This window comes from Candidatus Sororendozoicomonas aggregata, from assembly GCF_031528575.1.
Taxonomy (GTDB): domain Bacteria; phylum Pseudomonadota; class Gammaproteobacteria; order Pseudomonadales; family Endozoicomonadaceae; genus Endonucleibacter; species Endonucleibacter aggregata.
Genome location: NZ_JAVLSP010000013.1, coordinates 1 through 57671 on the forward strand (window position 1 = coordinate 1; position 57671 = coordinate 57671).

The window sequence follows — 57671 nt, forward strand, 5'->3', positions numbered from 1 at the left end:
TCGTTAGAGCCTTTGAAGAAGCAGGAACCTCAGCGAAATCGTGAGAAAGTAGCCGCCTAATAGGAATCCTCCAGCGACCTAGCTGGAGGAGGATGTCAAGCCCGTGGTATGACCACCCGTGATATCGCTGAAGCCATACAGGAAGAATAGCGGGAAGAATAGGACGGAAGAATAGCGGAAGAATAGGACACCCATAAACTCGGAAGAATAGAAGAATAGGACACCCATAAACTTGCCCATAAACTTGTCCTAAGATTTTATAGGGTCAAAATTATGGGTGTCCTATATTTTATATTTTTCCTATATTTTTAAATTATGGGTGTCCTATATTTTCTTTATATTTTCCATATTTTCTGAACCGCCGCAGAACATCGCAATTTTCAGCACGGTTTCCCAGCATATTCTCTGTCAACAGCCAGTAAAAATCATCCATTCTACTCAAGTTACATCTAATCTGAAAAAGCAAATGCTTATTCCAAATAGGGGAAAAGGTATGCTATCAGTACCTCGTCAATTTGGGAAAAACTGTATCCCAAATTCCATTGTTGCTATTTTAATAGAACTCAGCGCTGTTTGGGGCATCAAGAAAGTTAATCCTGCGCTAATTAAAAAGTACCGTTACTGTTTTTCATTCACACGCTGCTCAGATTTAATGATCAAAGAAGCGATGAATGAAGCCGGTGTACTATTCCAATTTATTTATTCTACTGGCTCACTTAGTACATGCCTTGCGGCAAACAATGTCTGTTTAGCCATTGCTGTTGACACAGCCACTCACCACGCCTACCCCATAAAGAAAAACCTCTTGAACAGCAATGAATACCTGACGATTAACCAGTTCGGTACTTTTTATGCCGAGGCTATTTATACACCGCTTAAAGAGAGATTTGACGTCAGTTTTTACGCCATACGTCCAGGGGCAACAAGTATTCCTTCTAATATATACCTGTCGCCTTTGGAAATACTTGATTCTTGAGGGTATTTTCTACATTGTACCTGAATGCCAAAATTCACTCTCACACGCCAGCAGAAACATCAGCTTGAGACTCAACACAAGAAGTCCCGAGACGCTCGCGAGCGTGACCGAATAGCTGTACTACTTCGCTCAGAAGGCTGGACGACTAAAGCTATTGCTCAGGCTCTGAGGCTGCATGAAACCTCAATCATACGCCATATTGATCATTTTTTATCAAAGGCACAGCTCAAACCTGAAAACAGTGGCAGTGAGGGGCGGGCGCTTAACCGATAGCCAAACAAAGAATTGGCAAGAATAGGATAGGCAAGAATGAAAAGAATGGGACACCCATAAATTTATCCGCCAAAATTTATCCTAAGCTTTTATATGATCAAAATTGTGTCTCGTTCCCACGCTCCGCATGGTAACACGTACGCCACCGGAATACACGGTACGTCGATAAGGCCAAATACTGGCGTTATGGTCAAGAAGGTAGGCATTCCCACGCGGAGCGTGGGAACGAGGTTACAGCTATGTGTCACAGCAGCAGCTTGCGAATGTCTCCAAGAACAACGCTCAGCATGGCAGTAAATCGTGCGGCTTCAGCACCATTAATCGCTCTGTGGTCATAAGAGAGCGATAAAGGCAGAGATAACCGTGGCGCAAACTCTTTACCATTCCATAACGGCTTCATGGCAGACTTGGACAGACCAAGAATAGCTACCTCGGGCGCATTGACAATGGGTGTAAAAGCCGTACCACCAATGGCGCCGAGACTGGAAATGGTAAAACAGCCGCCTTGCATTTCAGCCGGCTTCAGGGTTTTGTTACGCGCTTTTCCTGCCAGCTCAATACACTCTTGCGCTAACTCCCACAGACCTTTTTTGTCCACATTTTTAATCACGGGCACCAGCAAACCATCGGGGGTATCCACCGCCACACCAATATTGATGTAGTGCTTTTGAATCAGCGATTTACCATCCGGGCTAAGGGATGAGCAGAACTGAGGCAACTCTTTCAGTACGTAAGCGCTGGCTTTCAAAATAAATGGCAAAGGCGTCAGCTTGGTGCCACGGGCTTCAGCAGCGGCCTTTTGTGATTGGCGGAAAGCTTCCAGCTCGGTAATATCGGCTTCGTCAAACTGGGTAACGTGGGGCACATTCAGCCACGAACGTTGGAAGTTCTGAGCGGCGATAGCGCGCGGGCGCGTCAGTGGTTTGTCTTCTATTTCACCCCATTGACTGAAATCAACCGCAGGCACCGGAGGAATACCCGTACCCGCCGCGCCAGCAGACTCAGAGACCTGGCTCGATGCCTTCAGCCGGGTTTTAACAAACGTCTGCACGTCTTCCTTAATGATCCGGCCACGAGGACCTGTGCCTTTAACCAGCGCAAGTTCTACACCAAACTCGCGGGCCAGCTTACGCACCGCAGGTCCGGCATGAACGTGTCGATTGCCTTGCTCGAGGGCAACAGGATTCACAGAGGCTGCCGATGTCTCAATCACCGGTGCAGACGCTTTTGCCGCCTCAGGTTCTGCCGGTCGGGATGCCTGGGCAGGAAGGGATTTTTCCGCAGATTCTGGCTCAGCAGCACCTGCCACTTCCAACTCAGCAATCAAGTCTCCCTGGCTCAGGCTATCGCCTTCTTTCACCTTAATGGCTTTGATGACACCGGCCTTCGGTGAAGGAACCTCCATGGTGGCTTTGTCAGACTCCAGAACAATCAGCGAATCTTCTTCTGCCACGCTATCGCCAACGCTGACACACACTTCAATAACGGGCACATTTTCATCGCCAATATCAGGCACAGTAACCGGTTCAATCGCGGCCTTGGCAGCAGCGGGGGTAGGTGTCGCAACAGGAGCGGGTGGTACCGCCACTTCAGTCTCAGTCTCAGGCTTTGCCGGCGCATCGGCTGTATTGAGCGCCATTTTCAGCAGGTCATCCCCTTCACAAACGCTGTCACCGACTTTCAGGATAATATCGACAATCTTGCCAGCTTTGGGGGCAGGCACTTCCATTGTCGCCTTGTCGGACTCAAGGACAATCAGAGAGTCTTCAGCGTCAATGGCATCGCCAGGGCTGACACAGATCTCAATCACTTCTGCACTGCCGCTGCCGATATCTGGAACCTTGATGATTTCGTCACTCATTCGTTTTAACCCTTTAAGGTGCCAGCCTTATTCTCTCACTGGCACTATCACCATGTACCCAACCTGTTGACAGGTTCGGTGAATCCTCAACCTCAGCAGTACATAGGGTTCGCTTTGGATGGATCTATATTGTATGCCTTAATCGCTTTTTCCAGCACGCTGACGTCGATCTCACCCTCTTTTAGCAAGCCAAAAAGCGCAGCAATCACCACATAGTAACGGTCAACTTCAAAAAACTTGCGCAGCTGCTCACGGGTGTCAGAGCGGCCAAAGCCATCAGCGCCGAGGGCAATAAATGTGCCCGGTACAAAGTCACGAATCTGGTCAGCGTACAGTTTCATATAGTCAGAGGAGGCAATAACCGGCCCCTTGCGGCCAGAGAGTTTCTGCTCGACCCAGGAAACCCGCTTGTCAGCGCCAGGGTTCAGCATGTTGTAACGCTCAGCATCAAGACCATCACGACGGAGCTCGTTGAAGCTTGTGGCGCTCCAGATATCCGCTTCAATCTCAAAGTCCTTGCGCAGAAGCTCAGCAGCCGCACGCACTTCCTCAAGAATGGTCCCGCACCCCATGAGCTGCACATGGTGTCTGGCTTTGCGGGCGCTATTGTCTTCCAGGCAGTACAAGCCTTTGACAATGCCTTCAACGGTGCCATCATCGGCGGGCATGGCAGGTTGCTGGTAGTTTTCATTCATCGTGGTGACGTAGTACCACACATTTTCACCTTCACCATACATTCGACGCAGGCCATTGTGGATAATGACTGCCAACTCGTAACCGTAGGTCGGGTCGTAGCTGATACAGTTAGGCACGGTTGACGCCATGATATGGCTGTGACCATCCTGGTGCTGTAAACCTTCACCATTGAGGGTGGTGCGACCAGAAGTGGCGCCGATGAGGAAGCCGCGTGCCTGAATATCACCCGATGCCCACGCCAGATCCCCCGTGCGCTGGAACCCGAACATGGAGTAAAAAGCGTAGAACGGAATCATGGGCACGTTATGGCTGCTGTAGGATGTAGCCGCCGCGATCCATGCGGCATGGGAACCCGCTTCGTTAATGCCTTCTTCCAGAATCTGGCCGGTTTTGGACTCCTTATAGTACATGACCTGATCAGAATCAACAGGTTCGTAGTTCTGGCCTTCTGCCGAGTAAATACCCAGCTGACGGAACATGCCTTCCATACCAAAAGTACGGGCCTCATCGGGAATAATCGGCACAATGTACTTACCAATCCCCTTGTCTTTCGCCAAAATACCCAGAATACGAACGTACGCCATAGTCGTGGAGATAGAGCGCTCGCCACTGCCTTTTAGAACCGCGTCAAGGACTTTTAACTCAGGGATGACCAGCTTGATATCAGACTCCCGGCGACGCTGTGGGATAAAACCGCCAAGTTTTTCACGGTGCTTGCGCATGTAAACCATTTCAGGGCTATCCGCATCAGGCTTGAATAATGGCAGTTTTTCCAGGTCTTCATCTTTGATGGGCAGGTCAAAACGATCACGGAAGTGTTTAAGGTCTTCCACAGGCAGCTTTTTCACGTTGTGAGACACGTTAGCTGCTTCGCCAGTGTCACCCGTACCGTAACCTTTGACAGTTTTCGCCAGGATCACCGTGGGTTGCCCCTTGTGATGAACGGCAGCATGGTAGGCAGCATAGACCTTGTAGGGGTCATGACCACCCCGGTTCAGGCGCCAGATATCCTCATCGCTCATGCCTTCCACCATTTTCAGGGTTTCAGGCGTACGACCAAAGAAATTCTCACGGGTCCAGCCCCCCCCTTTGGCTTTACAATTCTGGTAGTCACCATCAACCGCTTCATCCATGATTTCCTGCAACTTGCCATCGTTATCGTTGGCAAACAGCGGATCCCAGTGACGGCCCCAGGTGACTTTAATCACATTCCAGCCGGCACCACGGAAGACGCCTTCCAGCTCCTGGATAATTTTACCGTTGCCCCTTACCGGGCCGTCCAGGCGCTGGAGGTTACAGTTGATGACGAAGATCAGGTTATCAAGATTTTCACGACCGGCCAGGGAAATAGCACCCAGGGATTCGGGTTCATCCATTTCGCCGTCGCCCAAAAAGGCCCAGATTTTACGGTTTTGCTCCGGTGCCAACCCACGGTTGACCAGGTACCGCATGAAGTGTGCCTGATAAATCGCCTGTAACGGCCCAAGCCCCATGGAAACCGTTGGGAACTGCCAGAAGTCAGGCATCAGATGCGGGTGAGGGTAGGAAGACAGTCCGTTGCCAGCCACTTCCTGGCGAAAGCGGTTCATTTGTTCTTCGCTCAGGCGACCTTCCAGAAAGGCGCGGGCATAAATGCCCGGAGCCACGTGCCCCTGATAATAGACCAGATCACCTTCACGGTCGCTTTCATGACCGTGAAAAAAATAGTTATAGCCAATATCGTACAGTGTGGCACTGGACGCAAAAGAAGAAATATGGCCGCCGAGAGAACTGTCTTTCTGGTTGGCACGCATCACCATTACCAGGGCGTTCCAGCGCACCAGAGAGCGAATACGCCGTTCCATAAAGAGGTCGCCCGGCATCCGGGCTTCTTTCTCCGGTGGAATGGTGTTGCGGTAAGGCGTAGTAATGGCATAAGGTAGCTGCGTGCCTTTTGCGCGCGCATGGCGGGCTAGACGGGTCAGCAGGAAATTTGCCCTGTCTTCACCTTCTTTCTCAAGAACAGAATCCAGGGAGTCCAGCCACTCCTGGGTTTCAATCGGGTCGATATCATGCATACAAACCGGCTCCATGAAGACGAACAGCGGTAACAGGCTAATGACAATCAGCGAGGAGAATGGGAACACAGCAGACGGACCGTCTGAGTGCCTGTTTCACCCACCAGAAACACTCACGTACTTGAATTATGTCAGTCAGGATAGCCCAGATAACTGTTCCTGCTTGCTGCCAGACGCCTGTGCGTCAGGAAAAGTCATTGTTTAAGCGTCTCAACCACAGCTCGAAGACTATCTGCCTGAGACAGCCTTAATCCTGAAAACGTGATGAGATAGTCAGTAACCGCCATGGCAGTTGACACGGCCATGGCGGAGAGTCAGGTTTCACCTTTTATTAAGAAGCGGTCTTAAAAGTCATGCTCCTACCGCGGCTACGATAAATGGGTCTAAAACGTCGCTTTTGTTTGTCAAATAGTCCCGCTATTCTCCTCACGAAAGCGACTTTTTATCCGCCATTTCTCGCAGTCCTCGCTACGGGCAGACTTTTAAGACTGCTTCTAAAGGTTGCTTTACACAGAGAGTGTATGGGACGATGCTTCTGCGTCACAGCCCCTATTACCCAACAGAAAAAAATGATGTTGATCAGCACTGATTTAACTACGAAGTAAGCAATTGCCACAATGAGTACCACTACTTATCTGGTCCGACAAAGCGGTGTTTTTAACAGCGTATTTTTTGGCTCTTTTGAATGTTAAGTGGATAAGCAGGCTGAGCTCACCCGACTGAAGTCGAGCTTTCCTCTCAGTAAATATACCATTATCTTGAAACGTGGCTTCTTATATCCTCTGACATTCCGTTTTGCAGCTAGGAGCCTGACCGAGAATAGCGCCCGTAGCGAGGATTACGAGAAATTGAGGATAAAAATTTCTGCTTCTGAGGATAATAGTGGGGCTATTTGACGAAGAAGCAGGAATTTTTAGACCCATTTATCGCAACCGCAGTAGGGGAGTCTATTCTCGGACAGGCTCCTAGGAGCCTGTCGGTAGTGGGTCAGATATGTGAGAGGGTGAAAAATAGCTACTCGCCCCTCTATACGTCTTATGACTTTTTGGTTTGGTGGATTTTACAGGATTTCAGGGTAAACGTCCGTTAGAACCCGCTGGTAAAAAACGATAGAATTCAGTGATTCCCCTATACAGTGAGTGCTCAAATGGCATTGCTCGGCTCTTACCCCTCCCGTTTGGTTGACTCTCTCAATGAACGATGGCAGCAATTGCTGGAGCATGTGGATAACCCGGACGTTTTGCAAAGCGCGGCATCAAAGACCAGCCTGTTTTATACGCAGTTAATGAAAACCTGGGCAGGGAGTGATTTTGCCGCCGATGTTTTCATCTCATATCCGAATTATGCGGCCTATTTTCTACAACTGTTCAATCGGGGTCAACAGATGGCCGTACCCACAGGCTTTCACCACCAAAGCGTGAAAAACCTGCTGGCGGACGTGCATTCAGAAAGCGAACTGATCAAAAAGCTGCGTGTCTACCGCAACCGGGAGATGGTAAGGATTATCTGGCGTGACCTGAATCGCCTGGCGACAACGCAGCAAACCACCACGGATTTATCAGCCCTGGCCGATGCCTGCATTCAGCACGCACTGGACTGGCTATATGGTGACATGACGCCTGGCCTCGGCACGCCTTATAGTGGTAATAACGCAGACCCCGAACCCCAGCAAATGGTCATATTGGGTATGGGAAAACTCGGTGCCAACGAACTCAACCTGTCCTCGGATATTGATTTGATATTCACTTTCCCCAACCAGGGAGAAACGGCTGGAGGCCGAAAAAGCCTGACTAATCAGGAGTTCTTTACCCGACTGGGACAACGGCTGATAAAAGTGCTGGATTGCCGCACCGCAGAAGGATTTGTATTTCGCGTGGATATGCGTCTTCGTCCTTATGGCAGCAGTGGCGCGCTGGTCATGAGCTTTGCCGCCATGGAACAGTATTACCAGGATCAGGGCCGTGACTGGGAACGCTACGCCATGATCAAAGCGCGGGCTGTCGCAGGCGACACGGCCAGGGGCAATGAATTGCTGGCACAGCTAAAGCCTTTTGTGTATCGGCGCTATATTGATTTCAGTGCCATTACTTCGTTAAGGGATATGAAGCACCTGATTGAGCGTGAAGTGAAACGCAAGGGAATGGAAAACAATATCAAGCTCGGACCAGGGGGTATACGGGAGATTGAATTCATTGCTCAGTCGTTTCAGCTAATTCACGGTGGCAGAGATCCGGTACTGCGACAAAGGGCATTGCTGACTATCTTACCGGCACTGGCAAAGCAGGCGTATATGCCTGAAACGGCAACGGATCAACTTAAAGATGCCTATCTGTTTTTAAGGAATGTAGAGCATGCCATTCAAGCCGTTCAGGATCAGCAGACACAGGAGCTGCCTAAAGAGACAGAGGCCAGAACCCGCCTGGCGTTAGTTATGGATTGTGCTAGCTGGGATGCCTTTATGGCTCAGCTAAACAAGCATCGACGTATAGTCAGTCAGCATTTTGCTGACGTGGTGGGTTTACCGGAAAGTCCTGCCTCCTCACAGAAAAAAACACAGCATTTTCGTTCCCTGTGGATGGCTGAGCTTGATGACGCTGAAGAGATCAATGTGTTGCAAGCGCAGGGCTTTAGTGACCCGGATCAATCCCTTCGTCTGTTATCAGCGTTACGCGATGGCAGGGTTTTATCCCGTGTACGCAGGCAATCCCGTGAACGGGTAGACCGGTTTATGCCCCTGCTATTGGAAGTTGCTGCCGCATCGGATCATCCTGATACAGCCCTGAATCGGCTGTTGCCATTGGTTGAAGCAGTACTACGGCGAACGGCTTATCTGGTGTTGCTGATGGAAAATCCTGCGGCATTAGAGCACTTATGCAAGCTCTGCGTTTCCAGCCCCTGGATTGCTGACTTGATTGCTCGCAACCCTGCTTTGCTCGATGAATTTTTAAATCTGGGTAACTTGTATAGCCCCCCAAAAAAAGATGCTCTGGCCGACGAACTCCGCCAACAGCTGGCCCATATACCAGAAGATGACCTTGAAGCACAAATGGAGGCCTTGCGCTATTTCAAAATGTCCCATGTATTGCGCGTGACAGCGGCCCATGTGGTGGGTAAGTTGCCACTGATGAAAGAAAGCGATTATCTCACCTGGATTGCTGAAGCCGTTCTGGAACAAGTGGTCGCAATTGCCTGGCGGAATCTGACAGAACGCCATGGTCGTCCACAGACAGAAGGCGGCGGCGTTTGCGGCCTCGGCTTTATCATTATTGGTTATGGCAAGCTCGGTGGTATTGAGCTGGGTCCAGGGTCAGACCTTGACCTGGTATTTGTCCACAACGGTGTTGATCATCAGACAACTGATGGGGCAAGGCCAGTTGACAGTAACGTATTTTATGCCCGCCTTGGTCAGCGAATTATTCATATCCTGACCACTCAGACACTATCGGGCGCATTGTATGAGGTGGATATGCGCCTGCGGCCTTCGGGGGCTTCCGGCCTTTTGGTCAACTCATTTCGCGCCTATGAAAAATACCAGCATAATGATGCCTGGACCTGGGAACACCAGGCCCTGGTCCGGGCAAGGGTGGTTGCCGGAGATTCGGCACTGGCAGAAGCATTTACCGAGCTCAGGGCATCGGTGCTGAGAAAAGTACGTGACCCGGAAACACTGCGAAAGGATGTCACCGGCATGCGTCAGAAAATGCAAGGGCATTCAGGCAGCAAAGGCAAACAGGGGCAAATTAACCTGAAGCAGGATAAAGGCGGGATTATCGATATTGAGTTTTTAATGCAGTATGCCGTATTGCGCTATAGCCCGGATTACCCTGAGCTGGTGCGGTGGACAGATAATATTCGTATATCGGAACAGCTCGAAGCGGCAAAAATCCTTAGTCACGAAGAAGCGCACGTCCTGCGACAAGCCTATCAGCAATACCGGCTAATTGTGCATAAACTGGCCTTACAGAATGAAAAACCACTGATCAGCCACGAGAGTATCAAGGACTATTCAACGGCTGTGAAGCAGCTGTGGAAAAAGTGGCTGGAAAACTAACCGCTTCGTGCCACCTTTGGTTGTGGTGGCACCTATACCCGTCTATACCGTCGCCTTTCAAACGGCTACTTTTTTGTTGGTAGCGTTTTTGCCAGCATTCGTACACCCCGGTCACCTGCTCTTTAGCGCTGCTGGGAGCCTGTCGGACTTATGCTTTCGAGCATAAAATTCAGTAGGGCGAGTCAGAATTTTCGATCAATTTGTGCGAATAGTTGACCTATTTAAGCAAATTGATCGGAAATTATGGCCGCACTCTCTCGCACCTTCTCGCACCTTCTCGCACTTCCTGGATTTTAGGCCGAAATTGTCTTAAGTCCGACAGGTTCCTGGGGCTTCACTGACTTGCCGCCACGTAGCTTGATATAACAAGCAATCAGTGTGAACCCGGCGCCTCAACTTCTGCTTTCGGCTGTGAAATAAATGCAGCGCCTGCCTGATCCAGGCTGATAAGAAAATCGTTTCCCTGACAAAATAGCTGAGTTCTGTGAGAACTCGCAGGGAGAAGTTTACCTTCAAACTGCTGTTGAATATCAGGGAAATACTCTGCGCCCGCAATCATAATTAATGGCTTTTTCTCCTCAAGGTCTGATGAAGCAAGCTGACCTGCCACATTACGCGCTGGGGGTATGAGAAGGGCTTCTTTTTCTGCCAGATACGTTTTAGTCTCTTTTGAAATACCATCCTTTCGAGCTAGCTGCATAGACAAATAGCCCAGTACGTTCATTCTTTTATGGCCCGAAAGCAGCCTGCCTTTCGTATCGACAGTTTTATGCAGCTTTTCATTAATGAACTTAATAAGGTCTTCCCTGTATTTGGCAAATCTTTCCTGGGTTGAATCTTTATCACTGTATACAGACGCCCCAAATTGCCAGCTTGCGCCATTTCTTCCATGTTGATAATAATCCATGCCTCCCTTGCCATTTATCGTATAGCCGTAGGCAAACGTGGTGAGTTGTAAAACCAGAGGGTTGTCTTCATTTTTTTTATTTTTGGCGTAAATCTCAGCGGCTTTTGCCACTAAATCGCTGTCACTAATCATATGGATGCTGTCTGGATCAACACCCAGCATCACTGCGTAATTCTCTTTATGAAACGCTTCTCTGGTGATGGATGTGCCAGGGTAAATCTCGTCTTTTTTCTCGAAGCCAGCAATACCTACGACCACCTGAGTAAAAGTAACATCCTCCTCACCAAGCTTCTGCTTCAGCCGCTCAAGTACTTGTTTGCGCAGCTTTTGCGGTGATTGGTTATAAGCCAACCCACCAGGGTCACCCCATGTTAAGTCATCATCGGCTGAATGATAAAAGGAAGTAACCATTTTTGTAACGTCTGCTTTCGCTTTATCACTGGCTTCCCTGTCAAAAATCATTCGAACACTGGCATTCCCTTCAAGCACGGTTAACCTGCCTTTAACTGCCCCTAAAACCGTAACAGGCAGCATCATCAATAACAATAAATACAAAAACCTTATGGCTTTTAGCATTTCTGCGCCCCTCTTTGTTAGCAACAGTAATAGGTAGGTAAGTATAGACACTCTTTCAAAACCTTCTCACAAAAGATCATGAGCAGTTTCTTAGAAGCAGTCTTAAAAGTCTGCCCGTAGCGAGGACCGCGAGAAATGGCGGATAAAAAGTCACTTTTGTGAGGAGAATAGCGGGACTATTTGACGAACAAAAGCGACTTTTTAGACCCATTTATCTTAGCGGCAGTAGGAGCATGACGTTTAAGACTGCTTCTTAGGCTTCACCAGAAGATGATTGAGGGCACAGCTCTATTTTAGCCCGGATATTTCATAAACTGCCCTTAGAGCCGCAAGGAGCAAGCAAGGCCAGGAGCATGTTTATGAAATATCTGGGTTAGCTGCGAGAGGATATCAAAAGACCGAATTTCCACGTGGTATTCACCGCGTATTCACCTGTCCATAGACCACCTCATAAGACAAAGGCAGCCCTTGTGGTTGTCGGTGTACTTCGTAGGCATTGCCCAGGGCGTTCAGCTTATGCCTTGTCATCAGTCCCCTGGCCGGTGACTGGGCAACATTCACGCCCAATGCCTTAAGCTCACCGAGCATGGCGCGAACAGAAGGATAAAACAGCGTTTCCCACCGGCGATGTACATGATTCAAGGGCATATGGAGCTGCTCAAAAACCTGTTGTTTTTCTGCCAGTGTTTTAAACCGGTTCATACGTGATTCGTCATCCACTTGCTGCCAGGCGGTTTTTAACTCAACCATGGTGCCACACAGCAATGACGAAAAGACAAACAATCCACCGGGCTTCAGTACGCGCTTGATTTCTTGCAGCACATGACTGAGTTCTCCCCATTGAATCGCCAGGCTTGAATACACAAGATCGAAAGTGTCGGACTGAAAGGGGAGGCACTCCATATCCCCCACAGCCCAGTGGATAGGGTGATGACAAGGGGTTTGAGCGCTGGCGTATTGTGCCATGCCTATAGCCAGGTCAATGCCGGTGATGTTGGCATTAGGGTAACGCCGGCGCAGTTGTCGTGTTTGATAACCAGTACCGGAACCTACATCCAGTATGCGGGAAAACACCTGCGAGGGCGGAATCAGTAAATGGGTATGTTCGGCTACCCGCTGTTGCAACAGTGCCGCAGCATCATAGCTGGTGGCGGCTTTACTGAAATGGGTCTGAACCCGTTTCTTGAACTGCTGGCGGGTACGGGCATTGCCTAATGGCGCTTCTTCCTGGGGCGTGGCTAACATGGGCTGGCGACCTCCTTGTGACGGCGCGCCATCAAATACGACACAGACTTTGGATTATCCATAAAAAAACAATGGCTGCCCGCCATTCGTTCAGTGCGATGCCAAGGGTAATGCGCCTCCATCAATGTGGACACAGCAACAGGCACAACGGCATCTTGCTCACCATAAATATGGGTTACCGGGCACTGAACCCTGGTCATCAATGGCCGGATATCAAGAGCGCCAAACAGCTTTAACAAGGGTAACAGCCCGTCAGTGGCTAAAGGCATTTCGGCCATTAGTTGCCGTCGTTGGTGTGTCTCATTGGCTCCCCCCATACAGCACAGGGCAATAAACTGCTTGCGTGTTTTTTCAGGGTGGGTTGAAAAGCGTCGTACAAACTGCTCGAAGACATCCGTCGCCATACCTGCCTGCCAGTGCGCCTGTGCAACAAAGCAGGGATTCATGGCCAGGGTCACTAACGCCTTGACCCGCTGTGGAAAGCGCGCGGCATAAGCACAGGCCAGCATACCGCCATAAGACCAACCCATCAGCAGGCAAGGGGGCTCTGGCATCTTTTGGCGTAAGGCCGCCAGCAGCGTATTCAGGGTGATATCACCGGGACTCACCAGGTCAGACAAGTGGATAATCGAGTCTGCTGCTGAGGGCAGGCATTCCAGTAACGTCGCCGGTGCACAAGCAGGCATAGCCCAACCATTAATGAATACCCGTGGCAATGGCATGGCTTACCTCTTCTGCTGGTGGGATGGGTGGTTGATTACGGTATCAAGCGCATTCACTAACTGCTCTACCTGTGTTTTTGTATGGGCGGCACTTAACGCTATCCGCAGTCGTGACTCACCTTTGGGAACAGTGGGGGGGCGAATGGCGCTAACCAGTATGCCCTGTTCAGCCAGTGCCTCACTCACCGCCAGGGTTTCAGCGACAGAACCTGTCAGCAACGGTTGGATGGGGGTTTCAGAGGGCATCAGGGCAATACCCAACTGCTCACAACTGTGGCGAAAAAACCGAATAAGTTCCTTGAGATGCTCTCGCCGCCAGGGTTCTTGCTGAATAATTTGCAGGCTTGCTCGGGTAGCTTCTGCTATGGCCGGTGGCAAGGCGGTGGTATAAATATAGGTGCGGGCAAACTGGATAAGGCTTTCAATGAGCGCGTCACTGCCGGCAATAAACGCGCCATAAGTGCCAAAGGCTTTACCGAGCGTGCCCATTAATATGGGGAGGTGCTGTTGAGTCAACCCCAGGTGCTCCGCACTGCCACCGCCATTTTTGCCAAGTACGCCAATACCGTGGGCATCATCCACCATTAACCAGGCATTGTGCTGCTCGGCAATGGATGAAAGACCATGGAGGTCGGCCCTGTCACCGTCCATGCTGAACACGCCATCAGTCACAATGAGTGTGTTTCGGGCCGTACTTTTCGCCAGCAGGTTAACCAGGTGATCATGGTTCTTGTGCCGAAACCTGCGCCAACGCGCGCCCGATAACTGGGCGGCATCAAGCAATGAGGCATGATTCAGCCGGTCCTGAAAGATACTGTCTTCACGCCCGGTCAATGCCGCCATGGCACCAAGGTTGGCCATATAACCGTTGCCAAATAACAGTGCCCGGTCACGTCCGGTCAATGCCGCCAGCGCTTCTTCCAGTGCCTGGTGAGCCTTGCTGTGGCCGATAATCAGGTGCGAAGCGCCACTGCCGACACCGTATTCATTGGCGGCCTGTTGAAATCGGGCAATAACCTTTGGGTGATCAGCCAACCCTAAATAATTATTACTACTAAACACCAGATACCGGCGACCATCAACGGTCACTTCAGGGCGTTGCGCCGACGCAACAGTGGTTCGCGAACGGTAAAGCCCTGTGGTACGTTGCTGTCGCAAACCCTCGGATAAGGCAAAGCCACTCATGCACGGGCCTTCTCAGCCAGGGGCCTTGCCTCATAAAACAGGGGCGATGGGGTGAGTTCAGGTTCAGATTTTTCAGATTTTTCAGGGTTCCCGTTGTGACTGATCGTTTCTTCGTAGGTTTCCAGCGTCACCCCCAGCGCTGTAAACAGTTGCATATCGCAACCAGGCTCAGCATTGGGTGTAGTAAGCAGTTTTTCACCACTAAAAATGGAGTTAGCGCCCGCCATATACGCCAGCGCCTGCAACTCATCACTCATGGTTTCACGGCCAGCGGCCAGACGAATATACGACTTTGGCATCATAATACGGGCCGCCGCGATGGTTTTGACAAACTCAATACCGCTCACCTCTTCGGCATTTTCCATGGGTGTGCCAGCAATTTTTGAGAGCCGGTTAACCGGCACGCTTTCGGGGTGCTCAGGGAGATTGGCCAACTGCCGCAGTAAGGACACGCGATCGCGCAAGGTTTCACCAAGCCCTAAAATACCGCCACAACAAACCTTCATGCCCGAGTCCCTGACATGGGCTAATGTTTCAAGTCGGTCAGCATAACTGCGGGTGGTGATGATATTGCCGTAATGCTCTGGCGAGGTATCGAGGTTGTGGTTGTAATAATCGAGTCCGGCCTTGGCCAGGGTGTCTGCCTGCTGGCGGCTTAACATGCCCAGTGTCATGCAGGTTTCAAGATCCAGGGCTTTTACCTGCTGAATCATTTCAATCAGCATGGGCATATCCTTTGCCGGAGGATTGCGCCAGGCTGCCCCCATACAAAAGCGGGTGGCGCCACTTTCTTTGGCTTTGCGCGCCGCTTGAACTACCTTTTCCACTTGAATCAGTTTTTCTTTGGTCAGCCCGGTATTGTAATGACCGCTTTGGGCACAGTATTTACAGTCTTCCGGGCAAGCGCCGGTTTTAATGGACAGCAATATGGAAGCCTGGAGTTGATTCGGCTGAAAATAGGTGCGATGAAGGGTTTGCGCTTGCATCAACAAATCGTTGAACGGCATATCGAACAATTGTGCCACTTCATCAATGGTCCAGTCATTACGGATATCACGGTGGTTGGAAGTCATGCGCAGACGGGCCTGATAGTCACTAATATAGCCTTGATGGTAACGGACGGCGGCGATTAGTCAACCAAATGAATGTTAAAAAGTTTACATCACGGTTTTTTCACGGATACCGCCTTGCTTGCAGGAACCTCACACATCACCCTATAAACGTTCAATGTCTTGTATGTTGTGATACGAGCGTGCTTAGTAAACCTGTTTGTGACCATTGTGTGGATAACTTTCCAGTGGCAGAAGTTTGTTGCCCCCGGTGTGCCCTGCCCTTGAAGGATACCCTGTCTGAACTCTGTGCCAGTTGTCTGAAAAGTGAGCCACCGTTTACCTGCTGCCTGGCAGCCTATGTGTATGACTTCCCCGTGGACAGATTGATCCGTAACATCAAATATTCTCATCGTCTTGAGCTGGTCGCTCCCCTGGTAACGCCACTGGTGGAGGTGTTGACGGATCACTACCAGCAACAATGGCCTGATAGGATGATTCCTGTTCCCCTTCACCCGAAAAAGCTTCGACAACGTGGTTATAATCAGGCGTTGCTGATTGCCAAAGCCATTGCAAAACAATTACCCGAGGGGATTCACTGCCCGGTGGATTACCGGATGGTAAAACGGCACCGCCATACGGACGCGCAACAAGGCTTATCCGTTAAGGGACGGCGTAAAAATATCAAAGGGGCATTTGTGACAGAGCACGCGCTTTATTCTCAGCATCCTCAACAGTATCGCCACGTCGCCCTGGTGGATGACGTGGTCACAACGGGAGAAACGGCAAAAGAGGTCAGCCGTGTTCTGCAAAAGCAGGGAGTAGAGCAGGTGGATGTCTGGTGTTTGGCACGAACGCCTGCCGCGCCCTTTAACTTTGTTTGATAACTCAGGTTCCTCAGGTTCTGTCCATGTCACAAAACGGCACATTCGGTGTTTGTCAACAGGCCGGGCGGTAGAGAGTATAAACGACGAATGAAGCCTGCTATTGTCAGGCATTGCAACGCTGGACTAGTGCTCAGCTTGCCAGATGACAATAGTGGTTAGAAGGGACGGTTGGTATGCATTACGCACTTTGCTAATTGACGTAAGCCGTACACTCCATCACTCATCTGACTTACCACCAAAAAAGATGACAGCGGTTTTTACCGTGGTATCGTATACCACACTTGTATGAAAATGACGTCTATTGTGATGAGGTTTTATAGCCTGCCTGACGATTCCTGAGCTGGCCTGGAGGGGCGGTAGCGTCAGTGAAAGCATCTATCCGCGAGCCATATTGAAAGCCCTGCCCTGACACAAGCTTGCCGGACAGATATTTCAGGAACTTGAGGTTGCCAGAATTGGTGACAAGATGAATATAAAATGATTTAAACCGCCGTACTACATCTTTATGACCGGTAGTGTGGAAGATTGAAGCCGTGAGGCTTCTCCTTATCCTGATTAGACTTTTACCATTCATGTGTACAGTTATCAAATATAGATAAAAAATGCACGTGTATGGTATAATTCACGTACTGTTTGTTAATTTGGTTATTACTGATAGGCACTATGACATTTAAAATTGAAAAAATTGATTTCAGTGCTGAAGATATAGAGCAACTAGGAACAAAAGAGAAGTTTTGGTTTTATTTTCAGGGTAATGAAGAAACAAAATGGTTGTTTAAGTACTCCAGAGAGAATACTGGTGAACATTGGTCTGAAAAGATAGCAGAGGTTTTTTGTGAGGAACTTAATATTCCTCACGTTACTTATGAACTCGCCATTTGTGGTGGAAGATATGGGGTTGTTACAAAGAACGTAATCCCTAAAAGTTCTCGAATGGTAATGGGTAATGAAGTTTTAAATAAAAAATTTCCAAAAAACTACCCAAAACCTGAAAATGACAGTAAACATTTTGTTCATGTAAAAGAACATACTGTTGATAGAGTTTTAGAGTGCTTAGACTCAAAGATTTTACCACCAAATATCAATTCATATGATACATCTGATTTAAGTGCATCTGATGTATTCTGTGGATATTTATTGCTTGATGCCCTGATCAGCAATCAAGATAGGCACCATCAAAACTGGGCAGTAATCGTGGATCAAGATACTGGCAAACAATATCTATGCCCTACATATGATCATGCCGCAAGCCTGGGCCGTGAACTACTTGATGCAGAAAGACATGAGCGCCTCACCACTAAAGACGTTAATAGAAAAATCCCAACGTTTGTTGCGAAAGCTAGATCTGAATTATTCAGGCTTAAAACGGATAAAAAGCCTCTATTAACCTGTGATGCTTTTTATATTGCTGTTGAGAATAGAAGCACTGCCAAATCCCACTGGCTGGATAAACTTAAAGGTTTTACGGAAGATAAAATTGTGGAAATCTTTTCAAGAATACCCCGTGAAATGATAACTGAGACGGCTAAAAAGTTTGCGATTGAAATGGTATTAGAGAATAGAAAAAGGTTACTAGAAGATGAAAGAGCATAATTCAGTCTATTTAGCATGGCAATCGAGTGACACTCGAATCTGGCATGTTGTAGGCTTGTTGAAAGAACACGATGCCGGTTATAGCTTTAATTATACGAAAGGAGCACTTGCATCTGATAAATTTATTGCATTCAACGGAATGGAGGATATGAATAAAACTTACATTTCAGAAGACCTGTTTCCTCTTTTCAAAAATAGAATCTTATCATCTAAAAGACCTGAATATCCAAGCTTCTTGAAATGGATCGGTTTAGATTCTGAAGACGCGAGCGCTCTTAATGTTCTAGGCAGATCAGGTGGATTAAGAAGTACTGACAAGCTTCAAATGTTTAAACGATTTGAAATTGATGATAATGGTAAGTTTGAGCAGATTTTCTTCGTTCATGGTTTGAGCCATTTACAAGAAAGTGCATCGCAGCGAATTTCAGAGCTTAAACCTGGTGATACATTAAAACTATGTCTTGATGTTCAAAACGATTACGACAGGCATGCTGTATTTTTACGCGCTGACAGTCCAGCTGAAATTATAGGCTTCTGTCCGCGCTATATTACACGAGATATTACCAAACTAATTGTTGATTATAAATCTGATATTACAATTACAGTTGAATCTTTATGTGATGAAGCACCAGCAAACTATCGTTTAATGTGTAAATTAAATGGCAGTATTAGTACAAATAAAGCACCAGAGTTTATGAATCAAGAAGAATTCCAAACAATCCTTTCCAGCTAAAGAAGAAAACAAAGAAAAACCAAAAAATAGGGAAAATAGGGAAAATAGGACACCTATAAATTTGGCATTGCCGGTTAAATTTTAGGGTGTCCTGTTCGCTTGTTATCCTGCTCACTTATTCATATGGCTGTTTTATTCAAACAACTGTACTACGTGCTCCTTATGGCAGGTGGTGGGAGGATTGAAACTGTGAGGCTTAGCCCTGTCTTATTTATAGTGCTAAAAATATAGAGTGTGGTATAGTACATCTAAATTTAAATTAAGGTTGAAGTGAAAATGGGAAAACAAAATGAATTTGATAACTCTCCATCAGATGATTTAATTGTTGATATAAATGAAGATAAAAAAGAAACCATTATCTATTCTGTTATTGAGCTCCTAGATAAGCTTAATATAAATCATGATAGTTTGAACTCTCCTTCAAACTATCAGTCAGATTATTTTAAAAGCGAGGATAGTGAGTTAATTTATTATCTGGCAATATTAACAGGTCAAGCACAGATAGATGCTTTAAAAATAGCACCATCTTTCTATAAAGATAAGAAAAAAGCCAAGACTTGGAGAGATAAGGTAATAAATAAAATACATCCTGACAAGAGTAAACATCCTGATGCAAAAAAAGCTACAGAGATATTAAATAGTCTCTATGAAAGGATGTTAAAGAATGCAAAATAAAACAAGAGGAAGATAGTTAACGGTTTTATTTGAAAATAGTTGGCCCAAATTTGATCTGGAAAATAATATTGGTGATAACCTTAATAAACGATCAGCAAAGAGTACATTTAATGCCTGGACAAAGGGTGCTCCCGTAGATGGAACTGGTAAAGTATGGATAAATGAAGAATATCTTTCTCAAATATGGAGGACAACAGCCAGCTATTTTGTAGACGGAATAGCTCCAACAGATAAAGCTAATTTTGGGGGCATTATTTGTATAAACTACTCGGCTGTAATTTATCGACTTAATGAGATAATTGATAGTCCAATTCCTGATAAGAGAAGAGATTATCTCCGTTTATCTGAAAATATGGGAAAATCTGTAAGAGACTCAGAGTGTGCTGAAGTTATCCGCCTTAAATATAGCGAACATATAATGGTTTTAAAGAGAGAATTAAAGAGAACTAGAATAAAAGAATTTAATATAATTTCTGATGAACTCACAGGTATTAAACTAATGGTAGCAACCTCTGAGTTTCATCATATTCGCCGTCAATCAGTATACCCATATTTGGTAAATATGATTTGGAATGGTCTGATTGTAAATAAAGAAACACATAAAATAATTACAGCCAACAATATCAATGATGAGTATGATCTTCGCGATCTATGTGACGAAATGGGCTGGAGTAAACGCTGGTTTAGCGATTATGAAGAAGCATTAAATAAAGCAGGTGTTCAATAATCGGGAAAAAAATAGGACACCCGTTAATTTGGTATTGCCGGTTAAATTTTTGTGTATCCTGTTCGCTGTTCTGTTCGCTGTTCTGTTCGCTGTTCTGTTCGCTGTTTTGGGTGTCCTGTTCGCTTGTTATGGCGGTCCAGAATTTTGGGGTAGAGAGGAAGATTTGGGGAATGAGTATCTGCTTAGGCGAACAATATATAAAACGTGAAATGCGTAGGTGGGGTTATGAGTACTTTCGTGCGTATTTTATCTGGAAGGATTGCCTTGCAAGACTTGCAGAGGTTTTCACATATCGTGCATACAGTTACTTATGCGTAAGTGTTACGTATAAGCATCTGTTAGGCTTTTACCAAAAATGAAAAGGAAGTAAGAATGATAAAGAATAAAGCATTAAAAATTTCTACTATTTCATTGATAAGCGCATTTCTTGTGGCTTGTGGTAGCTCAGTAGAAGGAGAGTATTCAATTACTGATGGCCCAGTAAAGGGAGTTACAGTAGTACTTGGCGATGAAAAGTTTGCTTTTTCATCGGGTGCTACTGGAACTTATGAAGTCACAGACAACAAGGTTATTTTTTCAGGGATGACCTTTTCTGGTGTTATGCAAATAGAAGGAAGCGACCTAGTCAATGATAAATGGCACTTTTCAAAAGACACATAATCGAAAAGGTAAGTGTTCAGATTATAAATTCAGGCTGTTGTCTTAAAATAGCCTGAGCATACTTGCAGAGAAAAGCCTAACAAATCGTTCAAATTCATTCCGCAGCTACGCTGCTCCATCGGACGCTCACTGCGTTCGCGCCGTTTAACTCTGCGTTATATTTCTGAAGGATAATAATGAAAATATCAGATAGTGCTTTTTTCTTGGCTGGGATAACCGCCTTTTTGTATTGTTCAAGTACTGCATATACTCATGGCTACTTTGGTGTATTAGGACTTGATAGTGATGTATTGGATAGAAACTTTCATCAAATCTTATATCATGGAATGATTGAAAATTTAGAGTTAATAATGTTGTTGCCTTTTATTTTCATATGTGGAGTATTGTTTATATATTTTTATGTAACAACTTTAAACCCAGTTCTGATAAAAATTTCTGAGAAAGTAATAAAGAAAACAAACCTAAAAAATAAGAGAAAAGAGCGTAGTGAAGATGAAATAAAAATTGATGAAAAATATGAAAGACTTTTAAGAAAATCTTTGATATTTTGCTTTGCCTTTACTGTATTTTTTAGCATTATGATAAAAAATGAGAGAGAAGGTAGAGATGCTGCAAATAATGCACTAAAAATGTTAGATGATAAAAGTTATCACAAGGTTAAGATTTTTAAAAATGGTGAAAATTTAGAGTTTGCCTTTCTGTATTGTGGCGCAAGAAATTGTGCAGGTATAGAGCCAGAAAGTAGAGAAATAATATATTTCCCTCAAAATGGTCACTCATACTCTCAACCAAACGAAATATAACAAGTCGTTCAAATTCATTCCGCAGCGTTGCTGCTCCATCGGACGCTCACTGCGTTCGCGCCGTTTAACTCTGCGTTATGCCTCATTCACATAAGGAAGATTCATGAGTCAAAAGGAAGCGTTAAGGTTACCTGTTGTATCTACTGGAGCAGAGTATTTAGTCCAAGGTTTTTTAATGAGGAGAAATATCCTTACCTATAAGGCCCCTGATTTGAATGAGGGCTATGATCTCATCTGCATAAATCCAGATCCAAGATATAAACCCAAAAAGAGTGAGCTAGCTCAGGTACGTATTCAAGTTAAAAGCCGCTATGCAACAGATTGTGATAGAGGCTTTCCAATCAAAGAAAAATGTTTAGATGCTTTTGATTTTTTAATAATTGCATTCTTGAATATTGGTGATTTTTATCGAGGTCGTGATGGGACGAGTGGTAGTTCAGAACCTGAATTTTATACGCTAACACCCGAATTTATAAAAAAATATCATAATAAAACTTCATCGTGGGAAAAAGTGAGGCTGAAAAAGTTACAAGAAGAAATAGAGCCTTTCAAAAATGAGTTAGGGTTTGAGCGTATTGCTAAAGCTCTCGGTATCCAAAAACCCCAGAAATACAATGCATAACAAAGCCTTCCAGCAGACCGCCTGCGGCGTCTGCTGAAGGCAGCGTTATGTGCCAGATAGTTTCCATGCAAATTGAGTAGTAATATGAGTGATTCAGAAATTAATAAAGAATACGAAGCAATCGTTGTAGACACCTCAATATTTGACAGTAATGGTCTTCGATTAGAAACGGGTTTACTTGGTCAGATCAAGCAATTTCGTGAAAGCCCTATTGAATACCTTTTACCAGACGTAATAAAAAATGAAATTCAATCTCACCTTGAAAAGAAAATTAAGGTAGCGAGAAGTGCTTTAGAAAAATCAATTAATGAAGCAGGCTATCATTTGTTTTTTGATGGCAGTGCATTGAATAATGCTAAACAGCTTTTAATAGATAGTCATGAAATTAAAAGCTTGGCTTATTCAAGATTAACTAATTTTATAAAAAATACTGGTGCGCTAGTTATTGATTGTGGTGAATTTGTATCTGTACAAAAGGTGCTTGAGAGTTACTTTTCCAATACAGCTCCATTCTCAGAGACAGGAAAAAAGAAAAATGAATTTCCTGATGCTATTGTACTGCTTGCAATAGAAGAGTGGGCAGAAAGAGAGGATAAGAAAGTTTTAGCCATTGCACAAGACAATGACTGGAAAGCATATTGCAAAACTTCTAATCGCATAGACTACCTCGAGAGCTTCTCGGAGGGTTTAGCTAGTTTCCAAACTGCAACAGCACCATTTGTGTTAGTAGGAAATTTAAAGGTTGCGCTTGATAATGAGGTTGCAAGTTCATTCCTTCAAAAATTAGAAACTCAACTATCTTTTGCCTTAGATGGTTTAACGCCTGATCAAGAAGCTGATTCTCACTTATACTGGGAGCCGGAAGGTTCTAATGGTTGGTTTAAAAATTTCGAACTTATTAATCATGAGTTTAGGGTCATTGATTCTGATGATGAATGGGTTGTTTTTGAAATATCAGCAAAAATAACGATTGAAGCTGAAGGCGAATTTTCTCTTTCTGTCTATGACTCTATCGATCGAGATCATGTTGGTATGGGCTCTGTATCTGCTTTAGCAGAGGCTGATTTTGAATCAGAAATTTTGATAACATTAAGCGGTGATCTTTCTGGTGATATTAATGACCTCGAAATAGATGAGGTGGAGGTGGTAGATCAAATTTCATCTGTTGATTTTGGTACAATAGATCTGGATTATGGTGAGGGCGAGTAAGCACATAACAAGTGCATCCAGCCGGTCGCCTATGGCGTCCGCTGATGCAGGCGTTGTGCGCTATAGTGCATGGCCTTTTTCTGACTGGAAGTTCAACAGAAATGAAAATGGTTTTGTGGGTTCTGGCGGGAGAGATTTGAATTTCTTTCCTCGTGCCATGCCAGTTTCAGCAGTATGCTGCTCTTCAAGTGGGGGTGTTTCTGGCAAGGCAGTTTTGAGCTTTTTCCTTCGTGCAACGCCAGGCTAAAATCCGTGCCAGTGGTTTGGCAGCAAATTTCAGCTTTGTCGTTTACCGCAGCTTTTTTGTTCGTCAGGGCTTCACGCCCTCTGCCATGAACAGAGAAAACATAGTTGGGTGCCGATCTTCAGGCCCAGCTCTGGCGAGTTCGCGCACAACAAGAGCATCCAGCGGACGGCGCTAGACGCGCCGCCGCTTATGCGGGCGTTATGCGCCAAAGTGAATCTCAACATCCATGCTCTTGTGGAGAATTCTGATAATTTCTATCTGCTTCTTATTGGATTGCTGGAAAAATATTACATGACTACCTTGAGGGAATTTCAGATAGCCTTTTCTGATTTCATCACAAGATTTACCTATTTCTGGTCGATCAGCCAGCAGGTAAAAAGTGTCGTCAAATTGCTTTAAATAAAGGTTCCTTTGCTCTCTGCCCCAGCGTTTCATTGTGAACTTTGCAATTTCTCTCAAGTCGGCCTTGGCCTTCTTAGTTAAGGCAAAAGGCTTCATTCTTTGTCTTCATTATCAAGTTCGTTAATAAAGGTATCATAGTCGTACTCAGCAAGGCCGCTTTCTTCACCTTCGATAAGCAAATTTCTGAGAGTGTTGAGCTTGGTTTCTTTACTTTCCAGTAAGCGTAAAGCAGCACGAATAACCTCGCTGGCAGAACCGTAACGACCGCTTTCAACTTGGCTGGAAATAAACCAATCAAAGTGCTCACCCAAAGTTATACTGGTGTTTTTGGCCATTTGTGATTGCCTCTTAATTTAACAGTGAATACCAATATATACCTGATTATGGTACACCATATTCATAAGTCAAGCAGGCGCATAATAAATGCTTCCAGTTCGTTCCGGGCTTCGCCCTCCACCCGACGCACCTTCGGTGCGCGGCTGAAGCAGGCGTTGTGCGCTATAGTGCATAGCTTTTCTCTGACTGGAAGTTCAACAGAAATGAAAATGGTTTTGTGGATTCTGGCGGGAGAGATTTGCATTTCTTTCCTCGTGCCATGCCAGTTTCAGCAGTATGCCGCTCTTCAAGTTATGGTGTTTCTGGCAAATCAGTTTTGAGCTTTTTCTTTCGTGCAACGCCAGGCTAAAATCCGTGCCAGAGGTTTGGCAGCAAATTTCAGCGTTGCCGTTTATCGCAGCTTTTCTGTTCGTCAGGGCTTCACGTTCTCTGCCATGAACAGAGAAAACATAGTTGGGTGCCGGCCTTCAGGCTCACGAGCGGCGAGTTCGCGCACAACAAGAGCATCCAGCGGACGGCGCTAGACGCGCCGCCCCTGAATTTGGCGTTAGGTGCAAAACCAACATCGAGTTAACATGATCGATTACACATCAATAATATGGAATGCAATATCTTCTTTTTGGTATTTCATTCCCCTTCTGATTCTTGTCGGGATCTTTAAATCACCTTGGTTCAAAGGTTACATTGGAGAGGTGATTGTAAACTTCGCCATAAAGGTTCGACTTGATAAAGATGAATATCATCTCATAAAAAATGTGACGCTTCCTACAGAAGATGGAACAACGCAAATCGATCATATTCTGGTTTCATCCAAAGGAGTTTTTGTTGTTGAAACAAAAAATATGAAGGGTTGGATTTTTGGTTCAGAGAAGCATAGGCAATGGACTCAGAAAATATACAAACACACCAGTAAATTTCAAAACCCATTACACCAGAACTATAAACACACAAAAACCTTGGCTTCTTGTTTAGATATCCCAGAATCCAAAATATTTTCAGTCATAGTTTTTGTCGGAGACAGTGAGTTCAAGACAGAAATGCCTACAAATGTAACCTATGCAGGTGGTCTAATTCATTACATAAATTCCAAGCAAGAGAAAATTCTATCTCTCACAGAAAAAGAGTCAGTTATTCATACCATTGAGTCTGGCCGTCTCAAGCCCTCTATAAAAACTCATAGAGATCATGCTCAGCATGTCAAAGAGATAAAAGCCAAGAAAGCCACAGAGAAAACTTGTCCTAAATGTGGCAGCACAATGGTTCAGAGAGTGTCTAAAAAAGGCCCAAATGCAGGCAACAAGTTTTGGGGTTGTAGCCAATTTCCAAAGTGTCGTGCAATTTGCACCTAACAAGAGCATCCAGCGGACGGCGCTAGACGCGCCGCCGCTTATGCAGGCGTTAGGTGCTACTTCAGTATTTAGAGTACGGCTTGCAAATAGTACTTATTTTTCATATGGTTAAGTTTGAAAGATGTGTCATAAATTAATTATCCTAAAACATATGTTTTATTTTGCTAGTATCATATTAAGAAAAATAAACAAAGGATAATGTAAATGAAAAAATTAATGTTAAACTCGTTGGTAGTATTAACCTTAGGAGTATCTCTCCAAAGCTATGCAAGTTGCACCAGCAATACAATTGGAGGAACTACATTCTATAACTGTGCCGATGGCACAAGTGGTACTTCACAAAATATTGGTGGTACAACTTTCCATAACTTTAATAATGGTATGAGTGGAACCTCACAAAGTATAGGTGGAACCACATTTCATAATTTCAACAATGGCTTGAATGGAACATCTCAGAATATCGGTGGAACTACTTTCCATAATTACAATGACGGCACATCCGGTACTTCTCAATCTATAGGTAGTACTACCTTCCATAACTTTAATGATGGGTCATCCGGCACTACTCAAAGCATTGGTGATACAGACTTTTACAATTTCGGTAATTGATTAAAGTTTCCACTAGTCAAACCATCCAACCTATATTGTGGGCAGAAAGCTCTAAATCTCATTTCAATCAACAACGCACCTAACAAAGCCTTCCAAGCGACCGCACTGACGTGCGGCCCTTGAAGGCGGCGTTAGAAGGCTAAACAATATTGAGGGTATATGGATAGATTTTATGTATTGCTAACACTTTTTAGCCATATGTAGTTACGGCTTCTTTATTCTTAATTTGAAAGGAAGAAGGCAAAATAAAAAACTTGAATTTGCCTTGGAGTTTTTTGAAAACTTCAAAGCATATATGGAAAGTGGTGGTGACGAAGTAAAATATTATACTTGGATGATTCATCGATCAAATAAGATGCAAAATCAGCTTGGTGTTACAGGTATTATTCATAGCTACAAGCCACCATACCAAAATTTTGCATACAAAAATTATACGGTAATTTTGAGTATGTTACCTGATCTTAAGCATGCGCTTGAAGATTATATTCTTAGGGATGGAGTCGCTAATCAATATGCATCAACAATCCAAGATACACTGGTCCGACATATAGGAATAGTGGAAGATCGAATTGACTTAATTGTAAGTGACCTTAAGAATCCACTAAAATGGCTCCATGTAGGTGTCAGTGAAATCGTATCTATTCCTGCCTATATGCTTTCTTCATTAGGCATTCTCAGTGAAACGAATGTCACAAGAATAATTTCTAGCAGTATATTTAAAATATTTTCTGGTCTCATCGCATTATTTGGTTTAGTAAGCTCGGTAATAACAGTGGTGCTAGGCTGGAATCAATTTTTAGATCTCATTAATCGCCTTCTAACAAGTGCATCGTAGGGACTGCCGCTTGCGGCGTCAGCCCCACATGCAAGCGTTGTATGGCTAATCAACATCCGTGTTTAAGATAATCAAGTTAAATCACTTTTCGGGAAGGCTAAGTAATAACTGATCTACGTCGTTAAATATCCGGTTAACATGCGCGTCTAACTGATGAAAATCATCTGAAATTTCAAAAAGAGTAATTATTTTGGTTAGATGCCTTTCTAAATGCTGAAGGCCAGCATCCTTCAAATGCTGGTGATGCTTTCTAGCTCTACCTCCATTTTCATTTTTAGGGTTTAGCTCTCTTAACTTCGTCAATACGCCATTGGGAAGTAGATCATAAACATATTTATTAGTGAGCTTACCTACATAAGCTGGTCGTTTGAGTGACATTGGATCATATTCCCAGCCACATAGTCTAAACAACTCTTGATAAAACTTACGAGGAAAGCGCCTTTGCCATTTTAAGAAATCTTCACTGATATAGGCTGCAAGAACTTTTTGGAGGTGATCTTGTTCACGTTCATATTGGTATCCAGTAGCTTCATCAATAAGAGCTATAACACCAGTTTTTGCTAGTGAACGGATAATAATATCTGCTTGAATTGCTAGATGTAGTTGACCATCCGACAAAGTGCCGGCATCTCTGGCACGCAAATATATTTCACAAATGATGTGTATAACATCTGCATGGTAACCACTAATTTCTCTTCCATTCTTAGCTACATATGTAATAGGAGTGAGCTTTCTAGCTTCATCGTCATGAACATATTGCTCAAGACTTTTTGATGTGAGAATCGGTGATATACCTTGGTGCTTAGAAGCACCCATCTGTTTACGCCCAAATGCCTTAAGAACATTTGTACCATTTACAATCCTGGTCTCATCGTCCAAGACAGCACAATGAATTTCGTTGCCTGCAATGTTGAGAACACCAGTATATTTTGACTTTTTGAGCATATCACATCATCCCGGACTGGATTTTAGAGTAAGCGCCATACAACAAATAGCTCCAGCCGACCGCCTATGGCGTCGGCTGAGCTAAGCGTTAGGCGAAAAAGTGAAGAAGGAGCGAGCAATGGAAATTGCTGAGAAAAATAAAATAAAGACTATTAAAGAAGTAAAAAGGGCAGACCTGCTTGGTATATTTGAAAATAGGAGTTTGTTACTAAATATACCTGATTTTTTTGATGAAAATACATGTTCATCGTTAACGAAAAAAATACATAATAATATGATATTGGGATTTTATGAGAATGCTCCAAAAATAGGCAGAATAGGAAAAGCTTTTTACGAAACAATAGCAAGTAAGAAAACTCAAAATGAATATTTTGAAAGTTCACAACAATGGATTTTTGAGTTAAGAAGGTGCTGTTTTCCTCTTATCAGCCCGATTGATTCATTGAGAGTTTATCTGGATGATATCTGGCCATATGGTTCAACGCTGGCATCAGTTAATGGTAAAAAGATATTCGTGGGTCTAGCTAGGTATTTTACCTCTGAGGCTTCTGCTGAACCACATCAAGACATAATACAGAGAGATGCCCCTGATACAGATATTAGTAAAATCGTCAAACGACAAATAGCTGCTAATGTGTATTTAAATGTTCCTAACCAAGGTGGAGAGCTTGAAATATGGAATTGGGCAGCTAGTGATGAGGAATTTAAAAACCTTAAAGATAAACGCCCTGATTTTTCATATGCGTTTGATCGAAACCTGATCAGATCTTCAGATGTGAAGTTAAAACCAAGTATTGGATCTTTAGTCTTATTTAACTCTAATAATGTTCATGCAGTAACACCATCTTCTGATGATAGGTTGAGTATTTCATGCTTCATAGGCTATTGCGGACAAAATAAACCGCTACTTCTATGGAGTTAGTGAAGGTAGTAAATATGTAATTATCATAATTATAGGTGGCATCATGGAAAAATTATTAATTTTAGTTGGCATCCACTTCTTGGCATTGGCTAGCCCTGGGCCAGATTTTATTGTTGTTTTGAGGTCAAGTCTTTCTGGAAAAATAAATAAAACTATTATGTGTTGTATTGGCATTGCATTAGGGGTTGCAACTCACTTATTAATGGTTTACCTAGGGCTTTCAATTATTTTAAGCCAATCAAAAATCCTATATAGTATCGTAGTTGTCCTTGGCTGTTTATGGCTTATAAAGATGGGGGTTTTAGGAATTAAATCGAATGGCAGTGAATTTGGTGCTCAAACAGCTATTAATTATAGTAACGGGTTAACAGCTTTTAGAGATGGTTATTTAACAAATTTGCTAAACCCAAAAGCATTAGTTTATTTTGTTAGTGTTATTTCGCCCTTGATAAGGCCAGGTGAAGATAATGCCCTATTTTCAATGGTTGGAGTAATTTTTACTTGTATGACCTTTGCTTGGTTTGCATTTTTAGCACTTTCTTTAAATACTAGATCAATAAAAAAAGTGTTTGAGAAATACTCAATTTATATTGATCACTTTTTCTCAGTCATAATATTAATTCTTGCACTTTACATACTTTACACAGAGCTAGTGAAAGTATTTATTTAATTTTCACCTAACAAAAAATTCAGCGGACGCCTACGGCGTCCGCTGAATTTGGCGTTATGTGGCTCATCCTAAACATCAAGATTAAGGTGTGAACGTGTATAAAATTCATGAATGTGATTTTCTTCCGGCAGGTGGGATAAGCATCGTATTTTCAGATTCGATCATTGATAGTGATAAGGCTATATGGAGCTTGCTTATTGAACGGGAAGCTACAGAAGAGGAGTTGGAAGATAATCACTACCTCGAAAATGTTGGTGATACTATTTGGCAAACAGTTTTAGAAATTTATAATTGTCCATTTTGCGGTCAAACCCTTTCCAGTGAGAGGGCTAAAAATGCCGCTGGCAACTTCGCTCATATAGATTCAAGTGGCTGGGACAGCAAGCGCTTGTAAGTTTAGAGGCATATTAATTTTCTCATGAGTCAAGATCAGTTAGAATTCACGCCTCTTCAGGGGCAATACCTATCTTTTATCTATAACTTTACAAAAATCAATGGTATTCCACCTGCTGAGTCTGATTTACAGAAATATTTCAAGGTTACAGCACCTACAGTTCACCAGATGGTTCTAAAGCTGCATAAATTGGGTCTTATCAGTCGACAGCCTCGTCAACCAAGAACCATGAAAATCGAAATTCCAATATATGCCTTGCCATGCCTGGAATAGCCATAAAGTTACACCGCCACATAACAAAAAATTCCAGGGGACAGCACTGGCGTGCCGCCCCTGAATTTGGCGTTATGTGGCTCATCCTAAACATCAAGATTAAGGTGTGAACGTGTATAAAATTCATCCTAAATTAATCAGTTGAAATCAGCACCTTTCTTAAAGTCCATACGAGCGTAGGTTTATAACCATTTTGCACACTCACCCAAAAGGGGTGTTATAAAAATGCGCAAGCCTAACTGTCACAAGGAATAGAAGGAATTTACAAAATTCAACTGCGGAATTTAGGTTCATGAATGTGATTTTCTTCCGGCAGGTGGGATAAGCATCGTATTTTCAGATTCGATCATTGATAGTGATAAGGCTGTATGGAACTTGCTTATTGAACGGGAAGCTACAGAAGAGGAGCGAAAAGGGAAAATAGGAAGGGAAAATAGGACACCCATAAATTTGGCATTGCCGATTAAATTTTTGGGTAATTTTTTGGGTGTCTTGTACTTTTTTATTATCGGGGGGGCGATATCACTCGTCATTCAGCTTTGTTTTAAAGTCCAGCTTGCTATGCTGATTACGTTAGGCTGGCTGCAAAAACTTGAATTTTTCACACATTTTTTCGCACAGTATCTCATTTAGCACCTCGGTGTGACACTTCCATCTAGAGTAGGTCTCCGATAGCATTATCTTCAGAGATAAAAAGTCGTTTATGGAAGAGAGTGTATCAGGCCCAAAAGGTGCTGATAATAAATAATTGTTCATTACCCTAACCTCATCAGGGTCTGGAATAAAGCCCAGCCGAAGGTAAAACCTGAGAGCTTCAGGTTTGGGGTAATTTGCGTAGAGATAATCACCTCCATTTAAACGGATTTCTGTGTTAATGATATAGAGCAGCAGTGATCCCAAAGAAAGACTCTGATACTCTTTCTCTAAATCAATATTATATAAATGATAGACTGATTGCCCTTTCTTATCAGAGTGATAGGGTTTTCCAACAACTCGGACATATCCGGCTAAGACTGAGCCTTCATAAATTCGAAATTTTAAATGATACTCAGCACCCATGCCACAATTCAGGACAGGGTGACGAGCAAGGGTAAAAACTCGGCCTGACAAGTTTTGAAAGCGACACTTGTCATAGAACACTTGATGAGCAAACATCATATTGATTTCCATCCATTTTGAGTTTGATACGGCAGCTACGCCATATATAACTGCAACGACTAACAAACGCCTCTGACTATGCTATTGCTCTGTTGCACTCTCAAACTGAAGAAGAACGGGACACCCAAAAATGTAACCGGCAATGCCAAATTGATGGGTGTCCTACTCTTCTATTCTACTCTTCATTCTACTCTTCTCCCTTCCATTCTAAAGTCATGGGAAGACCGACTTTTCACTTTTAATGAGGCATGACCGCACCAATAAATGTAGTAAGTAGAATAAGCTACATTCGGTGACAGCCATGCCTCTCGAAGAGTTTATCATCAAAACCTTCTGCCTGATCGATGATTTGTTTCAGGAACTGTTTCCTGAGCCTCTGCGTATCAGAGGGTTTCAGCCAAAGCTTAGCGATAGTGAAGTGATCACTATAGAGGTTGTGGGAAGAAGAAAAGGAAGAAGAAAAGGACACCCATCAACTTGCCCACCAATTTGGCATTGCCGGTTAAATTATTGGGTGTCCTATTTCTTTTCCTATTTCCTTTCTATTCCCTGTTTTCGCTGTTTCCTTTATTTTTTTATGGGTGTCCTTTAATATTTTGAACCTCTGCCCCTTAGGGTGGTGAGGATATTAATTGATCATCTTAGAAACTTCATCTAACAATGTATTACAAGCAGTATAATCGTCTTTTCCAACAAAGATCTCACCATGCTCTTCCATGATTATAACGTTCAAGCCATTGGATATTCTTTCAGATAATCTATAGCCAAGCTCTGCTGTGCCGTATTCAATAGGCTCAATCCGGTCATAGCTAATGGCTAGAGGGTTTCTAGTAAACCTAATACTATCATGGGTATGTATTATGCTATTAATTTCTCTATTATTGTTATAAACAATCATAGCCTCAACACTATCAGACGACGGGACATATGAGCCACTATAATAGATTGCATTTTCCCTCTCATTATAGTTATGAATCACACAAATACGATCAAATGATAAATTTTTATCCTTTTGTGTTTTTGTTGCAGTTATATAGATTTTATCATCTTTTTTAATGGAAAAATATCCATCAGTATTTGATCTATGATACATCTGGAATGCGCCGTATAGATGTGATGCTCTTGAAAAAAAATCAGCGACATCTTTTGGAATCTCATTTTTAATACTATATCTTGATAGACATACGGCATGATATTTTATTCTGATAGTATCACATATAATATTGTCAACTATTTTCATAGTTGACGCTGTATAACTTGACTCTAGATGAGTGTCTGGACGCATCAAATTAAAGCAATCTAAGTTACTGTACAAACACTTAGATTTATTTACACATTCTTTAAACTTTAAAGATTCATTATAATCTTTGTAGCTAAATGCAATTGATACTGATTTATAGTCTAATTTTATATTTTTTACTACTTTATCAATCAGTTCGATTGAGAACTTAGACGTAAGCCTTATAATAAAATGAACAATATCTCTAGCATGTAAGTTTTTGAAGTTATTTATTTCGCTAATACTGCTGCCTGTATATAATACAATATCGTATTTATTGGCAGTTTTTCTTGCTTTATTAAACAAATCAACATTATTAAATTCGTCGATTAGTATTACGCTTACATCTTTACCAGATAGCGCTCGTTTATAGTTCATTTTCATTATCAAGCTCCTCACAAATAAATAGCAGCAACGACTGAGTTTGGAAAATAGTTTAATACTGATTCGTCATTTACAACCTCAGATTTCAAGCCATTGATGTTTGCAATAAACTGTATGGTCTCAAAACTATGAATAGATTCCTTCGATACATACTTCAATGATTCTTTTAATTTATTTCCATTATATACATCTATCTCTACAGGCATTGCGACTTGCGAACTCAAATCATCATACAATGGTTTAGAAGAAGGCCATCTACATTTAATGCTCCCGCCCTCAAAGAAGCATTCTCTTTCAATAATTTCAAGATCTAAAAAACCATTATGAGCATTTTTCATTGAATGAAGCTCTATTATCAACACACCACTTCCATTTGGAGAAATTTTAATGCACTCTATTATTAACTCATTCAATTCAGATATTGTTAAATATCCACAAGAATATCTTAATAACAAAAAAGCGTGCACATTATTTACATTTTTAGGCCATGATTTGGCTGGAAGTTTTAAGCAAATATAATCTTCTTCACATGCAAATTCATTAGATATAGCTATCCTCCTCATTTCTTGAGAAAAATCAATTCCTATGCAATTAGCACCGTTATCATTAAATGATTTTATATGTCGTCCAGGACCAGAAAACAAATCAACAACATTTTTACTATCAAGTTTGAAATAATTGATCAACTTTCTAGATTGCTCTGAAAAATCTCTATCATTTGATATTTTATCATAAATCGCAGCATTTTTAGTGTACAGATCATCGATAGATTTCATTTAACAAACCTTCATCTTGTTATTTTTTTCGATAAGAGGAGTAACCGCTAATAAAGATAGAAGCGTTAATAAACTAACTAAAATAAATGCTACAGATGTTCCAAAATTACTGTATAAAGCTGTTATTATAAAGCCACCGAGACTGGCAAGCACTCTTTCACATGTCGAGAAAACAGACAAGCCAAAAATTCTATTATTATTATTCAAAAATGAATTTTTTATCTCTGAAAGAGGTCCATACTCTAGATCACCAAAAATAAACATCAGCAAAGTTGATATAGAGAATAAAAAAATATTTTGATTTGTAATTGCCATAAGGAAAAAGCTAGACGCAAACAACATCCTAAGAACAACAACTTGCTTTAATATTGAATCCACAAAGACATTTAATAATTTTGAAAAATAAATTATAGCCAATCCACTGAGTAAATAAATTGAACCATATATTAATGAATTAATTATTAAAGAGTGATTGATTTCAGAACCTAAAACACTTTCAAAAACAGGCATCCATATTGCCGCATAACCACTATAGATAAACCCAAGAATAGAAAAAAACAAAAGAACCCTGATAAAGTTAACATTAAATATAAAAGAAAAATATTCTTTAAAAGATATGTTGTGGTTATTTTTTTCTTTTTCTAACAAAGAGTTATTAAGTATAAATGATGAAAATACAGAGTATATCACTAACAGTACTGATATTATTATCAGAGTTAACTCATAACTAAACATTGTTGTAAGTATTGAGCTTGTGAGTATACCAAAAAATGTGCATATATTAGATATGCTTCGAACTCTAGAAAATACGTGTGATTGCTTTATGGTAGTCCCTATTCTGTTGCTATTATTGACATACCAACCTTCTAAAACACCAGAAAAAGTTGATATTCCAATCCCCCAAAAAATAAATGATATATACATCAAAGTAACTGTACTACTTTGTGAAAAGAAGTACGCGGAAAGTGCTTCTATCAAAATTCCCCCAATAAATATAGCCTTTTCATTTGTTTTATCGGCCAAGTACCCTAAAGGAGTATCTGAGAGCACTACTGCAAGAGACATCAATGAGTACCCTACCCCTATTTGTATAATAGAAATATCCTCTGATAACAAGAATAGAGTTAAAATTGGAAACTTCATTGTAGTAAAAAGACGATAAGCTCCATAAAGAAAGTAATATAATAAAGTTAACTTTCTATCATTATAAATTGTAAGCATTTAGACATCCTTCATTTCTATTCTATTTTTCATAAAAGATAGATATTTTTTTAATGGAGGAATCTCCAAATCAAAACCATGATCCCCAATATCAATAACTTCATTTTCATACATGACTAAGGTTTCATTGTTAGTACACAAATTTGTCAGTGATGAAGATAAGAATTCGTTATTAAACCCTAAAATCATTTCAAATAAAAGATCCAGATTATCAAGTATTGATTGCTTGCTCATAAAAAGCTTATTCTCTTCAAATCTTTCAAGAAAAACTTTAAAACAATAAACACTGAATAAATCTATATTTGCAAACCAAAGTTCTATTCCTTTTTTAGATATTGAATCTTCACTAATATAGGAAAAGTTCAACTCTGTACTTTTTTTCTCATTCTCATAAGATAATGCTCTCATGATTTCAATAAGAGGTTCAAATTTACTATCAAATGCAAAACCTGTAGTATTTTGTGAGTGGAAATACATTGTCCATTTTGTATATGTATTATCACTAAATGGATATTTTTCCAACTCTTTATTCCCCCAGCTATGCTCTATATTAACTAGTGCAGTTTGCATTCTTATAGATGCTGCATTTTCATGGTTTAGAATATTCTCTAGGGAGTTTAAGTTGTATTTTAATGACTCAATGGTTGTACTTCTATTGAACAAAATTAAGCTTAAAAATATATTTATATTTCTATCAAGCAGTTCGTTTATACACTTCTTTACCAATTTTGAACTGAGTCTTTTCTTGAAAGAATCTAAATCATTTTGAAAAAATGATTCAGCCCCTAAATAAACGTTATACAGCCCTACTTCTTTCAAGAGATTAAAGTTGTCGAATTGCATTAACGTATCTGCTCTAGCATAAAGCATGAAGTTAATACCTTGAAATCTATCTTTTATTTCTCTAAATAGAATGGCTCTCTGCTCATGATGCTTTTTATTTGATCCAAAGAACTCCAGGTCGAAAAAAAAGAATTTTCTCAACCCTTTTTTGTAATAAGTATTTATGTCTTGTAAAATACTTTCATTATCCCTTACTGACCATCTAGATTCAAAAGTATCTTCGTTATTAACAAAACAAAAATCACAGCTATAAGCACATCCTCTAGTTGTTTCTATTGCTGCTGTGAAAAGTTCTTGTTTTTTTTTGCATATAATAGCGTTTTCAAAATAAGGAATATGGCTACAATCAATGGCAAAATCATATTGGATTTTATCTACGCCATCAAACCCTATAACTCTCGCTAATTGTTTTTCATCATGTATTATCAATTTTATATCATTATTTATATATTCTTTAAGCTTTTTCTTTGCTGTTGCAATCTGCCCATATATTATTACTTTTGATTTAGGAAAATTATTCTTTATATTTTCTGCCAATCTTACTGCATAATGAGGTGCAGCTCCCTTTTCTCTAGATACAACTATATATATGTATTCCTCTCCAGCCAGATAATCTTTCTGCTCTAAGTTCGGGTTAAGAACAAAATCTTTTACTGTGTATTTGAATAAATTGTATTTACTAAGATGATTTTCTAAAAAACCAATAAATGAGCTAATTATTGGCTCCTCTTGTGTCGATACAGCATTGTATTTATCTGCTATTGGCGGTCTTATAAAAATTATTTCTTTCATATTGTAGTAATATTTATTATCAATACATTTTCTTCTTACAATTTTCAGGAAAAAATTATAACAATTTTTTATATGCTGCTATTTTACGACAGATCACGTCTACTATTTATATTTTCCATAAAATTGACCTCTTCATTTACAGATACTTACAGTATTAGGCACGAGAATACCTAATACCGCCTACTGTATAGAAAATATATATTATCCTTCCACACCTTGGAAAGTAATAAATGATCTACGAAGAGAAGTATTCTTTTTCGCTTTAACCCTATTTTTTGAGAAAAACAACTTCATTTTCAGGTTAGCTTCTTTTTTCATATTATTACCTCATTTTTTTATTACGCTTTACATTTAAAATCTTGTAAAGGTGGGAAGACTTTACACGATAAGTGACGTACTGTCAAGATGTCATCTGGTTAATTTTATTCCCCTGGTTAGTTTGCGGAGAAAGAAAGAAGAAAGAAAAGGACACCCATAAGCTTTGTGATACGATGATGCTTAGTAAACCTGTCTGTGAGCATTGTGTGGATAGCTTTCCTGTGGCAGAGGCTTGCCAAATTGATGGGTGTCTTACTCTTTCTCTTTCCTCTTTTACTACTCTTTCCCTATTGTTTTCCTACTCTTTCCCAACTGGTGCCGGACGGAGTACTAAAGTCATACATGAAGGGATGATATGCCGAGGATAATTTTTCGCACAAACAATACTATTCAATCTAAAGTCAAATGGAAGCAGGTAAAAAGTGACTCAGGCATTCATTGGCAAAGTCACGGAGGGGCTACTGATGGAGTGTGTGTTCCCATGGTCGGAAAATGGCTTCAAAGCAGCATCCTTTCAGGGGGCAGAGGTGTTCAGACTTACGGTGAGCTTGGTTCTGAGCATTTCATGGCAATTACTCATTCAGCCTACATGGCATACGGATCTGCCGCCGATGCAGACCGTAAGCAGCCATTTAATAACTCAATTGCTATGTTCAAAGTCTATAACCTGTCTGTCAAAGACAGCATAATGGGAACACACGGCCTCAATTTAGCAACTGTGTTAGACAAGGTGAGTTCTGAGAATGGCCACTTCGCGCTTACCTATATATATACTAAAGCCAATGATAATGATGATGTTGGGGGGCATATGATAGGCCTCCGCCATGAAGGTGAAATCTTCCAGTTTTTCGACCCTAATTATGGCCTAATAGAGTATGACAATGAACAAGATTTTAGAGGACATATTATGTATATATTTTTATCTGCCGGGAATGAAGAAAAAAAGCGTGCCACTGAAAGTCATTCGTATCACTACTGGTTGTTGCTAACAATCAACCATCCCCCCCTGTCTCAGCATAATAGTTGTCGCCTCTTCTGATTTTTCCTATTAAACAGGGGGCGGTCAGAGAGTGACCAATGGCTCGTTATTCACAAGAGTTGAAAGCATCGGTTATTCAGGGAAAAAAAGGAGGAAGAAAAAGACACCCATAAACTTTGTGATACGATGGTGCCGGGGGTAGAACAGGTGGATGTCGGGTGTTTAGCACTAACGCCTCCTGCTCTATTTCAGTGTGCTTGATCAAACGGCTGTCATTTTTATCAGCAGCGCACTCTCCGGTTGCAGTGTATGCATCATCAAACCCACCTGTTTTAACAGGGCACCGCCCATTTCTGTCGCTTCTTCCACCCACGGGCTAGGCTGCTTTATGTAGATGTCAGACGAACTGCTTTCGAGCAATTCGACCCGGTAAGTCTTGTGATCATCCAGCTCAGGAATTTTCAACGGAGCAGCCAGGGCAAATTCCGACATGCCCAGCTGGCAATACATGACAATGGCTTCACTCTTATCCTGACGGATAACCCCGCAGCCCTGAGTCTCTTTATGGACAGTATCACAGCGGAAATATTCGCCAGTGTGCAATAGTTCACGCAGGGATTTATGCAAGGCAATGTAGTTGGCAAAAGCCGCTTTTTCTTCTTCAGAAGCACATGCTGGGTCCAGCTCAACGCCCATATGACCAAAGAGCGCGGTAATGCCCCGAAACGCCAGATTATGCTGTCGCCCTGTCGTATGACAGAGCCTGGCACCAATATGGGCACCGGTAATTTCCAGTGGAAAAAAATAACTGGCACCGCGCTGAATAAGCTGACGCTCCAGGGCATCATTGCAGTCAGAAGCCCAAAAACGGTGGGTGCGTTTGAGGATCTCATAGTCTACACGACCACCACCGCCTGAACAGGTTTCAATTTCCACCATGGGATGTTTATCACGAATCGCATCCACCAGACGATAGTATGCGTTTACCTGGCCGTGGAATGCTGCTTTATGGTTATGGGTGGCCTGTACCAGCTCTCGATTCATATCCCATTTGATATAACTAATATCATAAGTACTTAGCATTTCATCCATGCGCCCGAGTACATAATCAAAGGCTTCGGGAATCTGCAAGTTCAGCACATACTGATTGCGGACTTTCACCTGCTCATAACCTTCCGTATGCAGCATCCACTGGGGATGGTTTCGGTAAAGAGCCGATTTCGGGCTGATCATTTCCGGCTCAAACCAAAGACCAAACTCCATACCCTGCTCTTTTACGCAATCAATGACAGGCTGTAAGCCCCGCGGGTACTTCCGGCTATCAATATACCAGTCGCCCAAAGCGGTAGTATCATCATTGCGACCCGAAAACCAGCCATCATCAATAATGAAACGTTCAATCCCTATTTCTGCCGATGCACGAACCATCTTCAAAATGTAATCGGGATCGTGGTCAAAGTAGATGCCCTCCCAGGTATTGAGGTGCACCGGGCGGACTTTTTTTGCTTGGGGAAACTGAATAATCTGGTTGCGAACATGACGATGGAATTGTTTGCTGATGACGTTTAATCCTTTTTCACTATAACAACTGAACAGGGTTGGAGTTGAGTAACTTTCCCCTGCTTCCAGTATTATCTCGCCCGGCATCAGCAGTTCACCTGCCTGAATATAACGACGTCCATCGCTCATAGCTTCCGTATGCAAACGGTGATTACCGCTCCAGCCAAGATGGAACCCATAAACTTCACCCGACGTTTCACTGAATCCTGGCTGGCCAATCATAATGCCAGGAAAATGCTCATGGGAAGTGCGCCCGCGACGATTCTCAATGGCATACCCACCACGATCCAATAGAATGCGATCAGTCTGGAATTCGTGCGTCCAGCGTCCATGAAAATACATCAGTTCCCGAGCATCAGCAGGCAATGGCAGTGTATTGGTGAGTTTTTGCAGTTGATAGGGACTGGCAGCTTCATTGGTGACTTGCAGCTGCGTTTCCAGAATATGACTGGTTTGGTTCAGCGTCAGATTGATTATCAGCTTCAGTCCGGCATCGGGGTCACGGCAGGAAAAGCTTACACTGCCAGGCTGTTCCAGAACGTCTTCCAGAGTAAATTCTGGTGACCAGCAGTTACCAGACCGGCTGCCTTCCAGCCCCGGCGCAGTGAACAGTCCACGAGCGTGCTCTGGACAAAGGGAAAGCGCGGTATCGGTATCAATTCTTGCCTGAGGCACTGAACGATGATTCGCTGAGAAAAAGCGGTCGTAGTCCTGATTTTCTGGCAGTTTTTTCCCCCAGTATACGACTTCGGGCAGGCGCTTTCCCGCCCTGATCAGCAAGCTGACTGAAGCAGTAGACAGGTGAATCAGTGATTGGGTCATATCAACAGGGCTCTTAAAGAAACGGGGAGATAATACACCTCCTGAACAGGAGGTGCAGTATACGCTTCAGACAGCCAGGCGGGTATCAGGCATAAGAAGTTTCAGTCGTTACTTCTTTTTTGTTGAATCGCTTATCCAGACGATAAGTTTTTTTATAAATCAGAGCGCTCAGTCCCACCATGACAGCAGGCACCAGCAACATGAGAACTTTCAGGCCAAGTACCGTTTCAGCCGTCTGCGCTTCATTAGCCACATAACCCACCATGGTCAGACCGAAACCAATCAGAAAGCCCGCCAGGGCACCGGCACCCTTTACCATCATGGTCTGCACTGAGAAGATAACACTTTCGCTGCGCATACCGGTCTTAACCTCTCCGTAGTCAACGACGTCAGCCAGCATTACTGTGGACAAACCGTTGAACAGACCATTACCAAACTTCAGCGCCGCACCGGCAATACCCACCAACACGGCGCTGGCAGGTGCAATTTCGCTGCCCAGGAACAGAACCCCACAGCACAGGATCGGGAATCCACATGCCAGAGGCCACATAAAATTCCGATTAATCACTTTGGAAATCCACGGAAACAAAAAGATGCCAGCGAATTCAGCTACCCCTGCTACCAACATGAACATTGGAAACATATCGGGCTGTCCAATAGCGTAAGAGAAATAGTAAATAGCAAAACCGCCAACGAGCTGCATGGCGATATTAAACGACAGCACGAAGCCGATCAGGGATTGCAACTGATCATTCTGCACGAGAATGTTTTTCACATCTTTGAAGGAGATTTTTTCCTGAGCAGCTTTTTCGATTGTCTCGATTTTTCCGGCTATCTCGACATTACCTGACTGGTTGCTCTTGTCAACCACCTTGAAGAAAGTCAGCGCAGCACTGGCAATGAAAAGAACGGCAATCAAAACACTGGCCAGGAAGAAACCATGCCCCTGATCTTCACCGCCGAACACACCCACAACGGACAGGCCATAAGCCCCCACCACTGTCCAGGCAATACTGGCAAAAATTCGCGGCCAAACCACCAGGTGTTCACGCTCGGACCGTTTACACGACAGCGATGGAATCATGGACCAGTAAGGAATGTCCATAATGGTGTATGTCACGCCCCAGAGAATGTATGTTATGGCTGCATAGGCATAGGCAGAAGTACCATCAAAGCGATGTGCACTGAACAGCGCCAGGAGGACAACAGCATTAATCAACGTACCTATCAGAATCCACGGACGGAACTTACCAAACCGGGTTCGGGTATTATCAACAATCATCCCCATTAATGGGTCAGTAAAAGCATCAATAATGCGAGCGACAAGAAAAAGTGTACCGACGTATACCGCAGAGAGGCCCACAACATCGGTGTAATAAAACATCAGAAAAATATAGATGGGTGCACAACCAAGGTCCTTTCCCAAGGCCCCTAGCCCGTAGGATAGTTTTGTAGAAAACGGTATCGCCTGATCACTTTTATTTACACTCATTACTCACACACCATTAAAAAAAATAGCTCATCAAGCTTTCACATGCAGCAGTAAAAATTTTTAATGCCACCGAAAAAAATACGTCGAAAGGGGAGATTGAGGGACGATGATTAATCGTCCCTTCCATCCATCAGGAGAGGGCAAAGCGCCACTGATAACGGGATGCCTTCAGCAAATATTCAGGTCGCACGCTAGGTGACCATGAATCATCACCACCTACTCCCATGTGGTGACCATCGAGATAGACGAACAAACCGGCATACTCAGTCAATTCGTTCGTATGGGTCGCTTTAGCGAGCTGTTCCTGACCATACGGGCTGACACTGAAGTGGAAATGGCCTTTGACAGAAACATCCCCCAAAGAAAGCGTTCGACTATCGCAGCGCAAGCCGTTCTCACTCGGGAAAATATACGGCGTGTGCATGTTGCCAACGGGTTGCGTCCACCGCCCGATATCTGCGCTTCGCAGACGATCCGGGTAATTTTCGTGTGGTCCACGACCCATCCAACTGACACATTCAGGTTTATCCTTCAGTCGCAGGGCCGCACCAACACGAGGTAAAGGCGGAAGCGATGCGTCAACCTGAACGTCAATATCAACGTTCATCTGACCGTCTATGGTGAAACAGTGGGTCCAGACCGTTTTAAGAATGGGTTTCTCTGCGCTTTCGCTGGCAAAATACGCATGATCAGCAATCAGCGAACCTTGCTCGGGATAACAACGAATTTGCACACAGCGATGATGCAGGTTACGCAACCCGGCCCGCTCCCAGCGTGGCATCCAGGCATTCGGATCAGGATTATCCACTTCACTCACACCAATATCGTTATCCAGTGGCGCTCGGAAGAAATTATCCGCCAGAGAGTCCAACAGCTGCTCATTGCCGTTTTTGATCCAGTGGGTTATCTGCCCTGTGCGCTTATCTAAGTGCCATTCGCTGCCACCCGCCTTGACCGCATAATGGTCTTTTAATGTGTCAATGACAGCATTCTGTCTGCTTTTTTCACAACCACTGACCAGAGACGGAGTTAGCATAAATTGCTGACAGGCTACTTCATGACCCGCTTTAGACCAGACCGTTGCTTCGGGCTGAGTAATAACCATGTTCAGGCGCGGCAGCTCTGTGGTCAGCGCCGGTGTATCAATGACACATTCACAACTGGCGCCGGGTGCCAGCTCCAGCTTCATTTCACCGGAACTCACTACGTCGTCACCCGTCATGAGTGTCCAGCTCAGCCGGTTGTTTTCTGTAGCGACAAAACAGTGCTCACTGGTCACTTTCACTGTCAGCGGTTGCGTGTTAACCAGCTCAAAGACAAATGGCTGCTGAGCGCGCTTGGCTTCAAACAGGGCTGGGTGCGGTGTTTTGTCTGGGAACACCAGGCCGTTGATGCAAAACTGACGGTCGTTGATTTTATCACCAAAATCACCACCATAAGCCCAGAAGTGTTGACCATTTTCGTCGTATTTATCCAGTCCCTGGTCAACCCAGTCCCAGATAAAGCCGCCTTGCAGGCGGTCATGTTTACGAAAGGCATCCCAGTATTCGGCAAAACCACCCAGGCTGTTGCCCATGGCATGAGCATACTCACAGAGAATAATCGGGCGGCTTTCGTCTTTTATGCCTACCCATTTGTTCAACGCCCACTTAGGCTGGTCGTAGAAAGGCTGAGCCAGATCCATATCCGTTCTGGCGTACATTGGGCAAACAATATCAGTAGCCGGGGTATTTGAACCGCCACCTTCATACTGAACCGGGCGGGAAGGATCGGCGCGTTTTGCCCACTGATACATGGCATCATGGGCCGCGCCATAACCGGACTCATTACCCAGAGACCAGATGATAATAGAGGGATGATTAAAGTCCCGGTAAACCATGCGCATCAACCGTTCCATGAAGGCACCGGTCCAGCGCGGATCATCAGCCAGTCGCCCCATAGGCGCCATGCCGTGGGTTTCGATGTTAGCTTCATCCACCACATAGAGACCCAGCTCATCACACAGCGGGTAAAACCCTGGTTGATGCGGATAGTGGGAACAACGCACAGCGTTAAAGTTATGTTGCTTCATCAGAAGCAGGTGCTCACGAACATCTTCCAGGGTTTCGAAGTGACCGGTAGCCGGGTTATGCTCGTGCTTGTTAACACCTCGAATAGTCAATGGCTTGCCATTGAGTCTCAGCAGACCATCACCCGTTTCAACTTTTCGAAATCCAATGTTGTAAGACTCGGTTTCAATATCAGTATCCGTTTCCAGATCAGTCAGAGTAACTGTTACACGATAAAGGTTTGGCATCTCTGCACTCCAGAGTGCAGGCGACCTGACCTTCAGAGCCATTTCACAACGGTCATCGTATCTCCCTCGTTCGTCTACCAGTGCAGAACCCATTGACTGAGTTTTAGTGGCAACCCGCTCATTACCGTAATAAAGGGCTGTGCGAATACCCAGATGCTGACTGTTAGTTGTCTCAACAACAATATTCAGGGTGCCATCCTTATAATGGTGATCAAGGTCAGGCGTAATTCGCACATTGGAAATATGACTGCTTGGCTTGTTCAGCAACCGTACTGAACGATAGATACCACTTAACCACCACATGTCCTGACATTCCAGATAGCTGCCGTCTGACCAACGCATCACCATCACACTCAGTGAGTTTTCACCAGCCTGGAGAAAATCTGTCAGATCAAATTCCGCAGGCAAACGACTATCCTGAGAGTAACCCACCATTTCACCGTTACACCACAGGTAGAAGGCACTGTTTACGCCATCAAAAATCACTCGGGTTCGGCTATCAGCCTGCCAGTGTTCAGGCAGGACAAAAGTGGAAGAGTAGCAGCCTGTTGGATTGTCTTCAGGAACGAAAGGAGGATTACAGGCGAATGGGTATTTGACATTGGTATAGACAGGTCTGTCATGCCCCTGTGTCTGCCAATTACCCGGAACCCTGATGGTTTGTTCGCGACCACACCCCTCTTTTGCAAAGCTGGTGGGCACTTCCCGGGGTGAATCATACAAAGAAAATGCCCAGTCACCGTCCAGACTAAGGACAGAGTCACTCGTTGCTCCGGCCAGGGCATCCTGCTCATTACGCCAGCTATGAAGTGGCGTATGGGCTTGCAGGCGGTTCCAGGAAGTAATTTCAGGCGTTTCCCAGTCCCGGCGCATGATCTGAATCATGGATTCCTCACTCTCAATTCACTCGGGTAAATGTTAAGCATTTATCCAAAGTGGTCAATCTTTAATAGGATGAGATGGTAACTTTGTGATCATCTGATAGCATTGACTCAAATCAAGGGATTATAAACGTTACTTGTTGCTCACTATTTCCCCACTATTTCCCCGCTATGGAAGGGTACTGACAAGCGTCAGTAGACACACGCTACAACCCTTCGCACTAGCCTGGGAGCCTGTCGGACTTAAGACAATTTCGGCCTAAAATCCAGAAAGTGCGAGAAAGTGCGAGAAAGTGCGAGAAAGTGCGAGAAAGTGCGAGAAAGTGCGAGAAAGTGCGGCCAGAATTTCCGATCAATTGGCTTAAACAGGTCAACTATTCGCGCGAATTGATCGAAAATTCTGACTCGCCCTACTGAATTTTATGCTCGAAAGCATAAGTCCGACAGGCTCCTGGTTAGAATAAGTTATTGGCCGTATTAATTCTTACAAGCGCTTCGTTGATACTCTCCAGAAGGTCAGCCAGGAGATCAGCCGCTCCCTGGTTCGAAATATCCGAGTGCTGATCCCGGGAATTTGAAAAAATAAATTCAGATCACATTCGTTACATTCGGACGTTGACAAGCAGGGGAGTCTACCCCCCGCTTGAACGGTGACGTTTCAATGAAACCTTTATTTCTGCAATACCGGGTATATCCTGTACAGTAGCGGCACGCTGAATCTCTCTGTTGGTAACACGTAGATGGTTATCTACATCATAAGTAGCGTTATGTTGACCCCCACCGACTAAGGCAGAGAAGTCTTGTTGGTTTTTCACACTGAACGAGTAATCACCACATTTAAATGTCAAGGCAATATCAGGACCATGGAAAGCATACTGAGTCGCGTCCCAAATACTTTCATTGTATGCCCCTATCTCGTCAGGTGGCTTAATATCCCATTGACCATGCTTAAGATAATTACGTGTTATTTTGCATGCGTAACGGGTATTATTAATAAAATTTACTTGCAAGGCTTTCGAGTTGAATTTCGATTTGAAACTACTGGCAGAACTGGCGGCTGCAGGTAATATCGTGAAAATGAAGGTTGCAATAACAGCCAGTGATGCTTTATTCATGTTGGTTACCTCATGCAGTCAACAAGGATGCCGCTTCGCGCCACGCGCTTGAACGACACCATAGGAACATAACAGCAAGAAAGCCTATCCCCCACTTGAACGGTTACCACTCAATGAAACATATATTTCCGTAACACCGGGTTTATTATGACCGGTAGTGTGTCAGATATGTGGGTTAGCGTAAATATTAATGCCAAATTCCACTTTGTGGATCAGCAAACCTATGGAGCCTGTCGGACTTATGCTTTCGAGCATAAGATTCTGGCCGCACTTTCTCGCACTTTCTCGCACTTTCTGGATTTCAGGCCGAAATTGTCTTAAGTCCGACAGGCTCCTATGGCAATATCGTGCATCTTTGCGGGCTTTGAAAAGCAGATCATCCCCCGTGCCTTAACTGTCTCCCACGCCAACATTGAAAATGTTGAAAGGCTTTTTTTTGTTGACCTGAATCAACGTTTGTATAATCAGCCTGTTTTACGATCTGACCCTACTTTACTACCCAGAGGAAGTACGCCAAATGAGCATCCTGGTTACTGGTGGTGCTGGCTACATTGGTAGTCATACCTGCCTGGAACTACTGAACGCAGGCTACGATATTGTGGTTGTGGACAACCTCTGCAACAGTAAGCCAGAAGCACTGAAACGGGTTTCAAAAATCACCGGTCGAGACTTTGTTTTCAAAGAAATCGATATGCGCGATATAGTCGGCATGAGAGACGTATTTGCCCAATACAACATTGATGCGGTGATTCATTTTGCTGGTCTGAAGGCCGTGGGTGAGTCCGTTAGTAAACCGTTGACGTACTATGACAACAACGTCACAGGTACTGTGAAACTGCTGGAAGTGATGGATGAATTCGACGTTCGCCATCTTGTGTTCAGCTCTTCCGCTACCGTTTATGGCGATCCACACGCTTTGCCGATTCGCGAAGACTTCCCCACCAGCGCAACCAATCCATACGGTCGCTCCAAGCTGTTTATCGAAGAGACCCTGCGCGATTTGGCTGCCGCCAACGAAAAATGGAACTTCAGCCTGCTACGCTATTTTAATCCCGTTGGTGCCCACAAAAGTGGTTTGATTGGTGAAGACCCTAATGGCATCCCCAATAACCTGATGCCCTTTATTGCCCAGGTGGCTGTGGGCAAACGTGAAAAGCTCAGTGTTTTTGGTCATGACTATCCCACAATAGACGGCACAGGTGTCCGTGACTACATCCATGTTGTGGATCTGGCGAAGGGCCACCTGGCAGCACTGAAAACACACTGGGAAAGCACGGGTGTTCATACCTACAACCTTGGCACAGGAAAAGGCAACAGTGTACTGGAAATGCTGAGAGCCTTTGAGCAGGCCTGTGGAAAAAAACTGGCCTATGATTTGGTTGACCGTCGTCCGGGTGACATTGCCGAATGTTACGCAGATCCTTCTTATGCTGAAGAAAAGCTGGGCTGGAAAACTACCCGTAACCTGGTTGATATGACGACAGATACCTGGGCCTGGCAGTCCAGAAACCCTAACGGTTTTGAAAGTAACGATGATGACTGACACCGAATTTAACCCGGTTGACCACCCTCACCGCCGTTATAACCCGCTGACTGGCGACTGGATTCTGGTATCTCCGCACCGGGCCAAACGCCCATGGCAGGGTCAAGTAGAAAAAACAGCACCAAGTGACCGTCGTGCACACAATCCTGAGTGTTATCTGTGTCCAGGTAACACACGAGTCACTGGCGACAAGAATCCAGATTACACCAAACCTTTTGTCTTCAAAAATGACTTTCCGGCGTTACTCACCGATACACCTGATACAAACAACAGTTCCGGTCTGTTTAAAACGTCCGGTGCCTGCGGTGAAGCTCGCGTTATTTGCTTCTCGCCAGACCACAGTAAAACGTTACCGTTGCTATCGAGGGAAGAAATTCGGGATGTGGTGGATGTCTGGGCAGAACAAACGGAAGATCTGGGCAAGCGATACCCCTGGGTGCAGTTGTTTGAAAATAAAGGCGCAGCGATGGGTTGCTCTAACCCACATCCACACGGACAAATTTGGGCCAGCAGTTTCCTGCCTAATGAAGCCCGTAAGGAAGACGACAACCAGCGTCAGTGGCTGTTAGAAAAAGGTACCAATATGTTGGTTGACTACGCCCACAGGGAATCTGAATCCGGTGAACGGACTGTGGTTGAAAATGACGACTGGATTGCCGTTGTGCCCTACTGGGCAGCCTGGCCGTTTGAAACACTGCTGCTACCAAAGCAGCCAATTTCTCGCATTACGGAGCTAAATGCAGAGCAACGCCTGACACTGGCCGACACGCTGAAAAGGCTCACCACTCAATACGACAACCTTTTTCAAACCTCTTTCCCATACTCTATGGGCTGGCACGGTGCGCCACTTAACGAAGACGACACTAGTCATTGGCAGCTGCACGCACACTTTTATCCACCATTACTGCGCTCTGCCACCGTTCGCAAATTCATGGTGGGCTTTGAAATGTTGGCTGAAACCCAGCGTGATCTCACTGCCGAGCAGGCAGCAGAGCGCCTGCGCGGCCTGCCTGTAACCCACTACCTGAAAGCCTGAGGAAAGCATTTTTACATGGCTATGAAGCAACAACTGACCCACCTGTTTGAAAGCAAATGGGGGGCAAAACCGGAACACTTCTATCAGGCTCCTGGTCGTGTCAACCTGATTGGCGAACATACTGATTACAACGATGGGTTCGTATTACCATGTGCCATTAATCACCAGACAATGATTGCCGCCACACCCCGTGACGATCAAAAACTGATGGTGAGCGCTGCCAACTTTGACGGCCAGCTATCAGAATTTAATCTGGAACTCCCTGTTAAAGCCAGCTCTGAAGCAACATGGAGCAACTATATCCGCGGCGTGGCCACCGCTCTGCTGGAGCGTGGTATGCCTCTGCGTGGCGCCAATATCGCCATTATTGGCAATGTACCTCAAGGTGCGGGCCTGTCGTCTTCCGCCTGCCTGGAAGTCTGCACGGGCCTGGCCCTCAGTCGTCTGGCAGGTTTGAATGTCAGTCTTAAAGAACTGGCCCTGATCGGTCAGGAAGCAGAAAACAACTACGTGGGCGTCAACTGCGGCATCATGGACCAGATGGTTTCTGCCTGTGGTGAAAAAGGCCACGCCATGCTGCTGGATTGCCGTAGCCTGGAAACCCGCTCGGTGAAAATACCTGAAGGTGCGGCCATCGTTATTATTAATTCCAACAAAAAACGTGGGCTGGTTGATTCTGAATACAACACACGTCGTCAGCAATGTGAGTCTGTTGCCCGACATTTTGGTGTGAAAGCCCTGCGCGATGTTTCTGTTGAAATGCTTGATGCGCGCAAGCATAAACTGGACGAGGTGTCTTATCGCCGGGCCCGTCACGTTGTTACGGAAAATAACCGCACGCTTGAAGCGGCTGAAGTCATGCCTGAAGGGAACCTGAAGCGAATGGGGATTCTTATGGCTGAATCCCATGCTTCCATGCGAGACGATTTTGAAATTACCGTCCCCGCCATTGACACTATTGTGGAGATTGTCAAAGGCGTCATAGGTGAAGACGGCGGCGTTCGTATGACCGGTGGCGGCTTTGGTGGCTGCGTAGTCTCTCTGGTACCGGAAGAAAAGGTCGCTGCTATCAAACAAGCAATGGAGCGCGGGTACGAAAAACAAACGGGCCTGAAAGCTGATATCTATGTTTGCAAAGCGAGCCAGGGTGCATCCAGTATTGCCTAAGGGCGTTTCCCTCGTTTTATACTGGCACGAAATAACCGCAGAGACGCAGTTTACTAACTATTTGAGTCTATATCGTGAACATCTCTCAGGACGTTTTTGGTAAGAGCCGGTTCAATGAAACCGTGAACCGCTATACCTTAAATAACAGTCATGGAACCCAAGTAGCCATTTTGAATCTTGGCGGTATCATCCAAAGTCTTTTCACCCGTGATAAACAGGGCAAGCTCTCCGATATCGTGCTTGGCTGCAACACGGTCGCTGGCTATGAGGAGCAGCAGGCTTACCTTGGCGCCATCGCTGGCCGATTCGCCAACCGTATCAGTAATGGTCAGTTGACTATTAATGGCAAGGATTACCAGCTGGCCCGCAACAACGGCAAACACCACCTCCATGGTGGTCACAAAGGTTTCAATAGCTGCCTGTGGTCTGCTGCAACAAAGCAGCAATCGAACGCCGTCACAGTCACTCTGACGTACCTCTCTAAAGAGGGAGAAGAGGGTTATCCGGGCAATTTGAAACTCCAGGTCAGCTATACACTCAATGAAAGAAACGAGCTGCATATAGACTATCAGGCCACAACCGATGCCATCACAGTGGTAAACTTGACCAATCACAGCTATTTCAACTTACGCGGTTATGGCAGTTGTCTCAATCACCAGCTCGAACTCCGGGCCGATCATTATCTGCCAACGGACGCAACAGCTATTCCCACCGGCGAACTGGCCCCTGTGAAAGGCACTCCCATGGACTTTCGAATAACTAAAGCCTTGGGCCGGGATATTGACAAAGCTGACCAACAACTGCTTCAGGCTAAAGGATACGACCACTGTTGGGTATTTGCTCAAGCCGATGAAAGACCGATAAAACCACAACAATTTGCCATTGTCTCTGAACCGGAACATGGCAGAAGGATGGAAGTCTTCACCACTCATCCGGGCGTTCAGCTCTACTCGGGAAACTACCTCGATGGTACACCGTCAAAATCAGGACAATGCTACCGTAACTGGGAGGGTTTTTGTCTGGAAACCCAGCATTTTCCTGATTCGCCCAATCATCCGCATTTTCCTTCAACGCTGCTGCACCCGCAAGAAACCTACTCACACCAGACTATTTTTCGATTTAGCTAAGAAGCAGTCTTAAAAGTCATGCTCCTACTGCGGCTACGATAAATGGGTCTAAAAAGTCGCTTTTGTTCGTCAAATAGTCCCGCTATTCTCCTCACAAAAGCGACTTTTTATCCGCCATTTCTCGCAGTCCTCGCTACGGGCAGACTTTTAAGACCGCTTCTGAGGTATGCGATGGAAGAGATCAACGCACCCGCTTTACAACCGAAGCTTTTCGAGCTGATGTCATTATCATAAACAACATCCCGGTCAGGAACAGAGTTAACACAATGCTGGCACCACTTGGCCAGTCGAACCAGGCTGATACCATTATGCCACTGATGATACTGACGGAGCCGAGTATCAGGCTGATCAGAAGTGAATACTTGCCCTTTACAAAAGCAGTGCACAGCGCGGGAATAACCAGCAGGGCAAATTCCAGATAGATACCTGTCAGTTTGACGGTCACTGGCATCAGGATGGCAAAAATCAGATAAAAGCCATGTCCTCCCAATAAATGGGGCCGCCAGAAAATCACGCCGAGCATAACCACAGTTACCAAGCCCAGATGCCAAACATCACTCCAGGTTGCCCACAGTAGCTGACCATTAAGCATGTTTTTTAGAAAGTCAGCACCATGGGGGTCTTTACTGACCAAAATCATTGCCATAGAACTGGAGACAGCAAACAGGGTTCCAATCAGAGCCTCCAAATGCTGTTTCCAGTACTTTTCGAGTAAAGCAATGAGCAGGCAAAACAGGACAGACAATAACCATGGACCTACCATCTCCCCAAACCAGCTCTGTTGAAACAGACTGAAATGACTCAGCCAGTAATGACTGATGACAGCACCTAAAGCCGCAACCTGCGCAACAGCCAGATCAATAAAAATAATCTGCCGTTTAAGGACTTGTTGACCCAGTACGACATTGCCAGCCAATGCGATAAAACCACAGGCCACAGCAGGCAAAAGCCACAGGTATTCAGCCATGGGCCTCCCCACTTGTGATGTCAGACTTCGTCGGCGCCATGGTTTTTAGTAGCGCATGAATAACTTGATCATAAAGTTCACTCAGTGACTGCCCATCGGACACAGTCATTGGTAACTCAACCACCGGTTTACCCGTATGCTCATGTAACCAGTTCGCAGGCCGTTGATCCTGGTGAGAAGAGAAAACAATGGCATCAAAAGAGTCTTTCCCCAACTGAGTCAGAGATTGCAGGTGCGATGCCGTGGGTTGTAAACCGGGTTTCGGCTCAAGGTCTGCCACCTGTTCAATGCCCAGCCAGTCAAACAGATAACGATAAGTCGTGTGATAACCCACCACTTTTTTGCCTCGAAGTGGCGCTGCCAGCTCCTGCCAGCGAAGGATATTACTATGCCACTGAGCACGGAAACGTATGCCATTAGCCTGATAAAGCCGTGCGTTCTCTGGGTCAATGTGTCGTAGACGCTCAGTCACAACCCTGGAAAGCTCTGGGATATCATTGACGGCAAATTGTACATGGGGATTGCCATGGGCATGTATATCACCCATTGCCCGGTCTACGTGATTGTGCGTGTCCAGCATGGTGACATGGCCAGCAGCATAGATCATGGTATCACTGCTATTTTGTGCTGCCCGGTTTCCACTTTTGCTTTGCAGCATGGGCAGCCAGCCAATTTCCAATTCAGCACCTGAACACATCACTAAATCTGCCTGACGCATTTTGGCAATCAGTGAAGGGCGTGCCTGCACATAATGGGGGTCCTGCATAGCCGTTGTTGCTGAGAAAATATCAGCATCCGGCGCGTGGGCAGCCACCAGTGCTTGCCATTCAGGTTCGCAGACAAAAATATTCAGTGCCATGGCCTGCGCGGAAAAAATGGCTGCCGAAGCGGCCAGGCACTTTTTCAACGTGTCAAAAAGCATGGGCGCCATGTGCTCCAAAGGTCATGACATATTGTAAGGTGAAGGTGTTGTCTTTTTTATTCTCTTGGTCTTTGGTCTGGGAGTATTGCGCTCGAATCGTACCAAAGTGAGAAGCGTTCCATGCCACCATGACTGACGTTTCTTTTTCTTTCTCTGCGCTAAAGTGCGCGTGATCGTCATGGCCGTGGGCACTATAGGTTTCTACTTCACCATAACGCAAACCTGCTGACCAGTTTGGGCTGAAGCGATAGACACCTGACAGGTAGTAACCATCCAGTTGACCGGGCGCGTTTTCTTCATGCTTGAATTTGTCGTCAATAACATTGTCCAACAGCATGTACTCTGCTGACAATGTCAGGTTCTGGTATTTGTAGTTACCATCAGGTGCCCACTTCCAGACCATGTCTACACCATAAAGATGCTCACCTGTTATTGATGCGCTGTGATCATGGCTGTGGTCATGGCCATCTCCTGAGTAGTGGTCATGGCTGCCGTCATCAACGGTAAAATCGTTGACGGCACCGTTTTTGTTGTTAAGATAGCTTAAGCCCATCTGCCAACTGGAAGACGCAGACAGGTCTCCCCCTATTTTCATTGTCCCTGTGTAGACGCCAACGCTGCTGGCCTCACCGCTGTTTTCCAGAGCAGACATTTTGCTGCCGGTCAGTGCTTCTAAACCCAGGCGAACATATAAATCCGTTGGCAAAACGATACTGGCTCGAATACCGTCATCATAATAGTGAGAACCCAGATAACTTTTATAAATGCCAGGCCGATCAGTAAAACTGTCAGTATGGGTATGCTGGTTATTCATATAGCCAAAGTCAGAAAGAAAGCGTCCAGCACGAAGCTGGGAACCATAAGGCATGCTGAGCGTTTCGATGAACGCTTCTTCAACGGCCAACTCAGTTGTGTCGCCATGACTTTCCAGAACGGTCGTTAGCGCGCCGTGAAATTTGTCGTCAATATTAGCGGACATATTGAGTTCGGTATGGCCCAGACTAAAACCGCCACCATCTTCATACTGCGCGTCAAGTACCACGCCAATCTGCGGGTTAGATAAAACATCAGCGGTAGCCGGCACCGATGCCAGTGAGCCCAGGACAACAACAGGCCATTTTTTCACAATAACTCCCTTTTTGATATACTATAACATTGCAAAAGTTTGGAGATGTTATAACATAACCTTCATCTTGGAAAGGCTTTGTTGAACTCTGTTCAAAACTATTTTGCCAGGAGCCTGTCGGGCTTAAGCTTTCGGGCATGACATTCAGTAGAGCGAGTCAGATTTTTCGATGGATTTGTGCGAATAGTTGACCTATTTAAGCCAATTCATCGGAAAATATGGCCGCTCTTTCTGGATTTCAGGCCGAAATTGCCTTAAGTCCGACAGGCTCCCAGAACCAGAAATGATGGGGGGTTATTATTCATGAAACTTACCTGTTAACAGGCGTCAAAAAAATTGCGCGAACACGCACATGCAGAGGGATGTCGTCGGGCTAAAAAAAACCAACAACAGCATTGAGACTTTTCAGAAGCAGTCTTAAACCTCAATTCAACACTAGGTGCCACACGGTCAAAAAATAAAGAGCTATGATGGTCTAACCATTGCCGAAGAGCTATGGCGTACTAACCATTTATCCATATCCTCCCCTTCACAGGCCTCGTCTATATCACGTTTTAAATCTTCCAGCTTTTTGTACCCCAATTTGAACTTTATCTTAGGAAAGTAGTTATTATCAGTACAACAATCATGGTAGATGGAAATACATTCCTTGATATCCAGGATTTTCATTTTGGGGAAAGCGTGTATCGCCATAGACAGGCATGACCGGAGCATTGTGTTCCGATTTTTTATAGGGACAAAGGGGCTTCTGCTGACATGCATTACCCTGCCGTCGTAAAATTCAAACATCCAGCCATGCTCTATTGCTTCGGGGCCACCAAGTTTGACCAATTTGCTCACAATGGCTGGGTCAGTTATCTCTTTGGAGTAATTCCTAAGATAATAATCATCCGAAAAACCAAGAAAGGCACGACCAATATTCTCGGGCCAGGGATGATGTTGAGTAATAAGTCCAAAAAAACACTGATGCTCAAAATAGACGGTTGGGTTCAACGCGGCACTACCAGTATATCCAATGATATTTTCAGGGATATAAAAGTCATCTCTGTAGCCCATCATTAGATCACTCAAGTTACCCATTACTACCACATAGAGTGCCCATCCGATTGGATAACATCAGTACTTAACCGGTCAGCAGTGATTAAAAGTGACTGTTTACCTCTGCGATACGTTATCAAAAAGTATCCGAAATATTGTTAAAGCGGCCCATATAAATCCTCTCTTATAACGAATTATCGCCTATGTTATAAGAAACTGCATTATCGTGTATCAGGGTATTAACGTGCATGGCGCTTTTGAACATCTGGTGTTAGAAATGGCCGTGATTTTCGGTGGCGCCTCGCTGTTAGGCACGCTGTTTGTCTCCTTTAAACAACCGATCATTCTCGCTTACATTCTGCTGGGTATTATCGCAGGCCCCCACGGAATCAGTCTGGTGGTTAACGATGGGCATATTGACGCTATCTCAACAATGGGCATCATTTTGCTGATGTTTTTATTAGGACTACATCTGCACCCCACCAATTTATTTCATCAATTAAGGCAAACGGCATCTGTCACCCTGTTACGCCTTTTTTTCACGGCAACACTGGTAGCAGCCCTGTTGCACTGGGTATTTCAATTTATTGTTTACGACGCCTTGATCGCCGGATTGGCACTGTCATTTTCCAGTACGGTTATCAGCCTGAAACTCATCCCTACGACGACACTCCACCATAAGCGGGTTGGCGAGGTGATGATCAGTATTTTGTTATTTGAAGATATAATAGCCATTTTGGCCGTCCTGCTGATCTATGGCGACAATCACACTGACTGGCATATCAGCATTATACTGCTCCCTTTAAAAACCGCCGTGTTTGCGGCCACCGCCTGGGCCTTTGTCCGGTTCGCGCTGCTCCCGCTTTTCCGAAAGTTCGACATTATCTCTGAGTACATCTTTCTGGTGTCACTCGGTTGGTGCCTGACAGCCGCTGAGATAGCAAATGAATGTGGTTTATCTCACGAAATAGGGGCCTTTATTGCCGGGGTAACATTAGCCACATCGCCTATAGCTCTGGTGATTGCAGAAGGGCTTAAACCTTTGCGGGAGTTTTTCCTGATTCTCTTTTTCTTTTCGGTGGGCGCTCAGTTCAACCCTTTTATGCCTACTTTTCTGTGGCTGGCGACCTTGGCGGCAGCAGCGGTTGTCCTTATCAGCAAGCCTTGGGCCTTCCGCTTTTTATTGATCCATCTGGCGGAAGAACGCTCAGACCGAGCGATAGATATGGGACTGAGACTTGGGCAAAGCAGTGAATTTTCACTCCTGCTTGCCTTTGGCGCTCTGGCAGCCGGCAAACTCTCAGCCGGTGCAGCCCTCGTGATAGAGGGTGCAGCAATTGTGACGTTTATTATATCCACCTATATTGTCGTCGGGCGGCTCCCCACACCCATCGCCTCAAAAGGGGGTATGAGAAGTGATTGACCACAGGCTCAGGTTGACAAGGTTGGCACTTCAGCCTGTTTAATGGTCTGATAGCCTGAACAGACCCTGATCATTGCCGTGATAATGCAAATAACAGCAAACACCGTGGCAAGCCAGGGAAAATGCTGTGGAAACAAACAAAACAACACAAAAATCACAATTGTTTCAGTGCCTTCAGCTAATCCTCCCAAATAATACAGTGATTTGTGACCAAAATGGCTATGCTTGATAGCATGCTTCTGTGCCATAATCCCAAATGCCAGAAAGCTTGCGCCAGTGCCCATAAATGAGAACATCAACAAGCTGCTTGCCAAAGCATTGCTCTGAGGGTCAGATAAGGCAAAACCCAGCACGACACCCGCATAAAAAATAAAATCCAGGGTAATATCGAGAAAACCGCCGGCATCTGAAGGGGACTGTAAACGTGCCAGCGCCCCATCAAGTCCATCAAGTACGCGGTTAACCAAAATCATTACCAAAGCAGGCAGATAAAGCTGACTCGCCAACAGAGGAATCGCCAACATGCCAGCGACAAAACCGGTTAACGTGATATGATCAGGACTAAAGCTGCTTTTATTCAGTAAAGCAGCTACTTTTGTCAATGGTGGCTGAACCCACTGTGTTGTCCATCTATCTAGCATGGTTTCAATAATCTTAGGGCTAATGGGAAGTTAATCATACCGGGTTCTGTGCGTTTCTATCACCGCTGGTACCGTCAAACGTATCAAGTACCAATGAGATTGCTATGTCCAGTACTCGTAACCGACACATGTTAGCCATTTGGGCCAATTATCTGAAGCAAAATTGGGTATTAGCTTTTGGGTTTATAATCGTTTTTACTGGATTGCTGACTTTTTTTTACAACCTTGGTGAGAGCCAGGCCACTTGCAACGCAACACTTGCGCAGGGAGACCGAG

Annotated in this window: 50 protein-coding genes and 1 pseudogene (1 of these 51 running past the window's edge); 27 read left to right on the forward strand and 24 right to left on the reverse strand. The window is 44.4% G+C overall.

Going from position 1 to position 57671, the window contains the following annotated elements; all coding sequences use genetic code 11:
* Positions 1-277: 277 nt before the first annotated feature.
* A complete protein-coding gene (locus tag V4C51_RS04180; RefSeq protein WP_330924875.1) occupies positions 278-976 on the forward strand; it encodes a hypothetical protein in 699 nt (232 codons plus the stop codon).
* 24 nt (positions 977-1000) lie between these two features.
* Positions 1001-1249, forward strand: a complete 249-nt coding sequence (locus tag V4C51_RS04185; RefSeq protein ID WP_420797629.1) for a helix-turn-helix domain-containing protein — start codon at positions 1001-1003, stop codon at positions 1247-1249.
* Between the two features lie 244 nt (positions 1250-1493).
* Here the strand turns inward: V4C51_RS04185 and aceF are convergent, their stop codons facing one another.
* Entirely contained in the window at positions 1494-3110 is a 1617-nt protein-coding gene (gene aceF / locus V4C51_RS04190) for a dihydrolipoyllysine-residue acetyltransferase (RefSeq protein WP_330924876.1), read from the reverse strand.
* Between the two features lie 18 nt (positions 3111-3128).
* Here aceF and V4C51_RS17860 point away from each other — a divergent pair.
* A pseudogene (locus tag V4C51_RS17860) lies at positions 3129-3218 on the forward strand (hypothetical protein); the annotation flags it as partial.
* Here V4C51_RS17860 and aceE read toward each other — a convergent pair.
* A complete protein-coding gene (aceE, locus tag V4C51_RS04195) occupies positions 3203-5863 on the reverse strand; it encodes a pyruvate dehydrogenase (acetyl-transferring), homodimeric type (protein ID WP_330924877.1) in 2661 nt (886 codons plus the stop codon). The pseudogene V4C51_RS17860 and the gene aceE sit on opposite strands and share 16 nt — an antisense overlap.
* 1147 nt (positions 5864-7010) lie before the next feature.
* Here aceE and glnE point away from each other — a divergent pair.
* Positions 7011-9914: a bifunctional [glutamate--ammonia ligase]-adenylyl-L-tyrosine phosphorylase/[glutamate--ammonia-ligase] adenylyltransferase gene (gene glnE / locus V4C51_RS04200; RefSeq protein WP_330924878.1), complete on the forward strand. Its 2904-nt coding sequence runs from the start codon at positions 7011-7013 to the stop codon at positions 9912-9914.
* A gap of 373 nt (positions 9915-10287) precedes the next feature.
* Here glnE and V4C51_RS04205 read toward each other — a convergent pair whose 3' ends face one another.
* The 5 genes from V4C51_RS04205 to bioB form a co-directional block, all read right to left on the reverse strand.
* The gene (locus V4C51_RS04205) at positions 10288-11397 is read right to left on the reverse strand and encodes a hypothetical protein (RefSeq protein ID WP_330924879.1); all 1110 of its coding nucleotides are present in this window, start codon (positions 11395-11397) and stop codon (positions 10288-10290) included.
* A 417-nt stretch (positions 11398-11814) separates the two neighbouring features.
* Entirely contained in the window at positions 11815-12642 is an 828-nt protein-coding gene (bioC, locus tag V4C51_RS04210; protein WP_330924880.1) for a malonyl-ACP O-methyltransferase BioC, read from the reverse strand.
* Entirely contained in the window at positions 12636-13364 is a 729-nt protein-coding gene (locus tag V4C51_RS04215) for an alpha/beta fold hydrolase (RefSeq protein WP_330924881.1), read from the reverse strand. The genes bioC and V4C51_RS04215 overlap by 7 nt, the downstream gene beginning before the upstream one ends.
* A gap of 3 nt (positions 13365-13367) precedes the next feature.
* On the reverse strand, positions 13368-14549 hold the full coding sequence (gene bioF, locus V4C51_RS04220; protein WP_330924882.1) for an 8-amino-7-oxononanoate synthase: 1182 nt from the start codon (positions 14547-14549) through the stop codon (positions 13368-13370).
* Positions 14546-15622 carry a biotin synthase BioB gene (gene bioB, locus V4C51_RS04225; protein ID WP_330924883.1) on the reverse strand — a complete coding sequence of 359 codons (1077 nt, stop codon included), beginning with the start codon at positions 15620-15622 and terminating at the stop codon, positions 14546-14548. The genes bioF and bioB overlap by 4 nt, the downstream gene beginning before the upstream one ends.
* A 179-nt stretch (positions 15623-15801) precedes the next feature.
* Here bioB and V4C51_RS04230 point away from each other — a divergent pair, with 179 nt between their 5' ends.
* The 9 genes from V4C51_RS04230 (at position 15802) to V4C51_RS04270 (ending at position 23507) form a co-directional block, all read left to right on the forward strand.
* Entirely contained in the window at positions 15802-16482 is a 681-nt protein-coding gene (locus V4C51_RS04230; protein ID WP_330924884.1) for a ComF family protein, read from the forward strand.
* Positions 16483-17148: 666 nt separating this feature from the next.
* Positions 17149-18078, forward strand: coding sequence for a HipA domain-containing protein (locus tag V4C51_RS04235; protein ID WP_330924885.1), 930 nt, complete (start codon positions 17149-17151; stop codon positions 18076-18078).
* A complete protein-coding gene (locus tag V4C51_RS04240) occupies positions 18065-18811 on the forward strand; it encodes an HIRAN domain-containing protein (protein ID WP_330924886.1) in 747 nt (248 codons plus the stop codon). Before V4C51_RS04235 ends, V4C51_RS04240 begins: the two co-directional genes overlap by 14 nt.
* Before the next feature lie 276 nt (positions 18812-19087).
* Positions 19088-19486, forward strand: a complete 399-nt coding sequence (locus V4C51_RS04245) for a hypothetical protein (protein WP_330924887.1) — start codon at positions 19088-19090, stop codon at positions 19484-19486.
* Between the two features lie 352 nt (positions 19487-19838).
* On the forward strand, positions 19839-20213 hold the full coding sequence (locus tag V4C51_RS04250) for a hypothetical protein (RefSeq protein WP_330924888.1): 375 nt from the start codon (positions 19839-19841) through the stop codon (positions 20211-20213).
* Positions 20214-20585: 372 nt separating this feature from the next.
* Complete coding sequence (locus V4C51_RS04255; RefSeq protein WP_330924889.1) at positions 20586-20873, forward strand: hypothetical protein; 288 nt, start codon at positions 20586-20588, stop codon at positions 20871-20873.
* 176 nt (positions 20874-21049) lie between these two features.
* Positions 21050-21676, forward strand: coding sequence for a hypothetical protein (locus V4C51_RS04260; protein WP_330924890.1), 627 nt, complete (start codon positions 21050-21052; stop codon positions 21674-21676).
* A gap of 103 nt (positions 21677-21779) precedes the next feature.
* On the forward strand, positions 21780-22298 hold the full coding sequence (locus tag V4C51_RS04265) for a hypothetical protein (protein WP_330924891.1): 519 nt from the start codon (positions 21780-21782) through the stop codon (positions 22296-22298).
* An 84-nt stretch (positions 22299-22382) separates the two neighbouring features.
* Complete coding sequence (locus tag V4C51_RS04270) at positions 22383-23507, forward strand: PIN domain-containing protein (RefSeq protein ID WP_330924892.1); 1125 nt, start codon at positions 22383-22385, stop codon at positions 23505-23507.
* 445 nt (positions 23508-23952) lie between these two features.
* Here V4C51_RS04270 and V4C51_RS04275 read toward each other — a convergent pair whose 3' ends face one another.
* Positions 23953-24252 carry a type II toxin-antitoxin system RelE/ParE family toxin gene (locus V4C51_RS04275; RefSeq protein ID WP_330924893.1) on the reverse strand — a complete coding sequence of 100 codons (300 nt, stop codon included), beginning with the start codon at positions 24250-24252 and terminating at the stop codon, positions 23953-23955.
* Positions 24249-24491: a type II toxin-antitoxin system ParD family antitoxin gene (locus tag V4C51_RS04280; RefSeq protein ID WP_330924894.1), complete on the reverse strand. Its 243-nt coding sequence runs from the start codon at positions 24489-24491 to the stop codon at positions 24249-24251. Before V4C51_RS04280 ends, V4C51_RS04275 begins: the two co-directional genes overlap by 4 nt.
* A 576-nt stretch (positions 24492-25067) precedes the next feature.
* Between V4C51_RS04280 and V4C51_RS04285 the strand changes: the two genes are divergently transcribed.
* From V4C51_RS04285 to V4C51_RS04295, 3 genes are all read left to right on the forward strand, one after another.
* On the forward strand, positions 25068-25841 hold the full coding sequence (locus V4C51_RS04285) for a nuclease-related domain-containing protein (RefSeq protein WP_330924895.1): 774 nt from the start codon (positions 25068-25070) through the stop codon (positions 25839-25841).
* A 204-nt stretch (positions 25842-26045) separates the two neighbouring features.
* Positions 26046-26450, forward strand: coding sequence for a hypothetical protein (locus tag V4C51_RS04290; RefSeq protein WP_330924896.1), 405 nt, complete (start codon positions 26046-26048; stop codon positions 26448-26450).
* Between the two features lie 226 nt (positions 26451-26676).
* Positions 26677-27285, forward strand: a complete 609-nt coding sequence (locus V4C51_RS04295) for a hypothetical protein (protein ID WP_330924897.1) — start codon at positions 26677-26679, stop codon at positions 27283-27285.
* 81 nt (positions 27286-27366) lie between these two features.
* Here V4C51_RS04295 and V4C51_RS04300 read toward each other — a convergent pair whose 3' ends face one another.
* Complete coding sequence (locus V4C51_RS04300; RefSeq protein ID WP_330924898.1) at positions 27367-28230, reverse strand: P63C domain-containing protein; 864 nt, start codon at positions 28228-28230, stop codon at positions 27367-27369.
* A 118-nt stretch (positions 28231-28348) separates the two neighbouring features.
* On the opposite strand from V4C51_RS04300, the gene V4C51_RS04305 reads away from it, so the two are divergent.
* The 4 genes from V4C51_RS04305 (at position 28349) to V4C51_RS17865 (ending at position 30489) form a co-directional block, all read left to right on the forward strand.
* Positions 28349-29152: a 2OG-Fe(II) oxygenase gene (locus tag V4C51_RS04305; protein ID WP_330924899.1), complete on the forward strand. Its 804-nt coding sequence runs from the start codon at positions 28349-28351 to the stop codon at positions 29150-29152.
* 43 nt (positions 29153-29195) lie between these two features.
* Positions 29196-29822 (forward strand): LysE family translocator, encoded by a 627-nt coding sequence (locus tag V4C51_RS04310; RefSeq protein ID WP_330924900.1) that lies wholly within the window; start codon positions 29196-29198, stop codon positions 29820-29822.
* A 94-nt stretch (positions 29823-29916) separates the two neighbouring features.
* Positions 29917-30216 (forward strand): hypothetical protein, encoded by a 300-nt coding sequence (locus V4C51_RS04315; RefSeq protein WP_330924901.1) that lies wholly within the window; start codon positions 29917-29919, stop codon positions 30214-30216.
* 24 nt (positions 30217-30240) lie between these two features.
* A complete protein-coding gene (locus V4C51_RS17865; RefSeq protein WP_420797630.1) occupies positions 30241-30489 on the forward strand; it encodes a helix-turn-helix domain-containing protein in 249 nt (82 codons plus the stop codon).
* Positions 30490-31062: 573 nt separating this feature from the next.
* Here the strand turns inward: V4C51_RS17865 and V4C51_RS04320 are convergent.
* The 5 genes from V4C51_RS04320 to V4C51_RS04340 all read right to left on the reverse strand — a co-directional run bounded on the left by V4C51_RS04320 (position 31063) and on the right by V4C51_RS04340 (position 36942).
* Positions 31063-31647: a hypothetical protein gene (locus tag V4C51_RS04320; protein WP_330924902.1), complete on the reverse strand. Its 585-nt coding sequence runs from the start codon at positions 31645-31647 to the stop codon at positions 31063-31065.
* Between the two features lie 628 nt (positions 31648-32275).
* Complete coding sequence (locus V4C51_RS04325) at positions 32276-33310, reverse strand: class II aldolase/adducin family protein (protein ID WP_330924903.1); 1035 nt, start codon at positions 33308-33310, stop codon at positions 32276-32278.
* An 11-nt stretch (positions 33311-33321) separates the two neighbouring features.
* Entirely contained in the window at positions 33322-34086 is a 765-nt protein-coding gene (locus V4C51_RS04330) for a class I SAM-dependent methyltransferase (RefSeq protein ID WP_330924904.1), read from the reverse strand.
* Positions 34087-35307: an MFS transporter gene (locus V4C51_RS04335; protein ID WP_330924905.1), complete on the reverse strand. Its 1221-nt coding sequence runs from the start codon at positions 35305-35307 to the stop codon at positions 34087-34089.
* Positions 35308-36942, reverse strand: a complete 1635-nt coding sequence (locus V4C51_RS04340) for a radical SAM protein (RefSeq protein WP_330924906.1) — start codon at positions 36940-36942, stop codon at positions 35308-35310.
* Between the two features lie 673 nt (positions 36943-37615).
* Between V4C51_RS04340 and V4C51_RS04345 the strand changes: the two genes are divergently transcribed.
* On the forward strand, positions 37616-38299 hold the full coding sequence (locus V4C51_RS04345; protein ID WP_330924907.1) for a YopT-type cysteine protease domain-containing protein: 684 nt from the start codon (positions 37616-37618) through the stop codon (positions 38297-38299).
* A 201-nt stretch (positions 38300-38500) separates the two neighbouring features.
* On the opposite strand, the gene V4C51_RS04350 is transcribed toward V4C51_RS04345, so the two are convergent.
* The 4 genes from V4C51_RS04350 to V4C51_RS04365 form a co-directional block, all read right to left on the reverse strand.
* Positions 38501-40621, reverse strand: a complete 2121-nt coding sequence (locus V4C51_RS04350) for an alpha-galactosidase (RefSeq protein ID WP_330924908.1) — start codon at positions 40619-40621, stop codon at positions 38501-38503.
* Between the two features lie 85 nt (positions 40622-40706).
* Entirely contained in the window at positions 40707-42113 is a 1407-nt protein-coding gene (melB, locus tag V4C51_RS04355; RefSeq protein ID WP_330924909.1) for a melibiose:sodium transporter MelB, read from the reverse strand.
* Positions 42114-42243: 130 nt separating this feature from the next.
* Positions 42244-45294, reverse strand: a complete 3051-nt coding sequence (locus tag V4C51_RS04360; RefSeq protein WP_330924910.1) for a beta-galactosidase — start codon at positions 45292-45294, stop codon at positions 42244-42246.
* A 628-nt stretch (positions 45295-45922) separates the two neighbouring features.
* Positions 45923-46405 (reverse strand): hypothetical protein, encoded by a 483-nt coding sequence (locus V4C51_RS04365; RefSeq protein WP_330924911.1) that lies wholly within the window; start codon positions 46403-46405, stop codon positions 45923-45925.
* Between the two features lie 517 nt (positions 46406-46922).
* Here V4C51_RS04365 and galE point away from each other — a divergent pair.
* From galE to V4C51_RS04385, 4 genes are all read left to right on the forward strand, one after another.
* Positions 46923-47948 carry a UDP-glucose 4-epimerase GalE gene (gene galE, locus V4C51_RS04370; RefSeq protein WP_330924912.1) on the forward strand — a complete coding sequence of 342 codons (1026 nt, stop codon included), beginning with the start codon at positions 46923-46925 and terminating at the stop codon, positions 47946-47948.
* Complete coding sequence (gene galT / locus V4C51_RS04375) at positions 47938-48984, forward strand: galactose-1-phosphate uridylyltransferase (RefSeq protein ID WP_330924913.1); 1047 nt, start codon at positions 47938-47940, stop codon at positions 48982-48984. The genes galE and galT overlap by 11 nt, the downstream gene beginning before the upstream one ends.
* Positions 48985-48999: 15 nt before the next feature.
* Positions 49000-50151, forward strand: a complete 1152-nt coding sequence (gene galK, locus V4C51_RS04380) for a galactokinase (protein ID WP_330924914.1) — start codon at positions 49000-49002, stop codon at positions 50149-50151.
* Positions 50152-50225: 74 nt separating this feature from the next.
* Complete coding sequence (locus V4C51_RS04385) at positions 50226-51278, forward strand: aldose epimerase family protein (RefSeq protein ID WP_330924915.1); 1053 nt, start codon at positions 50226-50228, stop codon at positions 51276-51278.
* A gap of 181 nt (positions 51279-51459) precedes the next feature.
* Here V4C51_RS04385 and V4C51_RS04390 read toward each other — a convergent pair whose 3' ends face one another.
* From V4C51_RS04390 to V4C51_RS04405, 4 genes are all read right to left on the reverse strand, one after another.
* Positions 51460-52245: a metal ABC transporter permease gene (locus V4C51_RS04390; RefSeq protein WP_330924916.1), complete on the reverse strand. Its 786-nt coding sequence runs from the start codon at positions 52243-52245 to the stop codon at positions 51460-51462.
* Positions 52238-53176: a metal ABC transporter solute-binding protein, Zn/Mn family gene (locus V4C51_RS04395; protein WP_330924917.1), complete on the reverse strand. Its 939-nt coding sequence runs from the start codon at positions 53174-53176 to the stop codon at positions 52238-52240. The genes V4C51_RS04390 and V4C51_RS04395 overlap by 8 nt, the downstream gene beginning before the upstream one ends.
* On the reverse strand, positions 53157-54293 hold the full coding sequence (locus V4C51_RS04400; RefSeq protein WP_330924918.1) for a hypothetical protein: 1137 nt from the start codon (positions 54291-54293) through the stop codon (positions 53157-53159). Before V4C51_RS04400 ends, V4C51_RS04395 begins: the two co-directional genes overlap by 20 nt.
* A 465-nt stretch (positions 54294-54758) precedes the next feature.
* A complete protein-coding gene (locus V4C51_RS04405) occupies positions 54759-55373 on the reverse strand; it encodes a hypothetical protein (protein ID WP_330924919.1) in 615 nt (204 codons plus the stop codon).
* A 184-nt stretch (positions 55374-55557) separates the two neighbouring features.
* Between V4C51_RS04405 and V4C51_RS04410 the strand changes: the two genes are divergently transcribed.
* Positions 55558-56754 carry a cation:proton antiporter domain-containing protein gene (locus V4C51_RS04410; protein ID WP_330924920.1) on the forward strand — a complete coding sequence of 399 codons (1197 nt, stop codon included), beginning with the start codon at positions 55558-55560 and terminating at the stop codon, positions 56752-56754.
* A gap of 8 nt (positions 56755-56762) precedes the next feature.
* On the opposite strand, the gene V4C51_RS04415 is transcribed toward V4C51_RS04410, so the two are convergent.
* Complete coding sequence (locus V4C51_RS04415; RefSeq protein ID WP_330924921.1) at positions 56763-57395, reverse strand: CDP-alcohol phosphatidyltransferase family protein; 633 nt, start codon at positions 57393-57395, stop codon at positions 56763-56765.
* A gap of 104 nt (positions 57396-57499) precedes the next feature.
* Here V4C51_RS04415 and V4C51_RS04420 point away from each other — a divergent pair, with 104 nt between their 5' ends.
* Positions 57500-57671 carry the 5' end (the start) of a DUF6776 family protein gene (locus V4C51_RS04420; protein ID WP_330924922.1) on the forward strand. It continues 605 nt past the right edge of the window, so 172 of the gene's 777 nt are visible here — the first part of the coding sequence; its start codon is at positions 57500-57502; its stop codon lies off the right edge, out of view.

Excerpts from the sequence above, each read along its gene's own strand:
- galT (WP_330924913.1), top strand. The coding sequence starts at position 47,938 with ATGATGACTGACACCGAATTTAACCCGGTTGACCACCCTCACCGCCGT.
- bioB (WP_330924883.1), bottom strand. The coding sequence starts at position 15,622 with ATGACTTCCAACCACCGTGATATCCGTAATGACTGGACCATTGATGAA.
- V4C51_RS04270 (WP_330924892.1), top strand. The coding sequence starts at position 22,383 with ATGAGTGATTCAGAAATTAATAAAGAATACGAAGCAATCGTTGTAGAC.
- V4C51_RS04390 (WP_330924916.1), bottom strand. The coding sequence starts at position 52,245 with ATGGCTGAATACCTGTGGCTTTTGCCTGCTGTGGCCTGTGGTTTTATC.
- V4C51_RS04415 (WP_330924921.1), bottom strand. The coding sequence starts at position 57,395 with ATGCTAGATAGATGGACAACACAGTGGGTTCAGCCACCATTGACAAAA.
- V4C51_RS04320 (WP_330924902.1), bottom strand. The coding sequence starts at position 31,647 with ATGATGTTTGCTCATCAAGTGTTCTATGACAAGTGTCGCTTTCAAAAC.
- V4C51_RS04205 (WP_330924879.1), bottom strand. The coding sequence starts at position 11,397 with ATGCTAAAAGCCATAAGGTTTTTGTATTTATTGTTATTGATGATGCTG.
- galK (WP_330924914.1), top strand. The coding sequence starts at position 49,000 with ATGGCTATGAAGCAACAACTGACCCACCTGTTTGAAAGCAAATGGGGG.
- V4C51_RS04305 (WP_330924899.1), top strand. The coding sequence starts at position 28,349 with ATGGAAATTGCTGAGAAAAATAAAATAAAGACTATTAAAGAAGTAAAA.
- V4C51_RS04300 (WP_330924898.1), bottom strand. The coding sequence starts at position 28,230 with ATGCTCAAAAAGTCAAAATATACTGGTGTTCTCAACATTGCAGGCAAC.
- bioC (WP_330924880.1), bottom strand. The coding sequence starts at position 12,642 with ATGTTAGCCACGCCCCAGGAAGAAGCGCCATTAGGCAATGCCCGTACC.
- V4C51_RS04260 (WP_330924890.1), top strand. The coding sequence starts at position 21,050 with ATGAAAATATCAGATAGTGCTTTTTTCTTGGCTGGGATAACCGCCTTT.
- V4C51_RS04275 (WP_330924893.1), bottom strand. The coding sequence starts at position 24,252 with ATGAAGCCTTTTGCCTTAACTAAGAAGGCCAAGGCCGACTTGAGAGAA.
- V4C51_RS04240 (WP_330924886.1), top strand. The coding sequence starts at position 18,065 with ATGAAAGAGCATAATTCAGTCTATTTAGCATGGCAATCGAGTGACACT.
- V4C51_RS04280 (WP_330924894.1), bottom strand. The coding sequence starts at position 24,491 with ATGGCCAAAAACACCAGTATAACTTTGGGTGAGCACTTTGATTGGTTT.
- V4C51_RS04185 (WP_420797629.1), top strand. The coding sequence starts at position 1,001 with ATGCCAAAATTCACTCTCACACGCCAGCAGAAACATCAGCTTGAGACT.
- V4C51_RS04215 (WP_330924881.1), bottom strand. The coding sequence starts at position 13,364 with ATGCCATTGCCACGGGTATTCATTAATGGTTGGGCTATGCCTGCTTGT.
- glnE (WP_330924878.1), top strand. The coding sequence starts at position 7,011 with ATGGCATTGCTCGGCTCTTACCCCTCCCGTTTGGTTGACTCTCTCAAT.
- V4C51_RS17865 (WP_420797630.1), top strand. The coding sequence starts at position 30,241 with ATGAGTCAAGATCAGTTAGAATTCACGCCTCTTCAGGGGCAATACCTA.
- V4C51_RS04350 (WP_330924908.1), bottom strand. The coding sequence starts at position 40,621 with ATGACCCAATCACTGATTCACCTGTCTACTGCTTCAGTCAGCTTGCTG.
- V4C51_RS04325 (WP_330924903.1), bottom strand. The coding sequence starts at position 33,310 with ATGAAAATGAACTATAAACGAGCGCTATCTGGTAAAGATGTAAGCGTA.
- V4C51_RS04235 (WP_330924885.1), top strand. The coding sequence starts at position 17,149 with ATGACATTTAAAATTGAAAAAATTGATTTCAGTGCTGAAGATATAGAG.
- V4C51_RS04290 (WP_330924896.1), top strand. The coding sequence starts at position 26,046 with ATGAAAAAATTAATGTTAAACTCGTTGGTAGTATTAACCTTAGGAGTA.
- V4C51_RS04340 (WP_330924906.1), bottom strand. The coding sequence starts at position 36,942 with ATGAAAGAAATAATTTTTATAAGACCGCCAATAGCAGATAAATACAAT.
- V4C51_RS04345 (WP_330924907.1), top strand. The coding sequence starts at position 37,616 with ATGCCGAGGATAATTTTTCGCACAAACAATACTATTCAATCTAAAGTC.
- V4C51_RS04245 (WP_330924887.1), top strand. The coding sequence starts at position 19,088 with ATGGGAAAACAAAATGAATTTGATAACTCTCCATCAGATGATTTAATT.
- V4C51_RS04360 (WP_330924910.1), bottom strand. The coding sequence starts at position 45,294 with ATGATTCAGATCATGCGCCGGGACTGGGAAACGCCTGAAATTACTTCC.
- aceF (WP_330924876.1), bottom strand. The coding sequence starts at position 3,110 with ATGAGTGACGAAATCATCAAGGTTCCAGATATCGGCAGCGGCAGTGCA.
- galE (WP_330924912.1), top strand. The coding sequence starts at position 46,923 with ATGAGCATCCTGGTTACTGGTGGTGCTGGCTACATTGGTAGTCATACC.
- melB (WP_330924909.1), bottom strand. The coding sequence starts at position 42,113 with ATGAGTGTAAATAAAAGTGATCAGGCGATACCGTTTTCTACAAAACTA.
- V4C51_RS04250 (WP_330924888.1), top strand. The coding sequence starts at position 19,839 with ATGGGAAAATCTGTAAGAGACTCAGAGTGTGCTGAAGTTATCCGCCTT.
- V4C51_RS04365 (WP_330924911.1), bottom strand. The coding sequence starts at position 46,405 with ATGAATAAAGCATCACTGGCTGTTATTGCAACCTTCATTTTCACGATA.
- V4C51_RS04285 (WP_330924895.1), top strand. The coding sequence starts at position 25,068 with ATGATCGATTACACATCAATAATATGGAATGCAATATCTTCTTTTTGG.
- V4C51_RS04330 (WP_330924904.1), bottom strand. The coding sequence starts at position 34,086 with ATGAAATCTATCGATGATCTGTACACTAAAAATGCTGCGATTTATGAT.
- V4C51_RS04395 (WP_330924917.1), bottom strand. The coding sequence starts at position 53,176 with ATGGCGCCCATGCTTTTTGACACGTTGAAAAAGTGCCTGGCCGCTTCG.
- V4C51_RS04335 (WP_330924905.1), bottom strand. The coding sequence starts at position 35,307 with ATGCTTACAATTTATAATGATAGAAAGTTAACTTTATTATATTACTTT.
- bioF (WP_330924882.1), bottom strand. The coding sequence starts at position 14,549 with ATGAGTGGCTTTGCCTTATCCGAGGGTTTGCGACAGCAACGTACCACA.
- V4C51_RS04310 (WP_330924900.1), top strand. The coding sequence starts at position 29,196 with ATGGAAAAATTATTAATTTTAGTTGGCATCCACTTCTTGGCATTGGCT.
- V4C51_RS04255 (WP_330924889.1), top strand. The coding sequence starts at position 20,586 with ATGATAAAGAATAAAGCATTAAAAATTTCTACTATTTCATTGATAAGC.
- V4C51_RS04405 (WP_330924919.1), bottom strand. The coding sequence starts at position 55,373 with ATGGGTAACTTGAGTGATCTAATGATGGGCTACAGAGATGACTTTTAT.
- aceE (WP_330924877.1), bottom strand. The coding sequence starts at position 5,863 with ATGCATGATATCGACCCGATTGAAACCCAGGAGTGGCTGGACTCCCTG.
- V4C51_RS04265 (WP_330924891.1), top strand. The coding sequence starts at position 21,780 with ATGAGTCAAAAGGAAGCGTTAAGGTTACCTGTTGTATCTACTGGAGCA.